We start from the raw sequence: 57,671 nt of genomic DNA on the forward strand, positions 1-57,671 counted from the left end.
GGATCAGCTAAGCGCTTTGAATGTGGGGTTTATGGAGCGCTTACACAGATCCCTGTGTGGGCGAGTCTTACAGACTTGTAGGTTTGTAAGCTGTAACCACTACCAGCAGGGACGCAGTTCTAGCGCTTTACGCAGAAAAATGCCGGATGCAATGGATTGCGCCCGTTAAACAGCGCAGCAATATTGATAACTTTTACCACTCTTACAAAAGCACTTTCTTAATGTATTTCCTGTGGTCAGGTCTTTTAGGGCGGCTAAATTTCCGTTGTCGTCTACTGGTCCGTTAGCTGATTTCCAAAGTAGCACCGGTCTGTCCATTAGCTTGTTCAGGAATTCTGAAGGTGGTGCAGGGTTCGCGATGACAATCTCGGTTTCCCTGGGTAAAGAGTCGACTATAGCGTCAATCTCTGGTCGGTCACATTCAAAGTAAGATATTCCAATGAAAATGCAGTGTGTGCATGATTTCAATTCCTGATTAAATGCGTTGTTGGCTTTTCTAACCCACTGAAAATTCTGGTATTTATTTTTCTCGTTAGGGATGATGCATAGTGGCTGAGTGCGAGGGTATAGCAATTCATTTAACTTGAGACGGTATATAGGGGTGTCGTTCATATCTAAGCGCCCGTTTAGCGGGTAAGATACTGGCGCTGAAATCCCAGTTATTTCAAAGTCGACTGATCCATGTGGCTTTACAAATGGAATGCCATAGTTGTTTCCATTGAGCTGAAGGGAGCTATAAAGTAAATTTATTTCGTCGAGGCATCTTTCGAGTAAGAGGTCGTAGTTTAAAGAAAAGGCGCACGTTATATTTTCGCGATGTAATTTTAACCATCTAAACCAAACCCAGTCTTTCGTGAAGGTGTTCATTTGTTCGACGGTAAAGTTTGAGAATGCGATTGTTAAGTAGTGTCGTGCTTCTATTTGGCAGTTTTTAATATTAATATCTAACGACTTGCAGATTTGCTCATCTTGAAGTTTCAAAAAAATATCGAAATCAGGTAGATCTGGAAAGGCGTCGCTGAGACGTTTAAAGTTTGGAAGGTTGTCGAGAAGTAAGTCTTCTCTTTGTGGACATTTGATATTCCATGAAAGAGGCTGTTGGGTGTTCCACTGGTGTATCAACTTAGAGAAATATCCAAAACTAATGGATAGCCCATTTCCAACAACTAGTGCGATTCTTGGTTTGCTCATGATTTCTGGCGACCCCTCCGATGAATCAGACGAACAGCCCAATACGGTCTGCAGCTGATTGCAGTACACACACCTAAAGACCCGAAAACGATGGATCTGATAAAGGGAATTGAACTTCCATTTATCAGCTTGGGGCGCTGATAAAGGGTTCACAACTGGACTGGAAATTAAGCCGTGATAAATGGTTAGTGCCGTTTATCGACCGCTTTATTAGCTGTACCAGTGTAGAGGCATGCCTTTTAGGTCGGGAGTGATACAGTTGATCATGAATGACTTTCCAAAACCTGTAATCTGCAGCGATTTTGGTTCGGCATAGTAAGACTCAATGCCACCTAGATGAACTCCTCTCTTGTAGCCTTCGATGTTGGCAGCGATTATTTCATCATAGCTTTGAGCGATTGCAGGTGCAATTTTCAACACGCCAAGTCTTAAAAGGTTATCAACGCTAATCATGTAATTACTATAGTCTAGGCCGGAGTCTAGAATGAATGGGCCGATATTTCCGAGTACTTTTCCTGTTTTGTCGTTGACGGTCATGTATAAGTCAATTGCTTGTATTTGCGTAGACTTTGAGTGGGCGAGATAGTTTAGTAACAAAATATCTTGAGCGCTACTTTGCTTGATGATCTCAACGAAGGCAGGGTGAGCGGTTTCAGCTGAGCGACCATCCATCGCAGAAGCTAAAAGTTTCAAGTACATGGATTTTAGATCTGGTTCATCAAGGGAAAATGCTAACCCTTGTAGAACTGGGGCTGCAATAGATGCCTTTGGTTCAGTCAATGCTTCCGGCGGAATATCTGATACAGCTTCTGCTAAGTCAGTTTCAAATTTTTCTTTGAGGTATACCCGAGCTTTATCCACTACAAAATTCACGACAGCTATAGGGATGAGCACGTTATTTACTGCAGCTGACAGAGTTGATAAAGCGGCGCCTGTGTTCGCTCCGATTTGTTTTTTGTGGGTTTCATCCACGGTTTTGTAAAGCTCGCCAGCAATCCCGGTTACCGCGGTTGCTGTTTCAATTATATCGTTCATTAATAATCCCTTAAGTGAATTTCGCGATAGAACCATAGCGGATCTTTACATAACCAACTGCCCGCACGACATGCTAATTTTTTGAAAAGCTCATTCAGGTGTCGGTTTTTCTACGGGCATATTTAACATTCATATTGGCAATTTTATCGGCTAGCTTCCAGGTTGTCATTTCTTGCTGCTTGGTTTCATGCTCGGTTATATGGTCCCAATAGAATCTCCAATGAGCTTTGTTGGGGGAGGCAATAATATTGTCCATAATTGAAACAAAGCTCATAAATGCGTGATGCATTCTTTCGAGCTTGACTATATCTAAGTCTCGAAGTTGATTTGTTAGATCTCGGTTAATAGCGGTTCCGTCGCTATTTAGTGCTATGGCCCATTGGCCGTGTGCTACTTTGTTTCTAACTTGGCTGGGCTCGACAATATACTTTAGTACGAAGTTACCTAGGCGCTGTCTAAGATTTGGGATATGGTTTTCCTTGCCCCCATCAATTCGGCTGGTAGCAATGTGAATGCATTTTATCCATGCTCGGGATATATTGTTTTTTCCCGATTTTTTGATTTGCTCTATTTGAGCGATACTTAGCGCGTTTGGTGTGTGGAGCAACTTTGAAAATAATGCTTCGGAGTAAGCGCAGAAAACGAGAGCTAAAACTTTTGTTTGAGTTGTTGCAAATGGCCTATCTCCCCGCTTATAGGCTTGATTTATTGATCGCTTAATTTGAGTCCAGGTAGATTGTAACATCCTAACATTTAGGACTTGAGCGTCGAAAATTTCTTGAATTGAAGAAAGGGGGGCTTGCGCGGGTTTTGGACTAAGCACTTGAGTATCCTTATCAAGCTAGGCAAAGCGCACTCAATGAATGCGCTTTGCCTAGCCGGAATCGAACCGGCACCCGTGTAAGTTCTACACGTGCATCTACCATATTAATACTATAGGCCTTCGAGAAGCGTACACACGTTGAGCAAACAGATCAAGCTTTAGGGAGCGAGAGAGAAGGGGTGGGATAGTGTCATCTACGAAGGTTACTGGTACGAATTTGGTACGGTGGAATTTGGAATAGGCTTTTTGGCCTTTCATTACGGGGCTATTGCGATTAATGCATCCGATCCATCATTCGGGCTAAGCTGAAGCGGCTGGGTAGGGTTTCATGCCGGTAGGCTTGGGATAGTGTTCGGTCGTCAGGAAGTCGGTGGGGGGCAAAAAAAGGCCGAGTGACTTTTCGAGTGACTTTGTCACTCACGGTTCAGCACTGTTGGGCATCGTTGCAGCGAGCGCCAAGCGCGAAGCCTTGAAAGTAGCGGCCTGTAGAGATACAAGCGTGCATGGGGTGCTAGGGGTCGAGTGTTCGAATCACTCCGTCCCGACCATATTTTTCAATGGCTTAGCCCAACTTTCGCGAGTTGGGCTTTTTCATGTGTGTTGACCCGTCCTGAATAAGGTTTTGTAAGTGTAAGTTAGCGTCGGATTTGGCACCGCCTTGCAGGATGATTGGCACAAGACACTTGCTTTAAAAACACTGAATTTTGCGCAATAGTTGGCACCGCAGCCATTCACTTAGGTGCTGTCTTTGACGGTTGCGGAAATTTTGCGTCTGGAAACCTTTTTGTCAGTGCAGCGTATAGCTCGTTGGCGACGTTATCCAAATCCTCGACTGATCGATCTACCCTGAATATTAGGCGTTTCGTCTGGTCTATCAATTGTGAAAATAGCCTTGGACCCAGCGCTTGCTCCAAAGACGCGTGTGATATTGGTCCGCCGTTTGGGATGATTTTTTCGAGAATTGGTTGCACTTCCACCAAGTGCAGCGTCGAGCGAGTTCTGATCACATCGACAGTATGAAGAAAATTCTGTTCAGCAATGACCAATGTTTCCAGAATTCCAGCGTTTCCTAAATCAAGAAAGAACGTAAGGCTGTCTAGATCTATCCTTGGAGGCTGATCCAATGGGTAGTCTATTGGGGGCAGTGTAATTGCTACTGAGGGGGTATCGCGGTACTGGTCTACAATGTCTATCTGTATCTGCGCGACAATATTTACTTGGCGCCACAGCGTTAACATGGCGCGCGCTCCCGCACCTATTTGCCTAATTCGCTCGTCCTCTTGAGCCGAATCTCGTACGAGCGATGCTCCATACCATGCACCGGCATAAGCGGCGATCAATGTCGCTATAGCCGGTAGAAAATCTTTTGCAAAAGCCGCCAGTTGTGGTGTTCCAAAAGGCGCGCTGAATGATGCTGCAACAATGATAAAAACCAGCAAAGTGAGTGGGTTTTTGAGTTTTTTCATGCATTTACTCTATCGAGGTGTCTTGGGGGGGAACGCATTGTGTAACGGTCAACTAATCCCGGACACGGCGTTAAGTTTTTCCTCGGTCTGAGCTACCCCTTTTTTTTTCGACCGTATCCCACTTAATACACAGTAGATACTCAAAAAACAGTAAATGAGAACTTGTGGCAAATGGTAATGATTGAGATATCATGCCTCGCAGAACTCCAGCCGGGTTCACCCTCCCAACTACTCATTCACTAGGTTCAACATCCATGCGTCGTACCCTGATTTCTCTCTGCGTTTTTCAGGCGTTTTCTCCTTTGGCCTGGGCGCAGGTTGCTGATCCCGAGAGTGCCAGCCTTGAGCTGCAAGCCATTAGTGTCACAGGAGACATGGACTCCGAGACGGCTCTGGGGCCAGTTAAGGGATATCGCGCCACACGTTCGGCCAGCGCGACGCGCACTGACACATCAATTCATGAGACGCCTCAGTCCATTAGCGTAGTGCCCAAAGACGTGGTCGAGGACATCGGTGCGACGCGCTTGCAGGAGGCCCTGGACTATGCAGGCGGCGTCGGCCGCGCGAACAATTTCGGCGGCCAAGGGCTAACCAGCTTCACTGTTCGAGGCTTTTCAACCGCCGAGTTCTACCGCAACGGTTTTCCGATTAACCGGGGCTACCCAAGCATGCCGGACGCCAACAGCATTGAGCGACTTGAAGTGCTTCGCGGACCCGCGACGATGCTCTATGGACGTGGCGATCCCGGCGGTACCTTCAACATAGTCTCCAAGCAGCCTCTGGTTGAGCGTACGGTCACCTTGGGTAGCCAGTTGGGTGATAAAGGTATGAAGCGCGGCACCCTTGATGCTTCCGGCCCGCTGGATGAGCAAGGGCGGCTGGCCTATCGCCTCAATGTGGTTGGAGAGGGCGGCGATACCTTCCGCGACCATGTCTCAACCGAACGCTATGGCGTAACGCCTGTACTGAGCTGGCAGGTCAGTGACGATACTAAGGTGATTTTCGAAGGCGACTTCATGCGTAACAATCATCCCCTTGATCGAGGCCTGACTCGTTTTGCCAACCAACGCGGTACCGCGTCCCGCGACACCTTTTGGGGTGAAAAATACGCCGGTAATCTGCACAACGATAACAACATGGCTCAGGTGCGGTTCGAGCATCTGCTCAACGACAACTGGAGCCTGGGCGGTGGTTTCCAGTGGCTGGACGGTACGATGAAGGGTAATGCTGTTGAGGCCAACGGTGCTGCCAGCATGAATGCCGATGGGCGAACACTCCAGCGCAACTTCAACTACCGCAAGTTGGAGTGGACCGACAAAGACTATCAACTGAACCTGACCGGGCACTTTTCCACGGGCGGCCTTGATCACACGTTGCTGACGGGCGTGGAGTACGAAGACTATGACTACAAGTCCATCATCCAACGCTCCAGCGCAGCGGCGGGGACTTTTCCAATCGACATCTTCAACCCGGTGTATGGCCAGCCACGTCCGGCGCTGACTCGTACACCTACCCACGATAAAGAAAACCTCAAAACTTACGCGGTCTTCGTCCAGGATCAAGTGGCGTTGACCGAGCGTTTGAAGGTGCTCGCGGGTGCGCGCCTTGAGCGCTTCGAGCACGAGTACGAATCCTACGTGCCCGGCGTGAGCCCCTGGAACGCCGCCGACAACGCCGTCACTCCGCGCGTCGGTGTGATGTATGACCTCACTGACACTGTCGCGATCTACGCGGATGCCGCGCGCTCGTTCAAGCCCAACACGGGCGTCAGTCGTCAAGGCGGCGGGTTTGAACCAGAGAAGGGCAAGTCCTACGAGGTGGGCGTGAAGTGGGAAGCGCTTGACCGGCAGTTGAGCGTCGACGCGGCGATCTATCAGATCGAGAAGAAAAATGTTCTGGGGACTGACCCCGTTGATTCGGCCTTCAGTGTCGCCACAGGGCAGGTACGCAGCCGCGGCTTCGATCTGAACGTGGCCGGCAACCTGACGCCCGAGTGGCGGATAATCGGCGGCTATGGCTATGTGGATGCTGCTGTGACCAAGGACACTACCGTGCACACCGGAACGCGTCTGGCGAACATTCCGCGCAATAGCTTCAGCTTGCTCAACGTGTATGAGTTTCAGGATGGCGCGTTCAAAGGACTGGGCCTCGGCGCAGGGGGAAAATACGTAGCCGAGCGTGCCGGGCAGACCGCCAATAACACGTTCTCGATGGGGGCTTATACCGTCGTCGACTTGCTCAGCTTTTACAAGGTCAACGAAAAGGTCAGACTTAACCTCGACGTGAAGAACCTGTTCAATCGTGAGTACGAAGAAGGCTCGTTCCTTAACTTCTACGCCTACCCCGGTGAACCGCGTACGGTTCAAGTGGGTATCTCGTACACCCTGTAGGTAAGTCTTAAACACGGCGGTCTGAGCGGTTGCCCTCAATCTGGGCGCACCATTAATCGGATGAGCTTCTCCAATGCACGATAGCCTTAGACGTGGCGATGAGTCTGGGGCGCGTGCGACCGCCGTATAGGGATCAGTACGTAGGGTGGTGCCATTGTTTGGGTCGTTGAGTGTTCTTGAGATGACTTTAGAGTCTGCGTCCCGACTCTATAATTCGAGAGAGGTTGAGTTTTTATCTCGCGATCCATTTTTTTATATTTTTCCCCGCGAAACGACTGGCTTTCGGTGGAATCCTCACCTCATCAAAATCAGCGATGCTTGCGTCTGAATCGCTAGACCCGATATAGCTTGAATGCAGGCTCATATTCCATAAACGAAGTACAAACTATTTTTATAGTGCGTTTTAATCTATTCATTATTTTGAATATATTGGAGCACTTGTCTGTGGGAACTAAGGCACTTTTACCTTTCGGCTTGGCATTACTGGCTACCTGTTCGACGGCTTTCGCGGGCGCCACGCTGGATCGCGTCACCAGTAGCAGGGAGCTGAACGGCGTTCTGATGGAAAGCTATCCACCATTCTCCTTTCTCAATGAACAGAACCAACTGGACGGGTTTGACGTGGATGTCGCCAAGGCCATTGCGCAACGACTAGGGGTGAAGCTCAAACTGCAAACACCGTCTTGGGATGTCATTGCAGCTGGACGCTGGAACGGGCGATACGACATCTGCGTCTGCTCGATGACTCCGAGCAAGGCGCGGGCCGAAGTGTTCGACTTCCCGGTGGAGTATTACCAATCACCGGCGGTGATTGTGGTGAATGCCAAAGACAAGAACACTGTCACGGGCAAGGATCTGTCAGGTAAAAAAGTTGGTGTGATCAGTGCGTCGACCTATGAAGCTTATTTGAACAAGGATCTGGTGATTGAAGGCGCTGAGGACAAGCCGTTGAGCTATCCATTCGAAAGCGTCCAGGTCGCGCCATACGACAACGAAACGGTAGCCTTCCAGGATCTGGCCTTGGGCACGGGCGTGCGCCTGGATGCCATGGTCACCAACCTCATCACTGCTCGCGAACGTATCGCCCAGGATCCTCGCTTCAAAATTACTGGCGACACGTTGTACGCAGAGCCCAACGTGGTAGCGATCGAAAAGGGCGACCCACAATGGAATGCCAAAGTCACTGAGGTTGTCACCCAGCTCAAGGCCGACGGCACATTAAGCAAGATTTCACAGAAGTGGATCGGTGCCGATATCAGCCAATGACAGCCCTCAATTCACACACGGCCAAGGCGGCTGTCACTCCCGAAACAGAGACGCATCGTTTCAGCCCGCTACTGAGTTTTCGCACTCGCTTGTATTTGACCTGGGCAGTGCTGTTCGGCTTGTGCGTCATGTTTTTCATGAGCTTCGATCTGAAGTTCTCGATCATTGCGCAGAAGTTGCCCAATCTGATCGGTCTGCATTTGGGGCCTGACGGTTTCTTGCAAGGCGCCGCGCTGACGCTGTTTTTATGCTTCTGCTCGATCTGGCTTTCGTTGCTTCTTGGTTTCGTGACGGCGCTGGCGCGCTTGTCTCGCAGTGCAGTGGCTTTTGGCATTGCCAGTTTCTACGCGTCTTTTTTTCGCGGTACGCCGCTGCTGATCCAGATCCTACTGATCTACCTTGGTCTGCCGCAGTTGGGTGTTGTTCCTGGCGCCATCAGCGCTGGGATCATTGCACTCTCGCTCAATTATGGTGCCTACCTCAGCGAGATTTTTCGTGCAGGCATCATGGCAGTAGCACCTGGACAGCGCGAAGCGGCGATGGCTCTGGGTCTGAGGCCTGCGGCAACGTTTCTGCATGTTGTCCTGCCACAAGCTATGCGTACGATCATTCCCCCAACAACCAGTCAGTTCATTTCAATGCTCAAGGACTCCTCGCTGATATCGGTGATGGGGGTCTGGGAAGTGATGTTTCTGGCACAGTCCTATGGTCGCTCGTCCTACCGCTACATCGAAATGCTCACCACCGCAGCCGTTATCTATTGGCTCCTGTCCATTGGACTGGAGTTGATACAGAACCGCCTTGAACGCCACTACGGCAAAGGTTTCAAGCATCAGCGCTGACCCGCGCGTTTAATGACTTTTTACAGGTACTACGATGTCCGATCCAAAACCTCTGTTGTTTGCGTTATACGAGCAAGCCAGTGTTGGCTGTGGCGGCGCGCCGAGCCTCTGGACGCACCCGGCTGACGAGCGACTGACCATCAACTCTCTGGGCTACTGGTCCAACCTGGCACGCATCGCCGACCAGGCTCATCTCGACATGCTGTTTTTTGGAGATGTGCTGGGCTTCTACGATGTGTTTGGCGGTAATGCCGACGCGGCCATGAAGTGGGCGGTTGAAGCACCGGCCAACGATCCGTTGATGATCATCCCCGCATTGGCCGCCGTGACGGAAAACCTAGCCTTCGGCGTCACTGTCACCACCAGTTACGAGCATCCTTTTACCCATGCCCGGCGTTTCAGCACGCTGGATCACCTGACCAATGGCCGGGTCGGCTGGAACATTGTCACCTCCTACCTCACCAGTGCCGCTCGCAACTTCGGCCTGGAGCAGATGATCAAGCACGATGATCGCTATGAACGCGCAGATGAATTTCTCGATGTGGTTTACAAACTTTGGGAAGGCAGTTGGGCAAACGATGCAGTGGTTGCCGACAAGTCTCGCCAGGTCTATGCCAAGGGCGATCGCGTGCGTCCGATCAATCATGTTGGCGAGTATTACCGGGTGGCCGGTCCGCATTTGACGTCCCCATCACCGCAACGCACACCCTTGCTGATCCAAGCCGGTTGGTCAGGCCGTGGTCGCGAGTTTGCGGCTAAGCACGCCGAACTCATTTTCATCGCCAAATCCAATCCGCTGGAGATTCGCCAAGGCCTGGAAGACATATGGGCGCAGGCCCAGGCACGTGGACGTCAGGCGCAGGATGTTAAATCGCTGACGGTCCTGCGTATCGTCACGGCCAAGACCGAAATCGAAGCCCAGCGCAAATATGACGCCCTTCAAAGCAACTATCACTTGCAGGCGCAGTTGGTGAGTTATGCCGGTGATACCGGTATCGACATCAGCCGCTACGCGGACAGCGATGCCTTATCCACTCACACTGAAGGCATGACGTCTTATGTGATGCGGCCTGATGGCAGCGGCAAGCCCTTGACCGCCGGCGATGTCAAACAGCGCTTTGCCAGCGTCACTCGGGGCAGTGATCTGATTCTGGTAGGCACGCCGCAACAAGTGGCCGATAGGATCGAGGAGCACGCCCGAATTTCCGGCACCAGTGGCTACATGCTCAACCCGCTGATCAGCCCAGGCAGCCTCGAAGACTTTGTTGAACTGGTCATTCCTGAGCTGCAAAAGCGTGGCTTGTACCGTACCGAACCACAGAGCGGTACTTTCCGTTCGCGGTTACGGGACGATGGTGCTAACCATTTACCGGATTCTGCCTACGGCGCCTCGTTCCGCTTCGATGAAGGTCTTTAGGATGGGGGCGCTTGTGCCGTTGTGATCAAACGACACCGTGTTGCTGGCTCAGTGACTTGAGCAGAAAAACGCTCAGTTGAGGCGTTGTCCTAGCCGTTACCTCGACCGCCCATGCTGGCGACTGGGTACGTTGGTTTCTGGGCGTAGTGACAAGCTAGGGGCCAGACGCGTTGCTGGCCCGTGCTTCGTCGCTCGCCGTGGGGTATCTGTCACCCGCGTGATGTCGACTTACTTCGATCCTCCACCGATCTGCCAAACGTAGGGCGGTTCGGTGCCGTTGATTTCCCAGTCGCCGATGATGCGTTCCTTGTAGATCAGCGGGTTGTGCGAGGCTGCGGTCCGAGCGTTGCGCCAGTGACGATCAAGGGCCTTGCCGGTGCTGGTGGCCGAAGCGCTGAGGGCGTTGAACAGATCGCTGGTGGCGCGCAGCACCAGGTCGGCGATCACCACTTGGGCTTGGGCGGATTCCAGTTCGGCAGCGATGTTGGCATCGCGTTCGGCTTCGTCGTTGTGGGCGAAGCGGCTTTCATAGGCCACCTGCAAGGCGGCAGCAGCGCGCAGGGTGGTGGCGTGGGCGGCGTAGACCTGCGCCGAAGCCTTGCCCACCACTTGCTGCACCTGAACATCCTGACTGACGTGGCTGGCGTTGCCGGTGCTGAAGATACGCGTGCGCTTGCGTATTTCTTCCGTGATGTCGCGCACCGCAGCACGCCCGGCACCGGTCTGGACCGCCAACAGCACCAGTTGATAGAAGGCCGTCTGGTATTTGAAGCGGGTAGTGAAGTCCAGCAGGTTTTCGGGCTCCACCACGGCGTTCTCGAATACCGAGGTGCCGCTGCCGGTGGTGCGCTGACCAAAGCCATCCCAGTCGTCGCTCTGCGTAATACCCGGTTGCTGTACGCGAACGGCGGCAATCACATCGGCGCCGTTGTCATCGCGCTGGGCATAGAGGTCGATCCAGTCGGCGAAGATACTGCCGGTGCTGTAGTACTTGGTGCCGTTGACCACCCATTGTTCATCTAAGCGCGAGACACGGGTGCCAACTTGGCCGATCTTGATGCTGCCGACTTCGGTCCACGCGTTGCCCACCAGGTCGCCGTCGACAAAACGCTTGAACCAGGTGTCTTGGGGCACATCAGCGTGGGCGTTGAGGCGGTCTTCGACAAAGGCAAAGTGACCGCGCAACGCCTGCGGCAGATTGGAATCGGCTTCGGCCAGTTCGATCAGCAACTCAAACAACTGGGGCAGGGAAGCGCCAGCGCCACCGTATTGCACCGGCACGCGCACGGCGCCAAAGCCGGCTTCCTTCAGCCACTTCACTTGTTCAAAGGGCAAGCTGCGGCTTTGCTCGCGTTCCAGTGCGCCGACGGCGATGCGTGCAAAGATCGGCCGGAAGCGCTCGGCCAGGGTCTGGTAGTCGGTACCGCTGGAGAGGGGGTGTGGCAGGTGCTGTTGCTGGACAGTCATAGTGCAGCTCCTTATGGAAGGCAAGAGAAGCAACAGAGCAGTCGTTCTGTTGCGTATTGCTGCCAGTGCACAGGTCGTGCCTAGCACTGCAAAAGCCGTTTAATCGGGCGCGCAAGGCTGTTCGCCAGAGTGATTGCTGTCGCCTGTCAGGCAACTTGTTGAAGCGCTGACTGCCCGGCAACAGCGGCTTGGACGCGCTGCATGGCATGGGCAGAGAGGCAGCTGTTGCGTGCGCAACAGTTGATAAACAGCCTGCCCGGTGGGCGACACTGCGGCGTTGTTATGAAAAGTTATAACTGATTGATTTTTATATAATTATTCAGGTGGCATGGTTGCTGCTTTAGTCCTTGTTCAGGTGCCGCGGTGGCCTCTGCCACCATGAGGACGGGCAATGAGCAACACACTGAAAGTGGTCGCGGTATCCGGGAGCGTGCAGCGGCCTACGCGCACACTGGTGCTGCTCAAGGAACTGGTCGCTGGCCTTGCGCAGCAACTGCCGATCGAGCTGCGGTTGATTGAGTTGTCCGCGGTCGGTCCAAAGTGTGCCGGGGTGCTGCGCCGTGAAGATTTGCCCGCTGCGGTCGAGACCGATCTGCGGGCCATTGAAACGGCCGACCTGCTGATTGCTGCCAGCCCGGTGTACCGCGCCTTCGAACGCATCGAGCGCGCTGTCGAGTCGGCGGTCCTGAGCCTCAATTCGACTGTTCAACCGGACGCCAGCGCAGCCTGACATCCCGGGTCAACGCTCACTTCAATGAATCAATGGAGTACATGCAATGAGCCAGAGCAACATCAAGTTTGCCTACTGGGTTCCCAATGTCAGCGGCGGTCTTGTGGTCAGCAAGATCGAACAGCGCACTAGCTGGGACATCGATTACAACCGCAAGCTGGCGCAAATCGCCGAAAAGGCTGGCTTCGAATACGCCTTGTCACAGATCCGTTTTACCGCCGGTTATGGCGCCGAAAACCAGCACGAATCGGTGTCCATCAGCCACGCACTGTTGGCCGCCACCGAGAAACTCAAGGTGATCGCAGCCATCCTGCCTGGCCCATGGAGTCCGGTGCTGGCCGCCAAGCAGTTGGCCACCATCGACCAGTTCACCAACGGTCGCGTCGCGGTGAATATCGTGTCGGGCTGGTTCAAGGGCGAATTCCGCGCCATTGGCGAGCCATGGCTGGACCACGATGAGCGCTATCGTCGCTCGGAAGAATTCATCCAGGCGCTGAAGGGCATCTGGACCCAAGACAACTTCAGTTTTCATGGCGATTTCTACCGCTTCCATGACTACACCCTCAAACCCAAGCCACTGCAGCAACCGCACCCTGAAATTTTCCAGGGGGGCAGTTCGCGCGCGGCACGGGACATGGCTTCGCGGGTCTCCGACTGGTACTTCACCAACGGCAATACCGTTGAGGGCATCAAGGCGCAGGTCGATGACATTCGGGCCAAGGCCGCTCTTAATGGCCACTCGGTCAAAGTAGGGGTGAACGCCTTTGTCATCGCCCGTGAAACCGAGGCCGAGGCCCGGGCTGTGTTGCAGGAAATTATCGCCAAGGCCGACCCCGAGGCCGTCAACGGTTTTGCCAGCGAGGCGAAGAACGCCGGTGCCTCTAGCCCAGAAGGCGAAGGCAACTGGGCCAAGTCCACCTTCGAGGACTTGGTGCAGTACAACGATGGTTTCAAGACCAACCTGATCGGCACGCCGCAGCAGATTGCCGAACGCATCGTCGCACTCAAGGCGGTGGGCGTGGACTTGGTGCTTAGTGGCTTCCTGCACTTTCAGGAGGAAGTGGAGTACTTCGGCCGCAAGGTGTTGCCGTTAGTGCGTGAGCTGGAGCGCGAGGCGGTGGCGACCCAGGCTGCGGCGCTGGCGTAAGGGGCGGGAAAGGTCATGCCGATATTCACCGATAATCCGCAACCCGCCGCGGGTACCTTGCCGCAGTGGTTGCAACAGCAGGCACGTCAGCAAGGGACGGGTATCGCTCTGCGCCATAAGCGCCTAGGGGTGTGGCAGGTCCGTACTTGGTGCCAACTGGCCGCAGAGGTTAAGCGCTTGGCAACGGCCTTGAAGGCGCGTGGTTTTGTGCCGGGTGCGACGTTGGTAATTGTCAGCCGCCCGCGGCCGGAGGCATTGATTGCGGCCTTGTCGGCACAGTGGCTGGGTGGCGTGGCTGCGTTGTTGGATCCGCTGGAGGCTGCGGCCGAGCAGGTGCCGGTGTTGTGCGAGCTGCACAGTGAATGGGTGTTCGCCGAAGGCCATGAGGAGATCCAGCGCCTGCACGCCGCCGGACTGGCGCCCAGGTTGCTGATTTACGCTGACGGCCGCGGCTTGGATGAGGTGAGTCAGGCCGGTGATACCTTGGCGTTCGCGCAACTGCTGCAGCAGGGAAGCGATCTTCAGCTTGAGCCCCAGACTCGAGCCACGGACACAGCCTTTGCCTTATACCGGTTGGGCGCGGGGCAGCGCATCGAGCAGCAGCGCATCTGCCACACCGAGTTGCTACAGGAAGGCCAGCGCTTGGTGTATAGCGAGCAGCTGGGGCACCAGGAAGAAGCCTTGGCAGCGCGAGCGTTCGCCACGGGTGGTCAAGCGCGTTACGTGCTGGCGCCTTGGTTGATTGCCGGCTTTTGCCTAAATTTTCCGGAGAACCTGGCCACCCGCGATCAGGACCGGCGCGAGCTGGGCCCGACCCTGGTGGCCGGCACCCGGGAAACCTACGAGCGCCTGCATGCGCAGGTTCTGGCCCGTTTGCCGGAGCCAGGCAGTTGGCGCCGGCGTCTGGTGGATTGGGCATTGGAAACGCGCCCCGGTGTGCTGAACCGGCACGTGGGTTACTGGCTGATCCGCCGACCGTTGCGCGATGTCCTCGGCTTTTCCCGCACCCGCGCGCCGTTGCTGGTGGGCGAGGCTCTGGCGGCACCTACCCAGGTGTTTTTCCAGGCGTTGGCGATAGAGGTCCGCACCTGGCCTGACCCGGCGCAGTGGCACCACCTCGCGCCTTGGCCTGCGTCGCGGGTCAACGGCTGGATCGAAGACAGCATGCAATCGGCCTGACAAGGACATGACGGATGGCACACACACAGGCGACAAAGGTTGAGCATCTGCTGGTGTTGGAAAACATTGGCTTGTCGTTCAAGGGCGTCAAGGCGGTAACCGACATCAGCTTTGCCGTGGCCGCCGGGGAGATTTGCGCCCTGATCGGCCCCAATGGTGCGGGCAAAAGCTCGCTGCTGAATGTGATCAACGGCGTGTACCAGGCTCAGCAAGGACGTATCCGCTTTGCCGGAGAAGAGCACAGGCGCATGCGCCCTCACGATGCGGCGGTTCGTGGCATTGCCCGCACCTTTCAGAACATTGCCTTATTCAAGGGCATGAGCGTGCTCGACAACGTACTCACCGGACGCACCCTCAAGCGTCGCAGCAGTTGGATCGAGCAGGCCCTGCGCATTGGCCGCGCCGCTGGCGAGGATGACCGCCAACGTGAGGCCGCCGAACGGATAATCGACTTTTTGCACATCCAGCCCTGGCGCGACACCCTTGTCGGCAAGCTGCCCTATGGCTTGCAGAAACGGGTGGAACTCGCCCGTGCCCTGGCCGCCGAACCGCGCTTGCTGTTGCTGGACGAACCGATGGCCGGGATGAACGCCGAAGAGAAGCTGCAGATGAGCCGCTTCATCGTCGACATCAACCGTGAGTTAGGCACTACGGTGGTGTTGATCGAGCACGACATCGGCGTGGTCATGGGCATTTGCGATCACGTGGTGGTGCTCGACTACGGCCGCAAGATCGGCGACGGCCCTCCCGATGAGGTGCGTCAAAACCCCGAGGTGATCGCAGCCTATCTCGGCACGCGCCACTAACCCCCCGGGTCGATAGCGCCGCCAGTCGTTTGGTGGCCAGGAACCCTTTGCCCGCAAAACAGGAAGGCTCATGGAGTTTTTTTTAGAGGTGTTACTCGGTGGGCTACTGGCCGGGGTGATGTACGCCCTAGTGGCCATCGGTTTTGTCCTGATCTACAAGGCCTCCGGCGTCTTCAACTTCGCCCAGGGGGCGATGGTGCTGTTTTCGGCGCTGACCTTTGTCAGTCTGTTGGAACGCGGGGTGCCGTTCTGGCTGGCGTTTGTCCTTAGCCTGGCGGCGATGGTGCTGCTGGCGGTGGCGGTGGAGCGGGTGGTGTTGCGTCCGCTGGTCAACCGCCCGCCCATCACCTTGTTCATGGCCACCCTCGGTTTGTCCTACGTGATCGAAGGATTCGCCCAGGCGCTGTGGGGCGCCCAGGTGCATGGCCTGGAACTGGGCATCAGTGACGAGCCACTGGAACTAGGCGGGATGCTGCTATCGCAGTTCGACATTTTTGCCGCCGTGACCGCCGCGTTGCTGGTGTTGGCGCTATCGCTGCTGTTCAACAAGACCCGTATCGGTTTGTCGTTGCGTGCCGTGGCCGATGACCCGCTGGCAGCGTTGGCTGTGGGTATCCGCCTGCAACGGGTCTGGGTGTTGGTGTGGGCGGTGGCCGGGTTTGTCGGGCTGGTGGCTGGCCTGCTATGGGGCGCGCGGCTGGGGGTGCAATTCTCTCTATCGCTGGTGGTGCTCAAGGCCTTACCGGTGCTGATCATCGGTGGCTTCACCTCGATAAGCGGGGCGATTGTCGGCGGCTTGATTATCGGCGCCTCGGAGAAGCTGGCCGAGGTGTACCTAGGCCCGATCATTGGCGGCGGCATCGAGAACTGGTTTCCCTATGTGCTGGCGCTGCTGTTCCTGCTGGTGCGGCCAGCCGGGATATTTGGCGAACGCGCGATCGAGCGGGTTTGAGGAGAGACGTAATGTTTTATCAGGAATCCGGTCAGTTCAGTACCCGCTATGCCCAGGACCGCAGGGTGTTTCGCCTGCGTCAGGACCGTTACGGCTTGGTTGCCTTGCTGCTGGTGGCCTTTGTCGGTGTGCCGTATCTGGGTAACGACTATTGGTTCAGCGCCATTCTGATTCCGTTTCTGGTGCTGTCGTTGGCCGGGTTGGGATTAAACCTGCTGACCGGCTATGCCGGACAGCTGTCGCTGGGCTCGGCGGCCTTCATGGCGGTGGGCGCCTTTGCCACTTACAACGTTGAACTGCGGGTGCCGGGCTCGCCGTTGTTGCTCAGCATGGCCCTGGGCGGGGGAGTGGCAGCGCTGGTGGCGGTGCTGTTCGGCCTGCCGAGCCTGCGGATCAAGGGCTTCTATCTGCTGGTGTCGACCCTCGCCGCGCAGTTCTTTGTGACCTGGGCGCTGACACGCTTCAGTTGGTTCTCCAACAACAGCGCTTCGGGGGTGATCAGCGCACCGCGCCTGGAGATTCTTGGTGTGGATCTGAACTCCCCGGTGGGTCGTTACCTGCTGACCCTGAGCGTGGTGGTGGCGTTGTTCTGGCTGGGTAAGAACCTGGTGCGCAGTGAGCTGGGGCGTAATTGGATGGCCGTGCGTGACATGGACACCGCCGCCGCAGTGATGGGAATTGCATTGTTCAAGACCAAGCTGCTGGCGTTTGCCATCAGCGGTTTTTTTCTCGGGGTGGCCGGAGCGCTGTGGGCCTTCACTTATCTGGGGACCGTGGAGCCCCACGGATTCGACTTGAATCGGTCCTTCCAGATCCTCTTCATCATCATTATCGGTGGCCTGGGCAGCATCCTCGGCAACTTCCTGGGCGCAGCATTCATCGTGCTGTTTCCAGTGCTGCTGTCCAACCTGTTGGCCTTGTTGCCAACCGGACTGATTGAAACCGGGCAAATTGAAAACCTGCAGAAGATGGCATTTGGCGCCCTGATCATTGTGTTCCTGGTCAAGGAACCGGAGGGCTTGGCGCGCCTCTGGCAAAAGTTCCGCGAGAGAGCTCGGTTGTGGCCGCTGCGTTACTGAACGACGCGGCGTGAGCGCCGGTTGCTCTGAATCCCTTCACGTGATGACTTGATAAGGAAAACATTGATGTTGAAACGATCTCTACTCAGTAGCCTCGCGCTGGCCGTTAGCCTGAGCGCTGCCACATTGACCGCGCAGGCGGATAACGAACAGTACTTCCCGCTGCAGAGCTATCGGGTCGGTCCTTATGCCGCCGGTGGTACCGGGTTTTTTGGTGGTTTTATCGACTACCTCAAGTACGTCAATGCCAATGGCGGGGTCAACGGCGTCAAGCTGACCTGGAGCGAGTGCGAAACCGAGTACGTGGTCGAGAAGGGCGTGGAGTGCTACGAGCGTCTGAAAAAAGGCCTCAATGGTGCGCCGGCCGCCGCCACTAACCCGCTGTCGGTGGGCATCGCCTATGCCACCCTGGAGCGCTCGACCGCGGACAAACTACCGCTGATTACCATCAACCACGGCCGCACAGACTCCACTGACGGCAGTGTTTTCCCCTATGTTTTTCCCCTGCAACTGAACCCGTACTCCGAGGTCTCAGCGATCATCAACTACATCGGCCAGCAGGCCGGGGGGCTAGACCAGCTCAAGGGCAAGAAGATCGTCACCCTGTATCACGGCTCGCCCTACGGCAAGGAAACCAATGAGGTGTTGCAGACCTTGGCCGACAAGTACGGCTTCAAACTGACCCTGCTGGAAGTGCCCCATCCGGGTAACGAGCAGCAGTCGCAATGGCTCAACATTCGCCGGGAAAAACCCGACTGGGTGATTCTGCGGGGCTGGGGCGTGATGAACCCGGTGGCGTTGAAAACTGCGCAGAAAGTAGGCTTCCCGGCGGATCACATCATCGGCAACATCTGGAGTAACTCCGAGGATGATGCCGCCCCGGCCGGTGCCGCCGCCAAAGGCTTTATCGCGATCACAACGCACCCCTCGGGCACCAATTTCCCGGTCTTGCAAGGCATCCAGCAGCAGGTAGTGGCCAAGGGCAATGGTGACCTGGCCGACCCGAAACGCTTTGGCACCGTGTATTACAACCTCGGGGTGGTAAACGGCATTCTCAACGTTGAGGCCGTACGCACTGCCCAGGAAAAGTTCGGCAAGCAGCCGCTCACCGGCGAGCAGGTGCGCTGGGGTTTCGAGCATCTCAAGCTGGACGAAGCCCGCCTCAAGGAGCTGGGTGCACTGGGCTTGGTGCAACCCTTGCAACTGTCGTGCTCGGACCATGAAGGGGGCGGTGCAGTGCGTTTCCAGCAGTGGGATGGTAGCCAGTGGAAACTGATCAGTGACTGGGTACAGGCCGACCGTGCCTTGCTCAGACCGATTATCGAAGCTTCGTCGCACCAGTACGCCAAGGAAAAAGGCATCACACCGCGCGATTGCAGCCAGGACAGCTGAGATGTGAATTGGGTCGGGGAGGCGTCCCCAATACTTTTCCGTCAAGGCCATGTTTGCTCAACACACATCCCGTGGCGAGGGCGCAAGTCATTCGCCACGCGTCACGTGTTTCAAGCTTTTATTCATTGAACAGTAGGAGGGCAGGCGGATGAACCCAGTACCGATCTTGCAGATCGACGCGATTGAAGTCCTGTACGAACAGGCCATCCTCGCCGTGTGCGGGGTATCGTTGGTGGTGCCGCAAGGGCAGATCGTGGTGTTGCTGGGGGCCAACGGTGCCGGTAAGAGCACCACCTTGAAGGCCGCCTCCAATCTGGTGCGCGCCGAGCGGGGCGAGGTCGTGCAGGGGCGGATTCTTTATCGAGGCGAGGATGTGACCCGAAGCACGCCCCATAGCTTGGTGGCCAGCGGCCTGGTGCAGGTACTGGAAGGCCGGCATTGCTTTGCCCAACTGACAGTGGAAGAAAACTTGCTGACCGGTGCCTTTGCGCGTCAGGTGTCCCGCGGGCAACTGAAATCCGATCTTGAGCGTATCTACAGCCAGTTTCCGCGCCTCAAGCTGCGGCGCAAAAGCCTGGCTGGCTACACTTCCGGCGGTGAACAGCAGATGGTTGCGCTTGGGCGAGCGCTGATGGCCCGGCCACAGTTGGTGTTGCTGGACGAACCGTCGATGGGCTTGGCACCGCAGATCGTCGAGGAGATCTTCGAGATCATCCAGCAGCTCAATCAGCGCGACGGCGTTAGCTTCTTGATTGCCGAGCAGAACATCAACCTGGCGCTGCGTTACGCCCAGTACGGCTACGTGCTGGAAAACGGCCGAGTTGTCAGCGAAGGCACGACCGGGGAGTTGGTCGCGCGCACTGATATTCAGGACTTCTACCTAGGGGGCGGGACAGCGGGTAAAGGAGCTGCTGCTTGACCGCTACCCGTTATTTAGGCGTGAGATTAGACGCAAGGCAGCATTCAGCCTTGCGCCTTCAACCACGCGCGAAGTCGGGTGCGAGCATTGGCGTAAGGGGATGAGGTGTTGAACTGGATCATGCGTCCCTTGGTCCATTTTCCGTACCAGGCGCTGTCATAGAGTTCGTCATCTGATCTGTCTGTGATCGTCGTTACTAAAGCGCTTTTCGCATTTTCCAAGCGGGCGAGTAGTGCTTGCCATTCGAGAGCGTTGTGATCGGCATAGAATTTCTGCGCCAGCAGGCCAAGTTGGTTCCATCTGAAGCCTGTCTCGGGATAATCAACAGACTCACCTCGGTCGTCGTGGTCAAGCCATTTCAACACCAACTCGTTCCACCCAATCAGGTAAGCCACCAGATCTGCTGGACTCATCAGGGTTCCTTTGGCATGTCCAGTCATCGTAGATTCTCGCGCGCGGTCTTGCGGAACTCTGGAAAGGTCGGACATCAGTCTGTCGAACGTTGTTTTGATGGACGTAAGCAGTTCTGCTTTGGAGGTTGGAACAGCCATGAGTTTCCTTACATTCAGTTGCGCAGAGGCTTGAGGGAGCCCCGGCTATTTCCCATCGAGGACAGCATAAGAGATTAGCAACTTTTTAAATCCCGACGTTGATCAGGGTCTAAACGTTTGGGCTTTGCCCAAGCCGGTGTAGATCCTTACCTGGGACGGCAAACCGTTGTGCGATGCTGAAATTGAATGAACCCCTTGAGATAAAGGGCTTCTAACGTCATGAAGTTCATCGGAGACGTACCGTGACCAAGATCATTACTGAGGAGAACCGTCTCCATCAGGAGTCTGCTTCAGACGTTTTACTATTTGGCACGCCTAAAGATCGTCTGGATTTCTATCGGAGAGAAATCCAGTATGAAACCACCTTGCTCTCAAATAGGACGAACGCCTATTTGACAGCCCAGTCGTTCTTGGTGATTGCATTCGCCTCTTCAATGGCGAACCTAAATCCTGAGTGGGGTGAGCTTTTCACCTTGGTTGTGCCGACGTTGATGGCCATTCTTGGCATTTTTAGCTCATTGCATGCGTGGCCTGGGTTTATGGCCTCGTACACCATTATTGATCATTGGCATTTCAAACAAAGTCACTTACTGCGAAGTGACCCGGTCATGGGTAAGGCCTACGATGACTCGCCCTTATTCAACGAAAAAGAATCGAGCCGGCAGGGGTATCGCAAATCGCTAATGTTCTCTATGCGGACACCCTGGCTATTTGTGATTTTCTGGGCGCTTCTGGCAAGTTTTTGTATTTATGTTCAGCTCACGAATTCCAGTTAGTCAGCGTGCTATGAATTGACACTTCAATGAGGCCTCTTTCAGTTGCCTGTCCCAAACCCGCTCAGAGAACGGGTTGTAGAGATGCTTTCGGATCAATCTGCGGCCTTATTTTTGGCTTGCTGAGCGAATCAACATAAATTCATACCGGAGTTTCTCGATAAAGATTGAATAACGTAATGTTCCATCGGTGGTCGGCTGAAGAATGCTTTCGGTCTGGGATTTATGGTAAGGGTGGCGGTACAAGTGTGGAAGGTCTGAATAGGCATAACTTTGAAAATGCAGTTCGTCGCCTACCCAGTGCACGTCGTTGTACAGGTAATTCCAGTTCTTGCTGGACGCCATGTAGAGGTAAGCGCTGCCGTTGGGATCCATAACGACTTCCACTTGGAGTTCGCCTTTATCGTCAGTCCAGTTGCCAATATATCGCTCTATGCCAGCGTGTTTAGGTATCACCGGATCCGGCATAAAATCACCGGACTTAAAAGGTGTTTGACGTGCAGTTTCAGCGGCGGCGTTCTGGTATAGGTCACACAGCGGTGCAACGTTACTGACTTTCACATAGTTGAAGGTAAGGCGTTGATCAGCAACATCCATCGCCAGTTTCATTGTGTGCGGGTTCAATGCCAGAACCTTTAGGTCAACGCTATCAGTCGGTGATTTGAGATGGATGACCTTCCCATCTTCGGACACCTTAAAGTCACTCACTTCTATTTCCTGGCGTTTTCCGGGCTCAGCACAGTTGAATGAGTGCAATTTTGCCTTGGCATCTGCACCGTATTCGACCACGTTAGCAATTCCGTTGCGTAAAGGTGTCATGGCCCAAATGCCGACCAGATTATCTTGAATCGCTGCTAATTCAGGCGATGGAGGCGTGGTGAGTTCGCTGGCGCACCCGGTCATGATCACGGCGGCCAGAGATAGAGTCAGAACGTTGATCTGCATAGTGCTTATCCATAAGAGAGTTCGAATTGATCCACCTGTTGCGGTCGGCAGACCTTCTGGCAGACAAGCAGCCTAGGTTAATCCTCCTAGGTCACATGCTTGAATTGATGCTCGTGGGCATTCACATCATTCATGCCAATAGTTGTGCATTTAGTTTTTTATTACGTAACGTTAACGTGGTTCTTTTTGTTAGGTTGATTTACTCAGACCCATTCAGGCCGCGGCGACTCAAAAAATAAAGGAATTAGCGAGATGGAAAAAGAAAATGGATGCCTGAGATTATTAAAACGTTACCGATACTCGATCTTGCTATTGATGGTTGCTGCATCGCTCTTGAACGCGTTCGTAAGATTCATCGGGGAGTGGGGTGATTTTTGGACTGCACTGATCATGCAGGCGTGGTTCGGTCAGGCTGTATTCGCTTACCTTCGTGGTGGATGGGTTGCGATAGGGCCGGGGGGCCTTCCCAAAGACGCAAACCCTGCGTGGAGAGCTTTGCTGGCTGGTTTTGCATTTGCCATTTACCTCATTTGTTTCGGCTTTGATGGCTATCCAAAAAAGCAATCGGTTTATGATCGAAGCCCTTCCGATTGGACCATGCCTACCCGAGAAGAGATCGGGCGTTCATCTGAGCACACGAAATAGTCTGACGTGTTAGGCCTCAATGAACGTTGCTGGCATGTATAGAAATCCGAGACGCCCGCTTGAAAATCGCGATGATTTGACTGTCTGAAATACACGATGTCTTCGCGCATTAATACTCTTATCCAGACAGAAGAAAATTTTACGACTGACGAGTACTTCTAAGGGGTCAACCAAGGCGCTGCTTGTTAATCACTGCCCAAGAAGTAGCGAGGATGCCGGCAATAAATAACGCTGGCTTGCCGACGAGTTTGTAGTCAAGCCAAACATCGAATGGCGTGGTGAAAGCGACTACAGCGTTCACGATTGCCATTGTTATCAGAAGGGAGGCCAACGAAAAAGTACATGTACGCCATTGCGCCTCGGACAAGTTCAAGCGTCTTCCCCAAAGAGCTCGGAGCGGATTGAGTTTGAACCCTAAATCGGCTAACACGACTACCAAGGCCAGTGTTCCATAGAAAACCGTGGGCCTAAGTAGTAGGTAGAATGAGCCCGCCAACAGAAACTTTCCGACTAGCAGACTAAAGAATAAGCCGCTGACTTGCAGCAGCACAAATGCACGCCAAAAAAGCCCAAAGGACACGTGCAGCCAATTTCGTGTAACGCTCATCGTTCTGAACCTTAGCAACACGTCTTCATCACGTTAGCGGTATTCAATCCGTCAGCCACACCCTAGACGGCGTGCACTGCTTCACGCCGTTATCCGGCCGTTACTGGCAGGCTCTCGAAAGAGCCTGCCAGAGTGGATTAGAAAGCCATACCGACCTTCACGCCGAACTCGTCACGCTTGAGTTTAGTGTTGTCGACAACAGGCGAATCCTCGTCGATCTTGTACTCCGTGCGCGTGTAGTACAGGCCCGCTTGGATTGGCATGTCGCCCTGTTGGTTCATCAACAGCGATACTTCCGCGTATGGATTGGTACGATCCTTCATGTCGACGCTGTCGCTGCCGAAATGCTCTACCTTGAGACGTGCTCGTCCATCGATGGTCTGGCGAGCACCCACTTCGACGCGCAGGGTAGAGGTGTCGAATTGGTGGTTGTAACCCAGTGCTGCCTTGGCGAACGGCGACTTGTACGTCAGCTTGGTGTCCAGATCATTCAACTCCGGCTCGAGGCGGGTCCAACTGTAACCGCCGCCCACGATCACGTCGACGAAGTTGCGCGCATCCAGCGCGGCTCGCCAACCCAAGTCGAGATCAGCTTGGGCTTCCTTGAGTTTGTTATCATTTTTATTACTGTATTTGGCTTCACCGCCTATTTGGTAAATGAAGCCGGATTCAGCAGTCATCTTGTTACCAAAGTTCGCGAACACACCGCCTTGGCCCATGTGCTCCTTCTCGGATCTGCTACCCCCCTCAAACTTAAAGTCTGTGTAGGAACCCAGTAAACCGATGGTGAACAAAGGGTCGGTGCTCGGGGCGGCCATCACTGCCAGTGGTGCGCCCAAAAGCGCTAAAGCACAGGTATGACGTAGCAGTTTTACAGTTAGCATTCGTGAAAGTCTCCATGACCGTGATAAAACCTCGAATGACCGCTTCGATCTAACGTTCAGGGAAAAAGTTCAAAAAAACGTCGGTAAAAAGGCTAAACCCTGTCCAGCGTTACGCCTTAATGCCGCTGGGTACGAGCACGCATTCTCATATGTTTAAACGTGGCTCACGCCTGACTATTAAAGTCGGGAAGGCATTATCCAGATGTACAAGGACTCAGAAAATCGGAAGGGTGTAGTTCACATACACACGATTTTCGCTATTGCGGTAGTTGTACTCAAAGGCCGAGGCCGTGCTATGGCCGATGGCATTGTAGTAGGAAATACCCAGCCCCTTGGCTGGACCGCTTTGGATCGCGTAGTGCAGAGCAATATCGCGTTCCCATTCCTGAGCATTGCCGGCATTACTCTGTTTGATGTCGGTACCGCGCCAGTAGGAGGTATTAAATATCAGCCCTGGAACACCCATCGCGGTGAAGTCATACGTGTATTGAGCGAATGTGGTTTGCTCCCCCGCACGGGTAAAACCGTACAGAAGGCGTGAAGTTTGCAGGTAGAAAGTGAATACTCCGGCCTCTTTGTTTGGCAACGATGACGGGATAATCGCTGCAAAATTACTGTTGCCGGACACGCTCTGATAGCCCGCCATAAATGAATGGGCGGTATGGGTGTAGGTCAATGAGGCTGACCACGTGTTGTTGTCGATAATACCGGTGCCGTCTTTGGTATAGCCGGCAATCCGGTAACCGGGATCTCCGTTTTTGCCATCCGAGCGGCTTCTGAAATAACGCAGATCGGCGAGCAGCGATTGGCTGGGGTTGAACTGATGTTTAGCGGTCAGGCCGAGGAAGTCTTGCTTGTAGTAATCTTCCAATTGACCAAAGTAATACTGTGCCTTGATGTTTTTAGTGGGCGTGTAATCAAAGCCTGCATAGTTGAAACCACCACTTTCTTGTGTACCGCCTGCGGCTGCCAGTCCGGCCCGATCTGACGAGTAACGCCCAGTCGCTTTGGTCAGCCGTCCTCCTGTGGCGACAACGTTGTCGATGTCTTTGGAAACGAAGTTCCACCCCTGATAGGTTTGAGGCAGTACCCGAGTGTCATCTGATACCAGTATCGGAATGCTTGGAGTGATAGCGTTTCCGGTAAAAACAGTGGTGTTGGAGTATTTGATTTTTGCATTGGCGGCGGCCCGAGCCCAACTGCCGACGCCCGTATCACCGTCACTCGGGATCATCGTGCCACGTTGATGGTGTCCGGCCCCCCCGTCGAGTTTGACTGCCAGCATGCCTTTAGCATCAATGCCCACGCCAAGCAGACCGGGCGTAAACCCCGACACAAAGTCCAGCCTGAAACCCTGAGCCCATTCTTGCGACTTACTGGTCAACTTTTTGGTCGGCGAAAAATAATCGGCGTAATGGTGCGTAAAGAACACATTGCGCAGGGATAAGTTAAGCGTCGAGTCATCAACAAAACCACTGGCCATTACTGAGGGCGAGAGGAGGCAAAGCAACGGAAAACCTAATGCATTGGGGTTCATATAATGCTCTTTCTATTGTTTTTGTTTTAAGAATAATGCTGCATTACTAAGTGTTGCCCCTGTGTTAACACACAGGGTGTTTGCGGTTAATAAGCGTGCGTCTTTACTCCGGGCCTGTATTACTTAATAACGTATATACCGCGTCGTGCGGCCACCGGGAACCTACCGGCTGGCGCTGGCCGAATCGTTGCGCATCGTTCAACGATGGAGTGTTTGGATGATCTACCCAATCGTAAATCACAGTACGTTGGGAAATTCTCCACTCTTCCCCGCGTTTTTCGAACAGGTCAGCATACCGGCCGAGAATCACCACCTGTTTCAGTACGCCGCTTTGATCAGGTCCGCGCTGGAAGGCACAAAACTTCGACTCTACTACCGCTGAGACTCCACGCAGTTCGATCAGGATATTGCTGATCTGATGCACGCTGCGGTCCATGTTTTCCAGTGCTTTAAGAGCCCATTCAATAAAGCCGGTAGCTGATCCCTTATAAGGGCCATGGCAATCGCTGGCGTCTTCCCAGTAAGCAGATCGCAACGCCTGTTCATCCATTAAGTCGATGCCCCGACAGTATCGATATAAGCAGTCGCGAATGGCTTCGCGGTCCAGCAGTTCTTCGAGCGTCGACATAATTATTGTGCCTGCAAGTCAGCCCGTCTCGGGTCACTTGACTGTATTTTCAGGCGCTGTAGGCGTCAACGCACAAGTCGACGGCACGTGTTGATTCACATCTGTGAATTGCACATTTTTGGCAGGTTCCGTGCGCCAAAATTCACATGCGTGATGTTGTGCTTCAAACCCGTGTTTGCGTTGACAGTGGCCTACCCGCACCGCGATTGTTAAGTCACGTTCGGGCGATAAAAACAATGCCCTGGAATATGGAGAACCGAACGCCGGAGGTTACATGCGCGCTTTAATGCAAGAGCGACAATTATTAATATCCACCTTAATTGACCATGCCGCGCTCAATCACCCTACCGTTGAAATCGTATCGCGTACCTGTGAGGGAGCTGAACACAGAACCGATTATAAAACTGTCCGTTCACGCGCATTAAAACTGGCCAAGGCATTAATAAAGCTGGGTGTTAAAGACGGCGACCGAGTCGGTTCTCTGGCTTGGAATACGCACCGTCACCTAGAACTGTATTACGCGGTGCCAGGGATGGGGGCAGTGCTTAATACGGTTAATCCTCGTTTGTTTGCGGAACAAATTGAATACGTCATTAATCATGCCCAAGACAACGTGCTGTTCTTCGACATCACATTTGCCGAACTGATCACTGAACTGCGTCCCAGATTGTTATCGACAGCCACCTTCGTGGTCATGACTGACCGGGCCCACAAACCCCCAGGACTCGACAACTGCCTATGCTATGAAGACTTGATCGAGGCCGAGGAGGACGACTACCAATGGCCGCAGTTCGAAGAGACTCGGGCCTCATCGCTGTGCTACACCTCCGGCACCACGGGCAACCCTAAGGGTGTGCTGTATAGCCATCGCTCCACGGTGTTGCATTCGTTTACAGCCTGTTCGATGGACGGGTTGCAACTGTCCAGCCAAGACAGTGTGCTGCTGATTGTGCCGTTGTTTCACGTCAATGCTTGGGGGGTGCCTTACGCGTCGGCCATGTGCGGCGCCAAGCTGGTGTTGCCGGGCCCTTGGCTAGACGGCCAAAGCCTGTTTAATTTGTTACGGGCAGAGCGTTGCAGCGTCTCCATCGGCGTTCCGACCGTATGGCTGGGCCTGCTCAAGTTCATTGAAGAAAACCCGCACCTGATCAGCGAAAAGCTGACGCTGGCACGTGTCTTGGTCGGCGGTTCGGCTGCCCCTCGGGCCTTGATCGAGCGCCTGCATCACATTCTGGGCGTTACCACTATCCATGCCTGGGGCATGAGTGAAACAAGCCCGCTGGGTACCATCGGCAACTTGCTGCCTAAGCACCGCTCTTTGCCCCTTGATGAACAGATCACCATTCGCGCCAAGCAGGGGCGACCCATTTATGGTGTCGAAGTGCATATCGCCGATGAACAGGGCGAGCGGTTGCCCCGTGACGGTAAGACGGCAGGTCATCTCAAGGTCCGTGGGCCGTGGGTTGCCTCGGGCTACTTCAGGGGCGAGGGCGGTGAGGTGTTGGATGCCGATGGCTGGTTCGCCACTGGCGACGTCGCCAGCATCGACGAGGACGGCTACGTACAAATCACCGACCGCTCCAAGGATGTCATCAAGTCCGGCGGGGAATGGATCAGTTCCATTGATCTGGAAAACGCCGCCATCGCTCATCACGCCGTACAAGAAGCGGCTGTCATCGGCCTGGCTCATTCGCGTTGGCAGGAACGACCGCTGCTGGTGGTTGTGGCTCGCCCCGGTATTGAGGTGACGAGCGAGCAGATCCTCGCATTTCTCAGCCCTCGAGTGGCCAAGTGGTGGTTGCCTGATGACGTGGTGTTTGTCAAAGAGCTGCCACACACCGCGACCGGAAAACTACAAAAAGTCCAACTTCGCGAACAGTTCAAAACCTTCGTATTCAGCAGCGATCGGCCTGAGGCCGCACCGACCCGGAGTGATGTAAATGCCGCAACTAATAATGGATGACGCCGATGGCGTTCTGGAGATGCTACGTGACAGCGTTGCAGCTTTCGCCCAAGGCCGTCCCGGGCCACAGAGCTTGCGTCAATTGCGCAGCAGCGAAGCCGACTTGGATCGCGAGCAATGGCAGGAAATGGCGCAGGCTGGCTGGATCGGTCTGATGCTACCCGAAGCTTTGGGGGGCGCCGGGCTGGGGATCCGTGAACAAGTGGTGATCAGTTTCGCCTTGGGCCGCGCATTAATCCCTTCGCCCATGGCGACGGCATCAGTCCTCAGCAGCGCGTTGTTGGCGACTGTCCCTGAATCTGCAGAACAACGACGTCTGGCATCAGGGCTGATTCAGGGGCAAGCAATACTGGCTGTGGCTGTTTCAGCGCCTGGCCTGACAGCGCGTCTCCTTGATGGCGCGATAGTGCTAGACGGGCGTTGCGAGTTTGTAGAAGCCGCGGCATCAGCCACGGACTTGCTGGTTCTTGCCCGTTGTGGTGAGGAAGACATGCTGGTCAGTGTGCCGTCTGATGTTGAAGGCCTCGAGCGCCATGAGCGGCCCGCTGTAGATGGCAGCCGGATTGCGTCTTTGCAGTTCAGCAGTTGCTTGGTCAAAACCGAACGACTGTTGGCCCGTGGCGCATTGCACACGCAGATCGAGACGGCGATCAACCTGGCGCGAACGGCCCTTGCAGCTGAACTCTGCGGGCTGGCTAGTCAGGCGTTCAATCTGACCCGCACCTATACCTGCGATCGCGTTCAGTTTGGCAAGCCCATCGCAGGTTTTCAGGTGATCCAGCATCGTTTGGTCGACCTCTGGGCCGAGGCAGAGTTTGCCTGCTCGGCGGTGGTCAACGCCGTAGAGCGTATCGAACAAGGCAGCGCTCGTGAGGCGCGGTTGGCGATTTATGCCGCCAAAGCTCGAGCTGCGGATGCGGCAACCCTTATCGGGCGGCAGGCCATCCACCTGTTTGGCGCCATGGGGTTTACCGACGAATGCGACATCGGTCTGTACCTCAAGCGCTCTATCAACCTGGGCGCCACGCTTGGTCAGGCCGAGAGCCTGCGCATCCAATTCATTCGTGAGGAGCGTGCGGCTTAGGCTGCGCGAATAAAAGCATGCAGAACAATTTACTCAAAGTAGACATAGTCGATCATGTGGCGGTAGTCACCATGGACGCCCCGCCAGTCAATGCTCAGTCGCGGGATTTCGCCGAAGAGCTGATCGAGGTCTTCGACGAACTCAACGACCTTGCCGAGGTACGGGTCATTGTTCTTACCGGTGCCGGCAAAGTGTTTTCCGCGGGCGCTGATATCAAGTCGCGTAGCAACATCGGTGCAGTTGCCGGCGATACCAATCGGCATCTGCGTCGGACCCGTGAAGTGGGCTTTTGCATTATGGAGTCCAACAAGCCGGTTATTGCGGCGGTCAACGGTCCAGCGCTCGGCGCAGGGATGGGGCTGGCAGTGTGCTGCGATATTATTCTGGCGAGTGAAAATGCGGTATTTGGCCTACCGGAAATTGACATCGGCCTGATGGGTGGCGTGCGCCACACCATGCGCCTGTTTCCTCACTCCCTGACTCGCCGCATGGTGTTGTCGGGTTACCGCGTCACGGCGGCCGAATTGTATCGACGCGGCATTATTGAAGCCTGCACGCCGCGTGAAAGCCTCATGGATGAAGCCATGCAGATTGCCCGTGAAATCGCCAGTAAAAGCCCAATGGCGCTGAAGCTGGCGAAGCGTGCGATCAACACCGTGGAAACCATGGGGCTCAAAGACGGGTACCGTTTTGAGCAAAATCTGACTGTTGAAATGACCCGCCATGAAGACTCCAAGGAAGCCATGCGCGCGTTCTTGGAAAAACGTGCTCCGATCTTCAAGGACTCAATCTGATGACTTTGGACTGCAATAGTTTGCCCGATGAAGAGTTCCGTACCCTATTTCGCGAGTGGGTACTGGAGAACTGCCCGGCGGAACTGCGTTACCTGCGCAAGCAGCGACCGGTATATGAAGAGGTCAAAGTCTGGTATCAGGCGCTGGCGAAAAAGGGCTGGCTGTCGCCCGTATGGCCGCGCGAGTACGGCGGTATGGGCCTGTCGCCGGGCAAGCACATGATCTATGTGGAAGAGTGGGGGCGCCTGGGATGTCCGCGCATCCCCGATCATGGCATCGGCCTCACCGGGCCGCTGTTAATTCATCATGGCAGCGAAGCGCAAAAAGCTGAGTTCCTGCCCAAAATTCTCTCGGGCGAGCACATCTGGTGCCAGGGTTACTCTGAGCCGAATGCAGGCTCAGACCTCGCCAGTCTGCGCACAACCGCAGTGCTTGACGGTGAGCATTTCATCGTCAACGGGCAAAAGATATGGACCACCTTGGCCCATTGCGCGAACTGGATATTTGTCTTGGTGCGAACTGACAAGGAGGCCAAGCCACAGCGAGGTATATCCGTGCTGCTGGTTGAGATGAACACGCCGGGTGTGGAAGTGCGTACCATCGAAAACCTGCGCGGTGAAGCCGATTTCTGTGAAGTGTTTTTTGAGAATGTTCGAGTCCCGGTGCACAACCTTGTCGGCGACCTGAACAATGGCTGGACCTTAGCCAAGTCGGTACTAGGTCATGAGCGCATCTTCTTGGGCTCTCCAACTCGCGCAGAATACGCACTGGACCGTCTTGACAGGCTAGCCGCCGATCGTGGCGCGTTTGAAGATCCGGCTTTTCTGTCGCGCTATGCCAAATTACGCTTGGATCTGTATGACCTGGGCTCCAGTTACGAGCGTTACGCCAAGGTATTACGTTCGGGTGGGGAGCTGGGCGCCGACGTGTCGGTGCTGAAAGTTTTTGCCACTGAACTGTACCAGCGCATCACCGAAGAAATGCTGAACCTGGCGCAAGAAGAGGCGCGATACAACGATGACCTGCTGATCGAGGGTGGGCAGATCGACGCCATGAACCTGTTCCTTGATGCGCGTGCTCCGGCGATATTCGGTGGTTCCAATGAGATCCAGCGCAATATCTTGGCCAAGGCCGTCTTGCAACTGCCGGGGTAGGGCGCAGCACGCGGTAAAGTGCGCAGTCTGCGGTAACGGGGGGGCAACCCGTTGCTGCAGGCGTGAGCGTTTACGTGCCTAGGTTAGAGTTCGATTTCAATGGGTGTTTCAAACCCGTCCACCGGCTCCAGGGCCTTGGCTGCTCGTTGCAGAATCTGCAGGTAGTGGTCGAAGTTATGGCGGATACGCTCAGCCGCGCCGCCGAGTCCCAGCGTTACCGGCTGACCCTGAATGGTGACCGGTAATAACACGCAAATAGAGGCGCCGCCGAGGAAGGGAATGTTTTCCGTGGCGGCATAGCCTTGGCTGCGAATACTGCGCACTTTATCCATCATCGCTTGCAAGTCGACACGCTCACCGTTTTTTTGGGTGACGATGTTGGCGCGACGAATGATGTTATCGAGCATCTTGTCGTTCATCGTCGACATCAGCATCCACCCGGTGGCCGACTGAGTCATGGGCCGCAATTCACTTTCATTAACCTGAAAGCGCAGTGCATGCACTGACTGGATGACCTGAACGTACTGCACGTAAATATCATTTTTGGTGTTGATGGACACCGACTCTCCGGTTTCGGCGTGTACATCGTTCATCGCGGCCAGGATACCGGGCGACGAAAAAAGCGTGGTGGGTACCCATTCACCCAGTGAGGTGACCTTAACCGTGGGGAAGTACAGGCGCTCGTGGCGATTGAAGTTTAGATAGCCCAGGGAAATAAGTGTTTTGAGTAAAACCGTTGTACTTGATTGCGGATAACCCAAGGCTGCGGAGATCTCGGACATGGCCCGCGGTTGCCGTACATGTTTAAAAAACTCAAGTATTTCAAGCACTCGCATGGCGGATTTAACTTGTGACGGTTGCATATAAAACGCCCCCTTGTGCGGTGATCTTTTTCACATGTGTGAAAGTCACGCGCACATATGTAGTTATTGTTGTTGGCCACAGATTCGGGTGACAGGATGGTTTTGTCAAGGCGCTAACCAGCGCCGATTTGAATGCAGTCCCACTCATAATAAGAGGCAAAAAAAATGGGCAGATTGGCCGGCAAAGTTGCACTAGTGACCGGGGGCGCGCGCGGTATTGGCGCAGCCATCAGCGAGGCATTTGCCCGTGAAGGTGCACTGGTAGGCATTCTTGATCTTAAGGAAGATGTCGCCCTCGAAGCGGTGCAACGCATCGAAGCGCAGGGTGGCCGTGCCGTCGCCTTGATTGGGAATGTGGCCCGTCGTGACGATGTGCTGCGTGCGGTCAGCAGCCTGACTGAAACGTTTGGCGCACCCACCGTGCTGGTCAATAACGCCATGTGGAACCGCTACGGGCCGCTGCAAGAGCAGAGCGAAGAGTTGATCGGGCGCATGATCGACGTAGGTTTTAAAGGCGTTGTCTGGGGGTATCAGGCAGTGCTCAAGGGCATGACCGATGCGGGTGGCGGTTGCATCATCAACATCGCCTCGCCGTCTGCGGTGCTCGCTATGCGCAACGGCATCATGTACAGCGCTGTTAAGGCGGCAGTGTTGGGCCTGACCCGTTCTGGCTCGGCGGAGTTCGGTCCGTACAACATTCGTGTCAATGCCATTGCCCCGGGGCCTACCCCCACTGATGGGGCTAATCTGGTGGTCGATGAGGCTGCCTGGGAACGCCGTCGCCAGCGCATGCCGATAGGTCGCCTAGGTACACCTGAAGACATTGCGAACGCAGCGGTATTCTTAGCCAGTGAAGAGTCGAGTTTCATTACCGGGGACATGCTGTTTGTCGACGGTGGAGTGACCTACGCGTTTTCTTGATTCGGTTCACGCTCGGTTGTCCCTGGCGTAAAACATTACAACAGGGCGCCACTTAATAACGGCTTAAGAACACTCGGTATCCCGATAAACAAGGCTTGATTGATGAGTGCCAGTGTTATGGCGCGACGAACGCGCTCGCCTTGAAGTTAGGATAAATAAGGAATGCCATGCCTATTACGTTTACGCGACTGGGCGAGTTACCGGATTTACTCGGTGAAAGTCCGGTATGGGACAGTCAGAACCAATGTTTATATTGGGTCGACAGTGTTTCAAAGTTAATTCGCCGTTACGAGCCCGCCAGCGGTGCATTCAGTCAGTGGCAAGCACCGTCCATGGTGGGTTGTGTCGGGCTGGGCCAAGGGCAAACGCTGGTTGTCGGCCTGGCCGACGGGATTTACCGCATGGCGCTGGACAGCGGTGAATTTACGCCCTTGCTGCGTCCACATCCGGTCAACCCCGACGTGCGTTTCAACGACGGTCGTACCGACCGTTTCGGCCGTTTCTTGTGCGGTTCTATGGGCATTCACGCCGATCCGCAGGGGGCTCTCTATCGGGTTTCGGCGGATGGCCATGGCGAGATGCTGGCCAACGGTATCCGAATTGCTAACACCCTGTGCTTTAGCCCGGACGGCGACACCATGTACTTCGCCGACAGTCTGGACCGCACCATCCGCGCTTATAAATATGGCCATGAGCGCCTGCCTCTGACCGAGCCGCGACGTTTTACCGAAACCGAAGTGTTGGGCTCTGGACCAGACGGCGCGACGGTCGACGCTGAAGGCTTCATCTGGGTCGCCCTGGTGCAGGTGGGACGCATCGCGCGCTTCTCCGCGGACGGCATTCTTAACCGCCTGATCAAGTCACCGACTGACATGCCTTCCTGCCTGGCGTTTGGCGGCCCGGATCTGTCGACCCTGTACGTCACGTCGATCAAGCACTCAGGCACAGGTCGTGCCATTTCTCGCCATCCTGACGGTGGTTTCCTGTTTGCCATCGACGGACTGGGTGTACAGGGCCTGCCGGAACCGCGATTTGGGCAGTGCCCGGTTACGGTTGAACCCATTGAGAGTATCTGCGTATGAGCAATCAGCCTTCTTTATCGGCACTGCTGGCCCCGCGTTCAATCGCGCTCGTCGGCGCCTCACAAGACCCTACCCGCATCGGTGGACGGCCGCTGCGCTACCTGCGGGAGAGTGGTTACGCCGGTGCTGTTTACCCGGTTAACCCCAATCGTGAAAGCGTTCAGGGCTTGCCAGCCTATGCCTCGATTGCCAGCCTGCCGCAGGTGCCTGACGTCGCTCTATTGGCTGTACCGGCCGCCGCGACCTTGCAGGCTGTACGTGAGTGCGCTGAAAAGGGCGTTGGCGCGGCGATCGTCTTCTCGGCGGGTTTTGCAGAAGCCGACGATGGCGGACGGGCTGTCCAAGAGCAAATCAGTGCGATTGCCCGCGCATCAGGAATGCGCATTTTGGGTCCCAATTGCCTTGGCGTATTTAATGCGCGAGCCAACTACTACGGCACGTTCTCGGCTATTTTCGATGCGAGTTTTATGCAGCCGGGGCCGCTGGCCATCGTCTCGCAGAGCGGCGCCTATGGGTCTCATCTGGCGCATTTAGCCCGTCAGCGTGGGCTGGGAATTAACTACTGGATCACCACTGGCAACGAGTGCGATGTCGACGTGGCCGAAGCCCTCAGTTGGGTAGTCGAGCAGCCGGACGTCAAAGTGGTCATGGCATACGCCGAGGGCATCCGTAATCGTGAGCGCTTTTTGGCGGCGCTAGAGAAAGCGCGGCAAAACGAAGTCGCGATTGTCTTCATGAAAGTCGGTCGTTCGGCTGTCGGCGCCCATGCTGTGAGCTCGCACACAGCCGCTCTGGCTGGCTCGGACGCGGTGTTCGATGCCGTCCTGCGCCAATACGGCGTCTACCGCGCGCGCACCACGACTGAGCAGCTAGACGTGGCCTATGCCGCCGCTCGTGGGCGTTTCATCAGTGGTAATCGGTTGGGCATATTCACCCTTTCGGGTGGTTTCGGGATTCAGATGGCCGACGATGCTGAAGCCGCCGGTCTGGCCGTGGCACCCATGCCCCCCGAGGCCCAGCAAACACTTAAAGCGCTGTTGCCCTATGCCTCGCCTAACAACCCGGTGGACGCAACGGCCCAGGCGCTTACTGACTTGCCGCTGATGAGTCAGTTTATTCGGGCCATGCTCGACCAAGGCGGCTATGACCTGTTTACCGCCATTCTGGGCAGCGGCCCGGCCAGCCCAACGTTCGCAGACTCGCTGCGCCAAGCCATGCAGAAGGCCACCGAAGGCAATAACGAGTGTCTCAAGTGCCTGACTATGTCGGCACCTGCCGAGGTCGTGCGCAGTTACGAATCTCAGGGTTTTCTCGTTTACGAGGACGGCAGTGCGCTGATTAACGCGCTTGGGGCGCTGGTGAGCTTTCGTAAAAGCTTCGACATGGCCCGGCAGGCGCGTGTGGCACCCGCCAATGTGCCTGCTATTAACATCCCCAAGCGTGCCATGAGCGAACACGAGGCCAAGTCGTTGCTGGCCCAAGCCGGGATTCCTTTCCCGCCCGAGGTACTGATTGCCCCTGGCGCTGACCCGTCTCCGGTGGCTCGCGATTTGGGGTTCCCCTTGGTCATGAAAATTTCCTCGGCAGACCTTCCGCACAAAACCGAAGTGGGCGGCGTTCGGCTGCACCTTAAGGACGAGCAGCAAGTGCGTGACGCCATGACGCACATGCTCGCGGAGGTTCGCACCCAGGCACCCGCCGCGCAGATCGATGGTGTCACCCTTGCGCCTATGGCCAGCGGCGGGGTGGAGACTATTGTCGGTGTCTTCATCGACCCGGTCATGGGGCCGATGGTGATGTTCGGGCTAGGCGGGGTTTTTGTGGAAGTTCTTAAGGACGTGACCTTCCGTGTGGCGCCTTTTGATTCAACCGAGGCGTTGCGCATGATCCGTGAAATTCGCGGCTTCGCACTGCTTGAGGGGGTTCGAGGTGCGCCGCCTTCGGACATCAATGCGCTGGCCGTGCTGTTGGCACAGCTGTCGCAGTTTGCGGCCAACCATGCCGAGCAGATTGAAAGTATTGATCTGAACCCTGTGCGGGTGTTGGAGCAGGGCAAAGGGTTGGTAGTCCTGGATGCACTGATTGTGGCTGCCGCTGGTTGAGTCCATCGGGCTTGCTTTATTACCACTATGAATCGTTTGCGCCGGGCACTGTATTGACTGCACCGGCGAGTAGAAAAGACGGATTAGGTTCACGCCTTGCGCGAACCCGACACACTCAAAAACCGGAGATTGCCTGTATGTCTATCGATCAGGAAGTACACGCCTTGGCCGCCGGATGTTTGCCACCGCACGTGTTGAACACCCATGTCGACCCTTCAGCCTTCAAGCTATCGATGCGCCAGATCGCTTCGCCGGTGGGGATCATCACGACCCGCCACGGCAGTTTACGCAATGGCCTGACGGCTACCTCGATCTGTTCGGTGTCGATGGAGCCACCCACCATGTTGGTGTGTGTCAACCGCAATGCCAGTGCCGAAAAGACCATCGCCGAAAGCGGCGCGTTTGCTATCAACATGTTGACGGACGCCCAGCATGGCGTGGCTCGACTGTTTTCAACCCCCAAGCTGTGCCCGGAAGACCGTTTTGCCGGGGCGCAATGGAGCGAAATGGTGACCGGTGCACCGATTCTGGAAGGTGCCGTTGCCACGTTCGACTGTGTGGTGCAGGCGTGTATTTCTTCCGGCAGCCACAACCTTTACATCGGTCGGGTTATTGCGACGCGGTCGTTGGATCAAGACATTTTGCTCTACCGCGACGGCTCGTTCCGCCGACTCGAATCCTCCAACTGAAGTACCCGTACACGGGGGCTCTATGACACAACAAGAAAAAGTAGTGGTCATCACCGGCGCTGCTGGCGGCATTGGCCGAGCGCTATGCGAGGGGTTTGTCGCTGATGGGTACCGCGTGGCGGCAGTCGATCGGGACGGCGTGGCCTTACACGCGCTGATGATGCAGTTGGGGGCAGGGCACCAGGGTTTTACCTGCGATCTGAGCAGTGAAGCGCAAATCGTCGAATCGGTGGGGCGCATTGCCAGCCACTTTGGGCGTATCGATGTGTTGGTCAATAACGCAGCGGTTGGGCCCACCATGGAATCGACTGCGCAGACCAGCGTCGAGGGCTTTGAGCAAGCGTTGGCAGTCAACGCGGTCGGCCCCATGCTGATGGCCCGTGAAGTGTCGCGCTACATGGGCGATACGGGCGGCGCGATAGTCAACGTCGCGAGCTTGGCGGGGTTGATCGCCAACCCCCGACGCAACGCTTACGCCGCGTCGAAAGCAGCGGTGCTCAGCATGACCCGCTCTCTGGCGTGCGAGTGGGCGCATCGGCGGATTCGGGTTGTGGCGGTCGCCCCGGGTTATGTCATGACACCGATGGTGGCCGATCTAGAGCGTGACGGCAAAGTCGACCTGAGCCGCGCCCGTCAGCGAATCCCCATGGGGCGGCTTGCTCGCCCTGATGAAATCGCCGCTGCGGTGCGTTTTTTGGCGTCTGCGCGTGCGGGTTATATCACCGGTACCGAACTCATTGTCGATGGCGGCTGGGCGTGTTTTAACCAGCCAGGAGACGCACACCCGAGCGTCCCTCTACCGCCAGTAGCTGAAAGCCAGCGAGATGTCAGCCAGTCGGGGCCGCGGGTCGTTGTGGTGACGGGTGGTGGTCGGGGAATCGGCGCCGAGATTGCGCGTAGCTTCCGTGGTCATGGTGACCACGTGATCGTGCTGGACCAAGAGGCAGGTGACATGCACCTCGACCTGCGCTCAGAACATGCCGTCTGCGAGGCCTTTGCAGGTATCGTCGAACGCTTCGGGCGCATCGATGTGCTGATCAACAACGCCGCGGTTGCCGACACGTTCATGCCCGCTGAAGAGCAGGGCAGCGACTACCTGATGAACATTCTTAACACCAACCTGACCGCGGCCTTTGTGTGCAGCCGTGAAGCCCTCAAACGAATGCCGGGTAACGGTTCTGTGATTATCAACCTGGGGTCGATCAATTCGTTTCGCCCGTTTGCCCCACGCCATGCCTACGGTGCTTCAAAGGCCGGACTTGAAATGCTCAGTCGCTGCCAAGCCGCCGAACTGGCTGAGCAAGGTGTGCGAGTCGTCACACTGGCGCCGGGATACATACACACCGCTGGTACTGCCGAGCTTGAGGCTGGCGGGCGTATCGATGCCAACCTGATTCGACGGCGCATCCCGCTGGGGCGCTTCGGCCAGCCGCAAGACATCGCTGATGCGGCGCTGTTTCTGGCGTCTGGCGAGGCGTCTTACATCAACGGTTCCACCCTGTATGTGGATGGCGGCTGGACGGCGTTCAGCAATGCAGGGGATGCCGCCATCCTGAGCCATGAGGAGCACAGCGCATGATTCTTGAGTTCAACAACGACAGCGGCCTTTCGGTGAGCGAGCCGGATGACTTTAAGGCGTTCAAGTTGCGTATCAGTGGATGCGCGCCAGGCGATAAACCGGTGATTGAGGGGGTTCGCTATCTGCCCGATGAGCATGCTTACATCGATCAAGCTCAAGTGATTCAGGCCGTCGGCGCCCACGCCAATGCCGACTGGCACGCAGGGTTCATGGCGATGCTTGAAGCCGCATCGAAGTACGGCTGGGTTGAGCCTGGCACGCAGGCTATCAAGGCGCACATCCAATGGACATGACTCTCCCTGTGGTACTCGTGCGTAAAGCGGCTGGTGTTACCGTCATAACGCTTAACCGTCCCGACAAGCTCAATGCCTGCACTGTGGCGATGCTCGAAGCCCTGTTGACGGCGTTGCAAGAGGCGTTTGCCGATTGTGCGTGTCGCGTTGTCGTGCTGACGGGAGCCGGGCGTGGCTTTTGTGCAGGTCAGGATCTGAATGAGCGAAAGCCGGTGCCGGGGCAATTGCCTGACCTTGGAGCCTCATTGATCGAGCATTACAACCCGGTCGTGCAGGCCATCCGCAGTGCTGAAAAACCAGTGGTGTGCGCGGTCAATGGTGTCGCCGCCGGTGCCGGCGCGAACATCGCCTTGGCGTGCGACATTGTGTTGGCATCGCGAACGGCGCGGTTCATCCAGGCGTTTGCCCGCCTTGGCCTTGGGCCTGATGCAGGCGGTAGCTGGTTTTTGCCGCGCTTGATCGGTGATGCCCGCGCCCGCGCCATTGCTTTGTTGGCTCAACCTGTAAGTGCCGAACAAGCGCATGCCTGGGGCATGATCTGGCAAGTGGTTGAAGCTGATGAGCTGATGACCACGGCAGAGAACCTGGCTGTTGAATTGACCACCCGCGCACCGGGCTCGATGGCAGCCATCAAACGGGCTTACCAAGCGTCGGCTGAACATACCTTGGAAGAGCAACTGGCCCTTGAAGTACACCTGCAACGCGATGCAGGGCATAGCGCTGATTACGCCATTGGCGTAAGTGCCTTTTTACGCGGGGAGCCACCGGTTTTTATCGGTCGTTAAACGCTTTATCACGTATCTGAATCTGCGCGGCTGCACGGTTAATTGTTGGAATAGCCAGCCATAGCTCACGTAGACTTAATCACGATAAAGACCCCATTAATAACACTAACTAACAGACTCAATAACCGTCTGTAAGTGTGGGTATGGAACTGAACTATTAGTTGATATTTGTTCGCCGTTTAACACTGTCCATCTTTGCAACCAACAATTATAAAAGGGCCTGCACATGGAATTTGGAACTTTCATCCTCGCCGCTCAGCGCGGTTACCATCAAACGTCTGAACATGTGATTCGTCACTCTATAGAACAAGCCATCGCTTCCGAGAAAGCGGGCTTCCATACCGCTTGGTTCGCCGAGCATCACTTCAATAATTACAGCCTAGTACCTTCACCGCTCATGATGGTGGCCGCCTTGTCCGGCCTCACCCGCACCATTCGCCTGGGCACGGCGGTGTGCGTGCTGCCGCTGTACCAACCGCAACGCCTACTGTCCGAGATCGGCTTTGCCGATATTGTGTCCAATGGTCGCCTTGAGCTGGGCGTGGGGTCGGGGTATCAACAATTTGAGTTCGAACGTTTCGGCGTCGATGTCAGCAATGCCCCTCAGGTGTTTTCCGAGTACCTGGATATTCTGCAAAAAGGCCTCAAGCAGCCGATTTTCGAACATGACGGTGAACACCTGAAAATCCCGCCCACGGCTATCTCAGTACGCACCGTGCAGCAGCCCGGACCGCCGATCTGGCTGGCCGCGGGCTCGCCCCGCAGCATGGCTCGTGCCTATCGCGAAGGTCACAACTTGTTCGTGACGGCTTTTCATGACGGTATTGAAATGGTGCAAACCCTGCGCGAGAGCCTTGAAAGCGCTGCCGCGAGTGAGGGTAAGCAGGTGACGGATGCACGTGTCGCCTTGCTGCGGTGCTGCTTTGCTAGCGACAACGAAAGCGAAATCAACAGTTACTTGGACAACGCCCGTTACCAGCGGCGCCTTTCCGAAGCCTTACAGAAGCGCCGCCAGCAAAGCAGCGATGGCTACCTGATGCAGGAAATGCCGACCGAGAAAGACCTGTCGTTCGAGCAAATGCGCAAGAACATGCCGATTGGCAGTGTGAATTATGTGATCGATAAATTGCTGGAAGAAATAGACGTACTCAAGCCCGATCAAATTGCCGTGCAAACACAGCTGGGCGACTTTGACGAGAAAACCATGCTGCGTCAGATCGAGTTGTGGGGTGAGACCATCATTCCTGCCGTCAATAAGGCATTGGCTAACAGCGGGCGCACTATTGTCCCGGCATGACAATGGTTAGCGGGCGTGGGCAAACATTGCACCATGTCCGCGTTTAGCGCAGGCGTTTCAAACGGTGATTTACATAATAAAGGCACATTGTCTTTACTTAGCGCTGCACCAATCAGTGAGATAAAAATAATGATAAAAAATCTTAGGTGGGTGATTGTTTTATTGCTGTTGCTTTTATATGTCATCAATTATTTGGACCGCGTTGCGCTGTCGATTGTTTTACCGCTGGTTGAGGCTGACCTTAATTTGTCACCGGAACAGTTCGGGATCATCTTCGGCGCCTTCTTTCTTGGCTATGCCATCTTTAACTTTCTCGGTGGCATTGCTGCTGACCGCTTTGGTTCGCTTTGGGTGCTGGGCGCGGCGGTGGCGTTATGGTCAGTGTTCTGTGGCCTGACTGCAATCGCCACCGGGTTTTGGTCGATGCTGATCCTGCGCATTCTGTTCGGTATGGCTGAAGGTCCGATCTCGGCCGCAGCGAACAAGATGGTTAATGCTTGGTTCCCCAGGCGTCAAGTGGCGACAGCGGTGGGCCTGGTGTGTGCTGGATCCCCCTTGGGTGGCGCTGTTGCCGGGCCGATTGTCGGTTACTTGGCGGTGTCCTTTGGCTGGCGGCTGTCGTTCGTCATCATTGCCGCCATTGGCTTTGTCTGGCTTTGTTTCTGGATCTACTTGGCAGCCGATGCCCCAGAGAAAAGCAAGCGAGTGACTGAGGCTGAAAAAGCCCAGATAGAGCAATGGAAACGTGAAGAGGTCGTGTCACTCAAGGGTGTCGTTGAACCGCGTCGGTCCATGTGGTCATACATCAAACTCCCGGCCATTCTCGGCACCTCCTTTGCCTTTTTCGCATCCAACTACACCCTGTTTTTCTTCCTGAGTTGGTTCCCGACCTATTTGATGAAGGCCCATGGCCTAAACATCAAGGAAATGGCCTTGGCCACAGTGATTCCTTGGGTGGTTGGCTTCATCGGCATGACCATCGGCGGAGTGCTGTCTGACTTTGTCCTGCGCAAGACCGGAAAACCGGTGCTGGCACGCAAAATTGTGATGGTCACTTGCCTCGGCTGTGCGGCTCTATGCGTCGGTTTGTCGGGTTTTGTAACCACGTTGTATGCGGCCGTAGGATTGATGTCCATGGCGCTATTTCTGCTCTACACCGCTGGGCCGTCCTATTGGTCGGTGGTGCTGGATAACGTCGACAAAAACTCGGTGGGTTCTGTTACCGGTTTCTTGCACCTATGCGGCAGTTTGGCCGGCATGGTTGGGCCGGTTGTCACGGGTTTTATTGTTCAGCAGACTGGCAAGTTCGACAGCGCTTTTCTGATGGCTGGTTGCGTCTCGCTGACCGGCGCCGTGGTGTTGTTTTTCCTGCTGCGTGAGCCGCGGATCAAGTCGGCGCCTATGGTTCCCGGCGAAGCAGTCTAACGCTTGTTCATGGCTGTCCCGTCCGGGGCAGCCATCCTTCTTTTACATGGCATGGCAGGGTATTGAAAATGTCCACTCCTGTTCCTGACGTGGTCACGGCCACGGTTCAATCCGATGGTGTCGCGCTGGTGTTGATCCATCGTCCTGACGTGAAAAATGCCCTCAACCTTGAAGTGCGGCAACGCTTGGCTCAGGTGTTTTTGGACCTTGCAGCGGATGAAGCCGTCAAGGCAATCGTCCTGACGGGAGGCCAGCAGTGCTTTGTCGCCGGCGCAGATGTGCGCGAATTTGCTGATGCCTCGCCGGTGCAGATGTACCTGCGCCACACCGAACGCCTGTGGCAAGCCATCAGTCAATGCCCCAAACCTGTGATTGCAGCCGTCAACGGCCTTGCGCTGGGCGGTGGCTGCGAACTGGCCATGCATTGCGACATCATTATCGCGGGGCGTCAGGCGCGTTTTGCGCAGCCCGAAGTCAAGCTGGGGCTGATGCCAGGTGCGGGTGGCACTCAGCGTTTAATCCGTGCGGTTGGCAAGTTCCAGGCAATGCGTATGTTGCTCAGCGGTTGTCAGGTAAGTGCTGCTGAAGCGCTGGCCATGGGCATGCTCAGTGAAGTGGTCGACGACGATAAAACGCTGGAGCGCGCGTTAGCCCTGGCGGCCGAGATTGCACGCTTGCCGCGCCTGGCAGTGGAGCAGATTAAGGAAGTGACTTTGCTAGGCGCGCAGATGCCGCTAGAGGGCGCCTTAGCCCTTGAGCGCAAAGCATTTCAGTTGCTATTCGACACCCGCGATCAGAAGGAAGGCGCGCAGGCGTTTCTGCAAAAACGGTCTGCGCAATTTCAGGGAGCGTGACATGCACATCATTGCTGTTATCGGTACAGGCGCCATGGGTGCCGGGATCGCCCAACTTTGCGCGCAGGCTGGGTTCAACGTTCGTTTATATGACGTACAGGCCGGTGCCGCGCACAAAGCCCGTGATCGGCTGGCACAGGTGTTCGAGACCCTTGCTGGCAAAGGGCGGCTTACGCCAGGGGACGTCACACAGGCCCTTGCCAACCTGCAGGTCAGTGTCTCTCTGAAAGAACTGCACGACTGCGACTTGGTGATCGAAGCCATCGTCGAAAAACTTGACGTCAAACAAGCTGTGTTCAAAGAGCTTGAACAGATTGTGCGTGCCGACTGCCTGTTGGCCAGCAACACTTCATCCCTGTCTATCACGGCCATTGCTCAGGGTTGCCAACGGCCGTCACGGGTTGCAGGGTTGCACTTCTTCAATCCGGTGCCGCTGATGAAAGTCGTCGAGGTCATCGCCGGGCTCGAGACCGACAATGCCGTCATCGAGCAACTGATGACATGGGTGAACCAACTGGGGCACTGGCCGGTGCGCTGCCACGATACGCCAGGTTTCATCATCAACCATGCGGGTCGGGCTTATGGCACCGAAGCGCTGGCCATCCTGGGTGAGCGTGTTGCACCGGTGCAGGTTGTTGACCGTGTGTTGCGTGAAGCCATGGGGTTTCGTATGGGGCCTTTCGAACTGTTTGACCTGACGGGGTTGGACGTATCGCACCCGGTAATGGAATCGATCTTTGAGCAGTACTACCAAGACCCGCGTTATCGGCCGTCGGTGCTGACTCGCCAAATGCTCAATGGCGGGCGGTTAGGGCGCAAGAGCGCTCGCGGATTTTATAGCTACCCACGGTCCGAGGAGGCGCAGCAGCCTCTTGTGCGTCCAACGTGCAATCCCCCGGTCTGGATTGGTGCCCAAGAGCCTGAAGATCACCGGGCCCTCGCCAATTGGCTCGCAGGGCAGGGTATTACGCTGGATAACGCCTCGATCCCGGGTGCCGACTCGCTCTGCCTCCTCGCACCCTATGGACTTGATGCCTGCGGTGCTGCTCAGGCATTTGGCACTGACCCAGCCCGCACCCTGTGTATCGACATGCTTCCAGGCATCGAGCGCCACCGCACCCTGATGCGTACGCCGGTGACACATACGCACTTGTGCGATTTTGCCTTGGCCCTCTTTGCCAATGACACTGTCGGCGCTTCGCTGATCGAGGACAGCTTGGGGTTTATCTGCCAGCGGGTGATGGCGGCTATCGTCAATCTGGCCTGTGACATGGCGCAACAAGGCATTGCCACTCCCGCAGATATAGATCGAGCTGTGCAACTCGGCCTCGGCTACCCCTCGGGGCCGCTGGCATGGGGCGATGCATTGGGCGCAGCGCGTGTGCTGAATATTGTGCAACGCATGGCCGAAACCAGCCATGACCCGCGATACCGCCCCAGCTCTTGGTTGCGCCGCCGGGTTGGCTTGGGCTGCTCGCTCGGCTTTGAGAGGTCTGCATGCTGAGCGTGGCGTTCCAAACCACGCCACCCCGGCTTATTGAGCCGGGCGCAACCACCTCGATTTTTTGGGAGGTGCTATGAACAGTCGTATCGAGCGTCCCGTTCGCTCGGCCTTTTCGCATTTCACTGCCGTCCACACGCGCTGGGGCGATAACGATGCCTTCGGGCACGTCAACAACGTGGTTTATTACTCGTACTGTGAGTCGACCATCTGCGCCTACCTGATCGAGCATGAGGCGCTGGACATTGTTTACAGCCCGGTGATCGGCGTGGTGGTCAGTTCTAGCTGTACCTACCATGCCTCGGTGTCTTTCCCCGACGTAATTACGGTGGGCATGAAGGTGACGCATCTGGGGACCAGCAGCATGCGTTACGAGCTGGCGCTGTTTCGCAACGATGACCCACAGGCGTCTGCGGTCGTGCAAATGACCTATGTGTATGTCGACCGCGGCACTCATAACCCCGTGCCGATCCCATCATTCATTCGCGACGTATTGGGCCGCTTGCTGGAGTGAGCCGCGTTGAGGCGCAGAGCTTTTCACCACGCCGTACCCGCTTAATGAACCCGCAGCAAACGGGTGACATGCCTATAGAAGGAAACCCCATGAGTGCCCTGATTAACTATCGCGCAGAGCATCGGCTAGCGCTTATCGGCTTGGTTCATGCACCGGTTAACGCATTGGGCCAACCCCTGCGCAGTGAATTACTGCAAGCCCTTGAACGAGCCGACGCCGACCCTGACGTACACGCCATCATTCTTCAGGGTGAGGGTCTGCCCTTTAGTGCCGGGGCGGATATTCACGAGTTTGGTACCCCGCGTGCTGTCGCTGCGCCGCATTTACGTGAACTGCTGCTTAGGTTGCAACAACTGAACAAACCCGTCATTGCGGCTTTGTCGGGTGTGGCTTTAGGGGGCGGACTTGAGCTGGCGCTCGCTTGCGGGTACCGCATTAGTGAGCCGACGGCCTGTTTTGGCTTGCCGGAAATCAAGCTAGGGTTGATACCCGGTGCTGGTGGGACTCAGCGTTTGCCACGCTTGATCGGTGCGCAAGCGGCCCTGGACATGATGATCAGTGGGCAAATGATCAACGCCCGGCGCGCCCTTGAGTTGGGCTTGGTGGACGGCTTGAGCAAAAGCCCTCAAAGCCTGCTGAACGAAGCGTGTGCCTTTGCCCATCAATTGCTTGAAAGAAATGCCCCGGCTTTTCCAGATCCGCGGTGGGGTTTTCCTGGTAGCGGGTTGCCTGATGATTTCTTCATCCAGTACCGCCTTACCCAGCAGGCTCGATGGCAAGGACAACTCGCCCCGCAAAGTGTCATATCAGCACTCGAAGCGGCCTGCACACTGCCTTTGACCGATGGCCTGGCGCTAGAGGCCGAACTGTTCCAGGCACTGGAAGCGTCGAGCCAGTCGGCTGCCTTGCGCCATGTGTTTTTCGCCGAGCGCGATGTTGGAAAGTTACCGGGTATTAGCGCTGACACACCGACTCGGCTTATCCGCAAAGTCGCGATTATCGGCGCGGGTACCATGGGCGGCGGGATCGCCATGTGTTTTGCCAATGCGGGCATCCCCGTGGCACTGCTGGAACTCAAGGCCCAAGCACTTGAGCATGGCTTGATGCAGATTCGCCACCTCTACCAAATCAGCGTGGAGCGCGGCAAATTGACCCCCGCTCAGCTGGAACAGCGCATGGAACTGCTGCACGGCACCCTAGACTATGCCGAGATCGGGGATGCCGATCTGGTCATCGAGGCCGTGTTTGAAAGCCTGCCCGTCAAGCAGCAGGTGTTTCGGACGTTGGACGAGGTCTGCAAGCCTGGCGCGATTCTAGCCAGTAACACCTCGACCCTGGATATCAACGCCATTGCCTCTGTTACGCGGCGCCCGTGGGATGTGATCGGTTTGCACTTCTTCAGCCCGGCCAGCGTTATGCGCTTGTTAGAGGTGGTACGTGGCCGGGACACTGGGTCTGACACCTTGGCAACGATGCTGGCTATCGCAAAGCGTCTCGGCAAGGTTGCTGTGGTCTCTGGCGTATGCTTCGGTTTTATTGGTAATCGCATGCTCGAGCCCTACTCGCGGGAGGCTCATCGGCTGTTGCTTGAGGGCGCCAGCGTGGCGCAAATCGACCGGGTACTCACCGACTTTGGCATGGCAATGGGCGTGCTGGCGATGCACGACCTGGCAGGCATCGATGTCAGTTACCTGATACGCGAATCGCGCCGCGACCTGACCGCCCATGACCTCAGTTATTGTCGGATCGCCGATGTTCTTTTCGAACAAGGGCGTTATGGCCAGAAGACTGCCCGGGGTTTTTACCTCTACGAAGGCCGCAAGCGGCAAGAAGACTGCGAACTCCTCTCGCTGGCTGAAGGTATCGCTCACGAATTGGGCATTGTCCGCAGGGTGATCAGCGATGAGGAAGTGCATGACCGCTGCCTATTCATGTTGATCAACGAAGGCATTCAACTGCTCGATGAAGGGATTGCCCAGCGCAGCGGCGACATCGACTTGGTGTGGATCAATGGTTACGGCTTTGCGGCCTGGCGCGGGGGGCCTTTGCATTACGCCGAAAGCCTGGGGCTGGCGCACATTTTGGAGCGCATCCGGCATTACCGGGACGCCTTGGGCGCTTATGGGCAGATGTGGTTACAGCCCGCGCCTTTGCTCGAACGCCTAGTTGCGGCGGGCCATACCCGTATCGAAACCCTCACCGTCAAGGACATATGATCATGCGTGAAGCCGTCATTCTTTCTACTGCCCGCACACCCATCGCCAAAGCTTTTCGTGGTTCATTCCATCAGCTAACGGCACCGAGCATGGCTGGCTACGCCATCCGGGGTGCCGTTGAGCGCGCTGGCATTGAAGCCGATGAAATAGAAGACTTGGTTATCGGCACCGCCATGCCGGGTGGAACCGCAGGCTGGAACTTGGGGCGTATGGCAGCGCTCGCCGCAGGACTGCCTCTCACGGTCAGCGGCCAGACGCTGGACCGCCAATGCGCCTCCGGCTTGATGGCGATTGCAACCGCCGCAAAACAAATCATGGTCGATGGCATGGACGTGGCGCTGGCTGCCGGTCAGGAACACATCAGCCTGGTCCAAAATCGCTATATGGAATGGGCCATGGCCGAGCAGGACCCTCGCGTTATCCGCAACGCCGCGCATGCTTATATGCCCATGTTGCAGACCGCAGAATATGTGGCCCGGCGTTATCAGGTCAGTCGCGAAGCTCAAGACGCCTATGCACTGCAATCACAATTGCGAACGGCGGCGGCGCAACAGGCTGGACGCTTCGACAGTGAAATTGTGCCCGTGACTTCATACCGAGCAGTCACTGACCCAGCCACCGGGGGTATCACTCACGAACCCGTGACCCTGTTGAGTGACGAATGCAACCGACCCCAGACCGTGCTGGAGGGGTTGGCGGCACTGAGGCCTGTTATCGAAGGCGGCAGTATTACTGCTGGCAATGCCAGCCAGCTTTCGGACGGTGCCAGCGCGTGTGTGCTGATGGACGCGGGGCTGGCCGCGCAACGCAACCTGACGCCACTGGGGCTTTACCGAGGGGTTGCAGTGGCTGGCCTGGCCCCGGAAGAAATGGGTATCGGCCCGGTTTACGCGGTGCCCAAACTGCTCAAGCAGCATGGGTTGCGCGTTGATGACATCGGCTTGTGGGAACTCAACGAAGCGTTTGCCTGCCAAGTGATTTACTGCCGTGACCAGTTGGGTATCGACGGCGCCCGAATGAACGTCAATGGCGGCGCTATTGCCATTGGCCACCCTTATGGTATGAGCGGTGCTCGCATGGTGGGGCATGCGCTGCTTGAGGGTAAACGTCGCGGCGTAAAATACGTGGTTGTCACCATGTGCGTGGGCGGCGGCATGGGTGCGGCGGGGTTATTTGAAGTCCTGTGAAAAGAATGGGATCTGGCAGTCAGATTCGATGTGAGTGTCATCGCGATGACCCGTGCTGGCAGGTGTGCCTGTTGCCACGCCTGCGAACACAGTACGTGAGCCTTCGTCGATTATTCATGCCACATGCAAGTATCAAGCATGGGAAACTCCAGCCAATTGCCTCTGCAAGCCAACCCTGGAGTTACGCCCATGATTGACCATCTTGACCATTTAGTGCTGACCACCATCGACCCGTTGGCTGCTGAAAATTTTTACGTGCGCGTCATGGGCATGCAGGTGCAAACTTTTTCGGGTGGGCGCAAGGCGTTCGCTTTTGGTCAGCAGAAAATCAATCTGCACGTACGTGGCCACGAGTTTGAACCCAAAGCGCATTTGCCGGTTCCAGGCGCGCTGGACCTCTGTTTTATCGCCTCGATCCCCTTGGACCAAGTGATTGCCCACCTGGCCCATGTCGGCTGGCCAATCATCGAAGGGCCTGTGCTGCGCACGGGTGCTACCGGGCCAATTCGTTCGGTGTATCTGCGGGACCCGGACCTGAACCTGATCGAGATTTCCGAACGCGCAAACCAATCCGGATGAGCGTGAGAGGAGGGTGTGAGAGGGTTGAGGTGCATCGCTTAATACTGACTCAAGTGCGTAGAGGATTGCGCAGGCTGCGATCTTTTGATTTTTTAAAGGATCGCAGCCTGCGGTAGCGACTACACGGTGAACCAGCCAATCACTGGAATAATCAGTAACGTGCTAATCGCCATCGACAACACATTGCCAATGTAAGGATGCATGTACTTCGGTAGACGTCGGCTAATCGTATACGCCAGTGGCGGGGCGATTAGAGCCCCGAGTAAAGCGCTTGCGATCATTACCGTCGCGCTGCCACCGTAGGTCAGCACTGCTGCGGGTACAACCGATACCAAGGGCACATAAGTGGGATACCAGCCGCATTTTTTCCATTGGCTACGCCAAATAATCACCCCTAGCAGCGAGGTTAATGCTTGCGCTGCCACTAGGTGCAGCAACAGGCCTGAACCATAAGCGGGGCTTAAAGGATTTAAGGCATAAGCCAGTAAAACCCCGGCCAACATTCCCAGGCTGGCCCATTCGTTGCCAAAGAACGGCGCTTCGGAAAAGTCCGCTAGTACCCGGCGTAACGTCCAGATCATGCCGTAGTCAGAGGTCGGTATAGCTTTAGGTTTTGCGGCGTTTTTTGCGACCTGACTGCTCACCAGTACAGGCATGAAACGGCACATGCCAAAAGCCACTGCACTGCCGAGTGCCATGCCCAGCACATTGCCAATCACTACGGGTAATCCTAAGGGCAGGCATACGAAATTAACGATCAGCAGGCAGCAAGGTGTGACTAGCAAGGCACCGAGAACTGCTCCATTGAGCGTGACTTTCCAGCCGCCACCAAACAGCAACACCATCGCGGCGGGTAATGACACAAAGGCAGCGAATGTCGGCTGCCAGGTCTTGGCAGTCAATGTCCAACCCCACAGTACATTGCTCAATACCAGTCCCAACAGTGAGCTGGCGACTAACCAAGGCCATAGTCCTGTGCCATAGCTAATGCTGAACCCTTGCCATGCTTTAGCGTAACGACTGGCCCAGTAGCCCAGAGCGCCACCCAGCAACAACCCCAACGAGGCAAACTCGTGCTTGTAAAAAGCGACCTCGCTGATATCGCCAACCACCCAGCGCAGCCACGCAAACGGCGAAGGCCAGTCGCCCATCATGTCGCCATATCCGGGCCAGTAATTGGAAGTCGATGAGGCGTAGAGCCAGGATGAACCGGCTATCAGCGCAACTGTCGCCAGCGCGAAGGCTATGAGCAACGCAAGGTAACCGACGGCGGTATTTGAAGACTCTTTTTGCGATAAGAACGGCATGACGGCGTCCTCGTTATCGTGGCAACTGCGGGTGATTTACATAACCGAGCATCGACTCATACACATCAACACGGCGGTCGCGGTGCAGGTCGTTCAAGCTGTTCCAGATCGGCGCGCTGCGTGAACTGCTCAGGTCAATATCGGCATACAGAATGGTCTGCTCATCAGATGAAGCCACTTCGCCGATGGGCCAGCCATTGGTTCCGGTAATCAGCGAGCAGCCCAGATAGCGCTCACCGTGTTCCTCACCGATGCGGTTGGCGGCGGCAATAAACACATTGTTGGCGTGAGCGGCGGTCATTGTCAGATACGAGGCCATGCACTTACCGGAAGCATCGAACAGCGGCGGTGGCGTCCAAATCCAATTATTCAGGCTGCAGATAATGTCCGCACCTTGCAGACTCAACAGGCGTGGCACTTCAGGAAACCAGATGTCCCAGCAAATCAGCAGACCGATGCGCCCAATCGGCGTATCAAACACTGGGAAGCCCAAGTTTCCGGGGGTAAACCAGAGCTTCTCGCGATTCCATAAATGGGCCTTACGGTACTTGCCAATAAAACCGTCCGGCCCTAGCAACACCGCGCTATCAAACAACTGCGTACCATCCCGTTCCGCCAGTCCTGCGGCCAGATACACCTGATGCTTTCGCGCAAAATCCAGCCAGGCCTGCACGCTTAAGCCATCAGGAATGAGTTCGGCATGTAGAAAAGCTTCTTGGCGAGTGCCGAACAAATACCCCGTGTTGGCCAACTCCGGCAGCACGATGAGATTTGCCCCGTTAATGGCAGCCTCGCGGGCCAGTTCCAGGCTATGTTCCAGATTGGCTTGGCTATGTTGTATGCCCACTTGTGGGTCGAATTGCACAACAGCAACGCGCACTGCACTGACCGCTTCGTTCATGGCTGACACCTCTTTTTATTTTATGACCCGCTGGATGGCGGGTACTTAGTAAGAAGATTTATCAGAGCTGGTGTATGTCGGTTGTGTCCGCTCGGTATGTAGTCTTTTGCCTTATGTAAGGTGTTACTTATCCATTTGGACTACGCAAGAAAGGACTTTTAACGGTTTGCTAAGGGCGCGTTTGATACTCTGGATACTCATCTAGACTGAAGCCTCCGTTGAACTCAGCTTGGGTGGTGTTACACAAGTTGATGACGGTATCAATTGCACCTCGCAGGCAGGGCTCAGTCCAGCCAGCATCGACAGAGAACGATTCTCCGGCAAGGTAGAGTCCGGAGACATGCGCATAATCACGGTTGTATTTCATCAGGCTGACCGCCTCGTAATAAGTGCCTGCGCGATACAGTTTGGCGCAGCCAAGCGCGTTCTTGTCCGTGACCCAGCGTTGAACAACAGCATTCTGAGCGTCGATGTAGGGAGATATTGGGCTCTTAATGTTTGAGGCTCGCAACAGGATACGATCCAGTTCGGTGATGCATTTTGCGACTAGGGTTTTATCATCAAAGGAGGCCAGTTTGGTTGCATCATCTTCCCACGTGTAACTGAGCAAAATGCAGTCGTAGGGATAGGTATCGTGATAGCGGTAGGTATACACATCGTGGACAAAACTGTCGGTAACGATAATTTGCGGTATTTTCTTGTTTTTAGATAAAAAGCCTTTTTTAAGTGGCGCGTAGACTTTGCAACTGGTCTCCCAATGAGCAGTTTTGTAGGCATTGATTATTGAATGCGGCAACATGCTTTGACTGAAGTTCTCCAGTTGGATATGGGTTTCAATAATCCAAGAGGGAAGGGTCATGATGACTGCATCGAAATCTTCATAGCGTTCAGATGTGCCTTTCGAACGGCTAACGTTCCAGTCGTAAGTGACGCGAATTTGACCTGACTCCAGTTTAGTTATTCGAGTCACTGACGTGTCTGTTAGGAAGCCTTCACCCCGACTCCGGCAATGATCATAGAAGGACAGTCCATTGACCGATATCTGTGTGAACATCAGGCATTCATCAAGTGCTGCCAGACCTAGATAGCGGGGTGGCTCAAAGTCCAGATCATTGCAGTCTTTGAGCGAAGGAACGCCCAGATATGGGGAAGGTATAGGGTTGCCTTCAGTGTCTACACGGCCATGCACCAACTGCAACTGGCTGCTAAATCCGAAGATTGCGGTACGTAAGGGATAGAGGCAGCAAACATCATAAAACGCTCCCCAACTGCCATCACCGATGCCGATGGAGTAGAAAATAGCGGATTCTTCCTGGCTCATGCCAAGCCCGCCAAAATCGCCTGGACTCTCTACTGCCCATTGAGCGAGTGCAGGCAGTGTTACCAAGTCACGAAAGGAAAGCGCTTGATAGCGTTCGACAATAGCCGCCCACAGCTTTTCCCATTGCGGCGAGCCATAGATGTGTGCAATTTCTCGCGTCATTTGGTCGGAAAAGTGCCGCCATTTCCCGTAGACCTGTTGAAGTTTTTCTGACGGCGGTGGTGTGTGGCCCTGCGGATTTTTCCAGATCAACATCTGTGGTTCGAGTTGGCTATCAAGCAGTCCTTCGCGCAGGTATATGCCTGTGCTGCGGACCTGTGCAGTACCAGGATTCGGGAAATCTGATAACTGCAAGTCGAACAGTTTGCAGTAATAGGCCATAAGTGATTGGCCTTCTGTAGCCGGTTCGCCTATTGAGTTAAACAGCGGCATGCGCATTGCCCCCATTTCAAACGGCGTGCTGCCTAACAAGGGCGATTGCCCGTTGTTGATAACAGACAAGTGGCGTCCGCCAATACGATGGGACTGTTCAAGCAGAGTGACGTTTGTGAAACCGCATCGCAGAAGTTCCCGCGCTGCAGTCAGACCAGTAACGCCAGCTCCGATGATGCAAATTTTATGGTCGGGTTGGGTCGCGCTGGCAATACCCAATGGTTGCTCAACCAATTTACGGTAGTTAAAACATAAATCGGGAGGCCCAGGAAATCGACCTCTCCATGAAGACGCCTCATGAGTGGGCAAATGTTTGGCGATGAATGCCGGGTAGTCGTAGGTTGATCCGATCGTCACAATTTTGCACTCCGTCGTGTGTTCAGCAGTGGAGTGCGCACCTTAGAAGTGAACGGTGAATCATTAGTGGTAGATATCTACGACATTGGAGCGCAGCGGCTACAAAGCGTTATCCAGCGAAACTGATGAACTCGCCCGCACCTGCAATTGGGGAGTCAGCATAATCGACTCCGCTGACTCGCCTTTGATGCGTTTAAGCAACAGTTCAACCGCATGTTGGCCCATCTCTGCCAGTGGCAAGCGCACGCTGGTCAATGGAACCATCAGTTCGTTAGCCAGCGGGATGTCATTGAAGCCGACCACGGCGATGTCTTTGCCTGGCACCAACCCCTTGTCGCGCGCAGCACCCATTAGGCCGATGGCCAGAAAATCGTTCACCGCAAAAAAAGCGTGCGGGCGTGGGTTAAGCCCAAGTAGATATTCGCCTTGTTTGTGCCCGGTGAGGCTGTCGAAAGGCCCGTTGACGGTCCACTCGGGCCGTAGGGTAATGCCTTGTTCTCGGTAATAACGGGTGAACCCGCGTGTGCGATCAGCGCCAGTCGAGGCATGCTTTTCACCGGCCAGAATGGCCACCTCGCGACAGCCCAATCGGTACAGGTGCTCGGCGGCCAGCCAGCCGCCCAGTTCATCGTCGCTGCACGCCGCCACATGTCCAGCAATCTGGCGGCTGACCAGCACGTAGGGGATGTGTTTGCGGGTCAGTAAGTCGAGCAGGGGCTGGGTTTCACCCACGTGTGAGTCGCCTACGATCAGCCCGGCTACCGAGCGGCGCAAGGCGTGTTCGGCACGTTGCATTTGGCGCGGTTGCTGGTCGTCGGTATTGGAAACGAAGGTGATGTAGCCAGCCTGTTCGGCGGTACTGTCGATACCGTCGTAAATGGTCGCCATCACTAGGTCAGTCAGGCGAGGCATCAGCACACAGATTTCCTGGCTTTTACGCAGCTTAAGGTTAGATGCCTGGGTGTTCGGTCGATAATCGAGCTCTTTTGCTAACGCGCGAATACGCTCTACCACTTCGGGCGACGCCGCTCGCTCGACCCCGGCCGGGTCGCCATTGAGTACCCGGGATACGGTGGAAACGTGCACGCCGAGCGCAGTCGCCATGGACTTCAGGGTAGCGGGGCGAGATGGATTCGGCATGTGTGAGAGGCTTCCTGCTGTCTGTTATTTAGCGCGCGAATTCTACCCGAACAGGGGTGTACGGCGCTTGGTTAAAATTTTTACCCAAACGTTTGACTAAAACTTTTGTGCGCTCTACATTTCGCCAACCCAAACGTTTGGGTCTCACAATAAAAATACGCCGGACGCGGCCGATTTTTTGACTTCTGCCATCATTTGAAGAGTCAGAGCCCTATGAACAGTCCTGCTATCCCGTCTTACCGCTACCAGATTTTCTTCCTGATCATGCTGATGGCATTGCTCAACTACATCGACCGTGGCGCGATTGCATATGCCTCGGCGAGCATTCTTCCCGAGTACGGTTTTGATAAGGCCGACTGGGGCAAGGTGTTGGGTTACTTTGGTTACGGTTACATCCTCGGCGCGTTAATTGGTGGCATTCTGGCCGACCGGTTTGGCGCCAAGCGCATTTGGCTTATTGCGGGTGCTACGTGGTCAATCTTTGAAATTGCCACCGCGTTTGCAGGTGACTTCGGCTTGGCGTTTCTCGGTGGTTCGGCCATGGCCGGTTTCGCCACTATCCGCGTGATGTTCGGCTTTGCCGAAGGCCCGGCCTACTCGGTCATCAACAAGAGCGTTGCGAACTGGGCGACCCCTAAAGAGCGCGGTTTTGTGGTGTCGGTTGGCTTGCTTAGCACCCCGCTGGGAGCACTGCTGACAGCACCGATCGCAGTGGGCCTGCAAACGCTGACCGGCGACTGGCGAAGCATGTTCGTGATACTGGGCGTTATAAGCCTAGCGCTGTTGATTTTCTTCATGACGCGCTTCACCAACACCCCTGATGAAAACCCGCGCGTGTCCAAGGCCGAGCTTGAGTTTCTGCGCAAAGAGCGCGCTGAATCAGTCAATGCTTCGACCCCTACCACCACCGTTTCGCCGGTGTGGCACTTCTTCAAGAATAAAGACCTGCTGCTTAACGCGGTTGGCTACTTTTCGTTTGTGTACGTGACCTTCCTGCTGCTGACCTGGACCCCCAAGTACTTGCAGGACGAGTTCCACTACAACCTGTCGTCTATGTGGTACATGGGCATGATCCCTTGGACCGGTGCCTGCTTCACTGTGCTGTTGGGTGGCAAAATCTCCGACTGGCTGCTGCGCCGCACTGGCAATCTTAAAGTCGCCCGTAGCTGGCTGGCCGCAACCTGCCTGTTGTTGACCACGCTGTGTTTCATCATGGTGTCGCAAGCCCAAACCGTGTGGGGCGTGATCGCCCTGATGACCTTGGCCAACGCCCTCAACGCGTTGCCTAACTCGGTGTACTGGGCTGTTGTGATCGATACCGCGCCATCGAATCGGGTGGGTGCTTACAGCGGCATGACCCACTTCATCGCCAACACCGCCTCGTTTATCGCCCCCATGCTCACTGGCTACCTGACCGTTCGCTACGGCTACTCGTCGATGTTCGTGGCCGCGGCAGTCGCCACTGCACTGGGCATGAGCGCCATGTTGATGGTGCGTCCCGGTGGTCGACAGGCAGTTGCATCCCCTCTACCTGCTGCAGTTTGATGGAGTTGTTTGTATGAGCCTGGTGAAGCCTGCCCATGCTGGATATTTTTTTGGCCTATCGGTCATTGCGCTGGCTGAACGCTTACGCGAGGGTAGCTTGACGAGTGTCGAGTTGACCCACGCAGCTCTCGACAGCATTGAGCGCCTCAACCCGACCCTAAACGCCTTCGTGCAGGTCGATGCCCCCATCGCATTGGCGCAAGCGCGTAAGGCAGATGAACTGTTGGCCGTAGGCCAAGACCTAGGGCCGCTGCACGGCATTCCGGTGGCGGTCAAAGATAACATCGACACGTTCGACTACATCACCACCTATGGCTCGGCGCATTTCGAGGGGTTTAAACCGAGTCACGATGCGTTCTGTGTAAAGCGCTTGCGTGAAGCGGGAGCGGTGGTCGTCGGCAAAACCTTGACCCATGAATTCGCCTACGGTCCAACTGGCGACCGATCGCTACAGGGAGCAGCCCGTAACCCGTGGGATGCCCGTTGCATCACCGGTGGTTCCAGCGCGGGCAGTGCAGCCGCAGTGGCCAGCGGTATGGTGCCGCTGGCGCTGGGTACTGATACCGGCGGCTCAATCCGGATACCGGCGGCCTTGTGTGGCGCGGTTGGCTTCAAACCATCTTTTGCCAGCGTGCCACTACAAGGCGTGTTCCCGCTGTCGTCCAGCCTCGACCACGTCGGACCCATTGCCAATCATGTTGAGGACGCGCGGCTGCTGTTCGACGTGATCGCCGGCCGTGAATCTAAGCCGCAGGCCCACCCGCGACCACTGCGTGTGGGTTGGATCACCTCCGGCAGCTTTGGCCCGGTCGACGCTGAGGTGGATCGCCAGGTTTACCAAGCGGCGCATCAGATATTTGGTGACGCGTTGCAGCAGGCTGCCGAACTGGCGCCGATGGTCGCAGGTATGAAAGAAACCTTGTTGGTGTTGCAACGTGCTGAAGCCTTCGATATTCATGCCGAACGCATGCAGAAAGCACCGCAGTTGTTCGATCAAGAAGTACGCGAACGCCTCGAGCTGTCGCAAGAAGTTAGGGGGTGGCAATACATTCGTGCGCAGGCCAGCCAAGCGCAGTACAAGGCGCAAATGGCCCACTTGTTCGAACGCTATGACG

General features: G+C 55.7%; 51 protein-coding genes (1 of these 51 running past the window's edge). 35 read left to right on the forward strand and 16 right to left on the reverse strand.

Annotated elements, in window-relative coordinates:
* Positions 1-165: 165 nt before the first annotated feature.
* The 4 genes from B347_RS0102795 to B347_RS0102810 form a co-directional block, all read right to left on the reverse strand.
* Positions 166-1,191: a hypothetical protein gene (locus B347_RS0102795; RefSeq protein WP_019408186.1), complete on the reverse strand. Its 1,026-nt coding sequence runs from the start codon at positions 1,189-1,191 to the stop codon at positions 166-168.
* Between the two features lie 210 nt (positions 1,192-1,401).
* Positions 1,402-2,226, reverse strand: coding sequence for a DUF4393 domain-containing protein (locus B347_RS0102800; RefSeq protein ID WP_019408187.1), 825 nt, complete (start codon positions 2,224-2,226; stop codon positions 1,402-1,404).
* A 94-nt stretch (positions 2,227-2,320) separates the two neighbouring features.
* A complete protein-coding gene (locus B347_RS0102805; protein WP_019408188.1) occupies positions 2,321-3,049 on the reverse strand; it encodes a hypothetical protein in 729 nt (242 codons plus the stop codon).
* A 731-nt stretch (positions 3,050-3,780) separates the two neighbouring features.
* Positions 3,781-4,515 carry a hypothetical protein gene (locus B347_RS0102810; RefSeq protein ID WP_019408189.1) on the reverse strand — a complete coding sequence of 245 codons (735 nt, stop codon included), beginning with the start codon at positions 4,513-4,515 and terminating at the stop codon, positions 3,781-3,783.
* A gap of 254 nt (positions 4,516-4,769) precedes the next feature.
* Between B347_RS0102810 and B347_RS0102815 the strand changes: the two genes are divergently transcribed.
* The 4 genes from B347_RS0102815 to B347_RS0102830 all read left to right on the forward strand — a co-directional run bounded on the left by B347_RS0102815 (position 4,770) and on the right by B347_RS0102830 (position 10,430).
* Entirely contained in the window at positions 4,770-6,905 is a 2,136-nt protein-coding gene (locus B347_RS0102815; protein ID WP_019408190.1) for a TonB-dependent siderophore receptor, read from the forward strand.
* A 444-nt stretch (positions 6,906-7,349) separates the two neighbouring features.
* A complete protein-coding gene (locus B347_RS0102820) occupies positions 7,350-8,171 on the forward strand; it encodes a transporter substrate-binding domain-containing protein (RefSeq protein ID WP_026013952.1) in 822 nt (273 codons plus the stop codon).
* Complete coding sequence (locus B347_RS0102825) at positions 8,168-9,013, forward strand: amino acid ABC transporter permease (RefSeq protein WP_019408192.1); 846 nt, start codon at positions 8,168-8,170, stop codon at positions 9,011-9,013. Before B347_RS0102820 ends, B347_RS0102825 begins: the two co-directional genes overlap by 4 nt.
* 34 nt (positions 9,014-9,047) lie before the next feature.
* Entirely contained in the window at positions 9,048-10,430 is a 1,383-nt protein-coding gene (locus tag B347_RS0102830; RefSeq protein ID WP_019408193.1) for an LLM class flavin-dependent oxidoreductase, read from the forward strand.
* 228 nt (positions 10,431-10,658) lie between these two features.
* Here the strand turns inward: B347_RS0102830 and B347_RS0102835 are convergent, their stop codons facing one another.
* The gene (locus B347_RS0102835; protein ID WP_019408194.1) at positions 10,659-11,897 is read right to left on the reverse strand and encodes an acyl-CoA dehydrogenase family protein; all 1,239 of its coding nucleotides are present in this window, start codon (positions 11,895-11,897) and stop codon (positions 10,659-10,661) included.
* A 391-nt stretch (positions 11,898-12,288) separates the two neighbouring features.
* Between B347_RS0102835 and B347_RS0102840 the strand changes: the two genes are divergently transcribed.
* The 8 genes from B347_RS0102840 (at position 12,289) to B347_RS0102875 (ending at position 20,101) form a co-directional block, all read left to right on the forward strand.
* Positions 12,289-12,627, forward strand: a complete 339-nt coding sequence (locus B347_RS0102840; RefSeq protein ID WP_019408195.1) for an NADPH-dependent FMN reductase — start codon at positions 12,289-12,291, stop codon at positions 12,625-12,627.
* Positions 12,628-12,673: 46 nt separating this feature from the next.
* The gene (sfnG, locus tag B347_RS0102845; RefSeq protein ID WP_019408196.1) at positions 12,674-13,774 is read left to right on the forward strand and encodes a dimethylsulfone monooxygenase SfnG; all 1,101 of its coding nucleotides are present in this window, start codon (positions 12,674-12,676) and stop codon (positions 13,772-13,774) included.
* 15 nt (positions 13,775-13,789) lie between these two features.
* Positions 13,790-14,953 (forward strand): AMP-binding protein, encoded by a 1,164-nt coding sequence (locus tag B347_RS0102850; protein WP_019408197.1) that lies wholly within the window; start codon positions 13,790-13,792, stop codon positions 14,951-14,953.
* Positions 14,954-14,967: 14 nt separating this feature from the next.
* Positions 14,968-15,759 (forward strand): ABC transporter ATP-binding protein, encoded by a 792-nt coding sequence (locus B347_RS0102855; RefSeq protein ID WP_019408198.1) that lies wholly within the window; start codon positions 14,968-14,970, stop codon positions 15,757-15,759.
* Positions 15,760-15,829: 70 nt separating this feature from the next.
* A complete protein-coding gene (locus B347_RS0102860) occupies positions 15,830-16,711 on the forward strand; it encodes a branched-chain amino acid ABC transporter permease (RefSeq protein ID WP_019408199.1) in 882 nt (293 codons plus the stop codon).
* 11 nt (positions 16,712-16,722) lie between these two features.
* Positions 16,723-17,790 carry a branched-chain amino acid ABC transporter permease gene (locus B347_RS0102865; protein ID WP_019408200.1) on the forward strand — a complete coding sequence of 356 codons (1,068 nt, stop codon included), beginning with the start codon at positions 16,723-16,725 and terminating at the stop codon, positions 17,788-17,790.
* 66 nt (positions 17,791-17,856) lie between these two features.
* Positions 17,857-19,182: an ABC transporter substrate-binding protein gene (locus B347_RS0102870; protein WP_019408201.1), complete on the forward strand. Its 1,326-nt coding sequence runs from the start codon at positions 17,857-17,859 to the stop codon at positions 19,180-19,182.
* Between the two features lie 148 nt (positions 19,183-19,330).
* Entirely contained in the window at positions 19,331-20,101 is a 771-nt protein-coding gene (locus B347_RS0102875; protein WP_019408202.1) for an ABC transporter ATP-binding protein, read from the forward strand.
* A gap of 44 nt (positions 20,102-20,145) precedes the next feature.
* Here the strand turns inward: B347_RS0102875 and B347_RS0102880 are convergent, their stop codons facing one another.
* The gene (locus tag B347_RS0102880; RefSeq protein ID WP_019408203.1) at positions 20,146-20,652 is read right to left on the reverse strand and encodes a ClbS/DfsB family four-helix bundle protein; all 507 of its coding nucleotides are present in this window, start codon (positions 20,650-20,652) and stop codon (positions 20,146-20,148) included.
* A gap of 242 nt (positions 20,653-20,894) precedes the next feature.
* On the opposite strand from B347_RS0102880, the gene B347_RS0102885 reads away from it, so the two are divergent.
* Positions 20,895-21,428 (forward strand): hypothetical protein, encoded by a 534-nt coding sequence (locus B347_RS0102885; RefSeq protein WP_019408204.1) that lies wholly within the window; start codon positions 20,895-20,897, stop codon positions 21,426-21,428.
* A 105-nt stretch (positions 21,429-21,533) separates the two neighbouring features.
* Here B347_RS0102885 and B347_RS0102890 read toward each other — a convergent pair whose 3' ends face one another.
* Entirely contained in the window at positions 21,534-22,370 is an 837-nt protein-coding gene (locus B347_RS0102890; protein ID WP_019408205.1) for a hypothetical protein, read from the reverse strand.
* A 252-nt stretch (positions 22,371-22,622) separates the two neighbouring features.
* Between B347_RS0102890 and B347_RS0102895 the strand changes: the two genes are divergently transcribed.
* Positions 22,623-23,015, forward strand: a complete 393-nt coding sequence (locus tag B347_RS0102895) for a hypothetical protein (protein ID WP_019408206.1) — start codon at positions 22,623-22,625, stop codon at positions 23,013-23,015.
* 166 nt (positions 23,016-23,181) lie between these two features.
* On the opposite strand, the gene B347_RS0102900 is transcribed toward B347_RS0102895, so the two are convergent.
* The 4 genes from B347_RS0102900 to B347_RS0102915 form a co-directional block, all read right to left on the reverse strand.
* Positions 23,182-23,622 (reverse strand): septation protein IspZ, encoded by a 441-nt coding sequence (locus tag B347_RS0102900; protein WP_019408207.1) that lies wholly within the window; start codon positions 23,620-23,622, stop codon positions 23,182-23,184.
* A gap of 137 nt (positions 23,623-23,759) precedes the next feature.
* On the reverse strand, positions 23,760-24,506 hold the full coding sequence (locus B347_RS0102905) for an outer membrane beta-barrel protein (RefSeq protein WP_019408208.1): 747 nt from the start codon (positions 24,504-24,506) through the stop codon (positions 23,760-23,762).
* Positions 24,507-24,720: 214 nt separating this feature from the next.
* Positions 24,721-26,043, reverse strand: coding sequence for an OprD family outer membrane porin (locus B347_RS0102910; protein ID WP_019408209.1), 1,323 nt, complete (start codon positions 26,041-26,043; stop codon positions 24,721-24,723).
* Between the two features lie 103 nt (positions 26,044-26,146).
* The gene (locus B347_RS0102915; protein ID WP_019408210.1) at positions 26,147-26,671 is read right to left on the reverse strand and encodes a nuclear transport factor 2 family protein; all 525 of its coding nucleotides are present in this window, start codon (positions 26,669-26,671) and stop codon (positions 26,147-26,149) included.
* A gap of 274 nt (positions 26,672-26,945) precedes the next feature.
* Between B347_RS0102915 and B347_RS0102920 the strand changes: the two genes are divergently transcribed.
* The 4 genes from B347_RS0102920 to B347_RS0102935 are packed head-to-tail and all read left to right on the forward strand — an operon-like array spanning position 26,946 to position 31,666.
* The gene (locus B347_RS0102920; protein ID WP_019408211.1) at positions 26,946-28,634 is read left to right on the forward strand and encodes a long-chain fatty acid--CoA ligase; all 1,689 of its coding nucleotides are present in this window, start codon (positions 26,946-26,948) and stop codon (positions 28,632-28,634) included.
* The gene (locus tag B347_RS0102925) at positions 28,612-29,718 is read left to right on the forward strand and encodes an acyl-CoA dehydrogenase family protein (protein WP_026013953.1); all 1,107 of its coding nucleotides are present in this window, start codon (positions 28,612-28,614) and stop codon (positions 29,716-29,718) included. The genes B347_RS0102920 and B347_RS0102925 overlap by 23 nt, the downstream gene beginning before the upstream one ends.
* 17 nt (positions 29,719-29,735) lie before the next feature.
* The gene (locus B347_RS0102930; protein WP_019408213.1) at positions 29,736-30,512 is read left to right on the forward strand and encodes an enoyl-CoA hydratase/isomerase family protein; all 777 of its coding nucleotides are present in this window, start codon (positions 29,736-29,738) and stop codon (positions 30,510-30,512) included.
* A complete protein-coding gene (locus B347_RS0102935; protein WP_019408214.1) occupies positions 30,512-31,666 on the forward strand; it encodes an acyl-CoA dehydrogenase family protein in 1,155 nt (384 codons plus the stop codon). Before B347_RS0102930 ends, B347_RS0102935 begins: the two co-directional genes overlap by 1 nt.
* Positions 31,667-31,749: 83 nt before the next feature.
* On the opposite strand, the gene B347_RS0102940 is transcribed toward B347_RS0102935, so the two are convergent.
* Positions 31,750-32,529, reverse strand: coding sequence for an IclR family transcriptional regulator (locus tag B347_RS0102940; protein ID WP_019408215.1), 780 nt, complete (start codon positions 32,527-32,529; stop codon positions 31,750-31,752).
* 165 nt (positions 32,530-32,694) lie between these two features.
* On the opposite strand from B347_RS0102940, the gene B347_RS0102945 reads away from it, so the two are divergent.
* From B347_RS0102945 to B347_RS0103015, 15 genes are all read left to right on the forward strand, one after another.
* Positions 32,695-33,450 (forward strand): SDR family NAD(P)-dependent oxidoreductase, encoded by a 756-nt coding sequence (locus B347_RS0102945; RefSeq protein ID WP_019408216.1) that lies wholly within the window; start codon positions 32,695-32,697, stop codon positions 33,448-33,450.
* Positions 33,451-33,617: 167 nt separating this feature from the next.
* Complete coding sequence (locus tag B347_RS0102950) at positions 33,618-34,532, forward strand: SMP-30/gluconolactonase/LRE family protein (protein ID WP_019408217.1); 915 nt, start codon at positions 33,618-33,620, stop codon at positions 34,530-34,532.
* Positions 34,529-36,634, forward strand: coding sequence for an acetate--CoA ligase family protein (locus tag B347_RS0102955; protein WP_019408218.1), 2,106 nt, complete (start codon positions 34,529-34,531; stop codon positions 36,632-36,634). Before B347_RS0102950 ends, B347_RS0102955 begins: the two co-directional genes overlap by 4 nt.
* A 137-nt stretch (positions 36,635-36,771) precedes the next feature.
* On the forward strand, positions 36,772-37,323 hold the full coding sequence (locus B347_RS0102960) for a flavin reductase family protein (protein ID WP_019408219.1): 552 nt from the start codon (positions 36,772-36,774) through the stop codon (positions 37,321-37,323).
* A 22-nt stretch (positions 37,324-37,345) separates the two neighbouring features.
* Positions 37,346-38,902, forward strand: coding sequence for an SDR family oxidoreductase (locus B347_RS0102965; RefSeq protein WP_019408220.1), 1,557 nt, complete (start codon positions 37,346-37,348; stop codon positions 38,900-38,902).
* On the forward strand, positions 38,899-39,195 hold the full coding sequence (locus B347_RS0102970; RefSeq protein ID WP_019408221.1) for a hypothetical protein: 297 nt from the start codon (positions 38,899-38,901) through the stop codon (positions 39,193-39,195). The genes B347_RS0102965 and B347_RS0102970 overlap by 4 nt, the downstream gene beginning before the upstream one ends.
* Complete coding sequence (locus tag B347_RS0102975) at positions 39,192-39,980, forward strand: enoyl-CoA hydratase-related protein (RefSeq protein WP_237719095.1); 789 nt, start codon at positions 39,192-39,194, stop codon at positions 39,978-39,980. Before B347_RS0102970 ends, B347_RS0102975 begins: the two co-directional genes overlap by 4 nt.
* A gap of 226 nt (positions 39,981-40,206) precedes the next feature.
* Positions 40,207-41,277, forward strand: a complete 1,071-nt coding sequence (locus B347_RS0102980) for an LLM class flavin-dependent oxidoreductase (protein ID WP_019408223.1) — start codon at positions 40,207-40,209, stop codon at positions 41,275-41,277.
* A 162-nt stretch (positions 41,278-41,439) separates the two neighbouring features.
* Positions 41,440-42,702, forward strand: coding sequence for an MFS transporter (locus tag B347_RS0102985; RefSeq protein ID WP_237719094.1), 1,263 nt, complete (start codon positions 41,440-41,442; stop codon positions 42,700-42,702).
* Positions 42,703-42,770: 68 nt separating this feature from the next.
* A complete protein-coding gene (locus tag B347_RS0102990) occupies positions 42,771-43,556 on the forward strand; it encodes an enoyl-CoA hydratase (RefSeq protein ID WP_019408225.1) in 786 nt (261 codons plus the stop codon).
* Position 43,557: 1 nt separating this feature from the next.
* Positions 43,558-45,060 (forward strand): 3-hydroxyacyl-CoA dehydrogenase, encoded by a 1,503-nt coding sequence (locus B347_RS0102995; RefSeq protein WP_019408226.1) that lies wholly within the window; start codon positions 43,558-43,560, stop codon positions 45,058-45,060.
* Between the two features lie 73 nt (positions 45,061-45,133).
* Positions 45,134-45,571 carry an acyl-CoA thioesterase gene (locus B347_RS0103000; RefSeq protein ID WP_019408227.1) on the forward strand — a complete coding sequence of 146 codons (438 nt, stop codon included), beginning with the start codon at positions 45,134-45,136 and terminating at the stop codon, positions 45,569-45,571.
* Positions 45,572-45,660: 89 nt separating this feature from the next.
* The gene (locus B347_RS0103005) at positions 45,661-47,787 is read left to right on the forward strand and encodes a 3-hydroxyacyl-CoA dehydrogenase NAD-binding domain-containing protein (RefSeq protein ID WP_019408228.1); all 2,127 of its coding nucleotides are present in this window, start codon (positions 45,661-45,663) and stop codon (positions 47,785-47,787) included.
* Positions 47,788-47,789: 2 nt separating this feature from the next.
* Positions 47,790-48,974 carry an acetyl-CoA C-acyltransferase gene (locus B347_RS0103010; RefSeq protein WP_026013955.1) on the forward strand — a complete coding sequence of 395 codons (1,185 nt, stop codon included), beginning with the start codon at positions 47,790-47,792 and terminating at the stop codon, positions 48,972-48,974.
* Between the two features lie 189 nt (positions 48,975-49,163).
* Positions 49,164-49,553 (forward strand): VOC family protein, encoded by a 390-nt coding sequence (locus tag B347_RS0103015; protein WP_019408230.1) that lies wholly within the window; start codon positions 49,164-49,166, stop codon positions 49,551-49,553.
* 119 nt (positions 49,554-49,672) lie between these two features.
* Here the strand turns inward: B347_RS0103015 and B347_RS0103020 are convergent, their stop codons facing one another.
* The 4 genes from B347_RS0103020 to B347_RS0103035 all read right to left on the reverse strand — a co-directional run bounded on the left by B347_RS0103020 (position 49,673) and on the right by B347_RS0103035 (position 55,011).
* On the reverse strand, positions 49,673-50,860 hold the full coding sequence (locus B347_RS0103020) for a hypothetical protein (protein WP_019408231.1): 1,188 nt from the start codon (positions 50,858-50,860) through the stop codon (positions 49,673-49,675).
* Positions 50,861-50,873: 13 nt separating this feature from the next.
* Positions 50,874-51,761, reverse strand: a complete 888-nt coding sequence (locus B347_RS0103025) for a nitrilase family protein (protein WP_019408232.1) — start codon at positions 51,759-51,761, stop codon at positions 50,874-50,876.
* Positions 51,762-51,930: 169 nt separating this feature from the next.
* The gene (locus B347_RS0103030) at positions 51,931-53,871 is read right to left on the reverse strand and encodes a flavin monoamine oxidase family protein (RefSeq protein WP_026013956.1); all 1,941 of its coding nucleotides are present in this window, start codon (positions 53,869-53,871) and stop codon (positions 51,931-51,933) included.
* Between the two features lie 99 nt (positions 53,872-53,970).
* Positions 53,971-55,011 carry a LacI family DNA-binding transcriptional regulator gene (locus B347_RS0103035; protein WP_026013957.1) on the reverse strand — a complete coding sequence of 347 codons (1,041 nt, stop codon included), beginning with the start codon at positions 55,009-55,011 and terminating at the stop codon, positions 53,971-53,973.
* A 213-nt stretch (positions 55,012-55,224) separates the two neighbouring features.
* On the opposite strand from B347_RS0103035, the gene B347_RS0103040 reads away from it, so the two are divergent.
* Complete coding sequence (locus B347_RS0103040) at positions 55,225-56,556, forward strand: MFS transporter (RefSeq protein ID WP_019408235.1); 1,332 nt, start codon at positions 55,225-55,227, stop codon at positions 56,554-56,556.
* 13 nt (positions 56,557-56,569) lie between these two features.
* A protein-coding gene (locus tag B347_RS0103045; RefSeq protein WP_019408236.1) for an amidase crosses the window boundary here: on the forward strand, positions 56,570-57,671 show its 5' portion. It continues 263 nt past the right edge of the window; the window shows 1,102 of its 1,365 coding nt (coding positions 1-1,102); the start codon lies at positions 56,570-56,572; its stop codon lies beyond the right edge, outside the window.

It is taken from the genome of Pseudomonas psychrophila HA-4 (assembly GCF_000282975.1).
GTDB classification, from domain to species: domain Bacteria; phylum Pseudomonadota; class Gammaproteobacteria; order Pseudomonadales; family Pseudomonadaceae; genus Aquipseudomonas; species Aquipseudomonas psychrophila_A.

Excerpts from the sequence above, each read along its gene's own strand:
- B347_RS0103020 (WP_019408231.1), bottom strand. The coding sequence starts at position 50,860 with ATGCCGTTCTTATCGCAAAAAGAGTCTTCAAATACCGCCGTCGGTTAC.
- B347_RS0102825 (WP_019408192.1), top strand. The coding sequence starts at position 8,168 with ATGACAGCCCTCAATTCACACACGGCCAAGGCGGCTGTCACTCCCGAA.
- B347_RS0103005 (WP_019408228.1), top strand. The coding sequence starts at position 45,661 with ATGAGTGCCCTGATTAACTATCGCGCAGAGCATCGGCTAGCGCTTATC.
- B347_RS0102860 (WP_019408199.1), top strand. The coding sequence starts at position 15,830 with ATGGAGTTTTTTTTAGAGGTGTTACTCGGTGGGCTACTGGCCGGGGTG.
- B347_RS0102895 (WP_019408206.1), top strand. The coding sequence starts at position 22,623 with ATGGAAAAAGAAAATGGATGCCTGAGATTATTAAAACGTTACCGATAC.
- B347_RS0102795 (WP_019408186.1), bottom strand. The coding sequence starts at position 1,191 with ATGAGCAAACCAAGAATCGCACTAGTTGTTGGAAATGGGCTATCCATT.
- B347_RS0102950 (WP_019408217.1), top strand. The coding sequence starts at position 33,618 with ATGCCTATTACGTTTACGCGACTGGGCGAGTTACCGGATTTACTCGGT.
- B347_RS0102955 (WP_019408218.1), top strand. The coding sequence starts at position 34,529 with ATGAGCAATCAGCCTTCTTTATCGGCACTGCTGGCCCCGCGTTCAATC.
- B347_RS0102940 (WP_019408215.1), bottom strand. The coding sequence starts at position 32,529 with ATGCAACCGTCACAAGTTAAATCCGCCATGCGAGTGCTTGAAATACTT.
- B347_RS0102905 (WP_019408208.1), bottom strand. The coding sequence starts at position 24,506 with ATGCTAACTGTAAAACTGCTACGTCATACCTGTGCTTTAGCGCTTTTG.
- B347_RS0102830 (WP_019408193.1), top strand. The coding sequence starts at position 9,048 with ATGTCCGATCCAAAACCTCTGTTGTTTGCGTTATACGAGCAAGCCAGT.
- B347_RS0102970 (WP_019408221.1), top strand. The coding sequence starts at position 38,899 with ATGATTCTTGAGTTCAACAACGACAGCGGCCTTTCGGTGAGCGAGCCG.
- B347_RS0102865 (WP_019408200.1), top strand. The coding sequence starts at position 16,723 with ATGTTTTATCAGGAATCCGGTCAGTTCAGTACCCGCTATGCCCAGGAC.
- B347_RS0103015 (WP_019408230.1), top strand. The coding sequence starts at position 49,164 with ATGATTGACCATCTTGACCATTTAGTGCTGACCACCATCGACCCGTTG.
- B347_RS0102945 (WP_019408216.1), top strand. The coding sequence starts at position 32,695 with ATGGGCAGATTGGCCGGCAAAGTTGCACTAGTGACCGGGGGCGCGCGC.
- B347_RS0103035 (WP_026013957.1), bottom strand. The coding sequence starts at position 55,011 with ATGCCGAATCCATCTCGCCCCGCTACCCTGAAGTCCATGGCGACTGCG.
- B347_RS0102870 (WP_019408201.1), top strand. The coding sequence starts at position 17,857 with ATGTTGAAACGATCTCTACTCAGTAGCCTCGCGCTGGCCGTTAGCCTG.
- B347_RS0102880 (WP_019408203.1), bottom strand. The coding sequence starts at position 20,652 with ATGGCTGTTCCAACCTCCAAAGCAGAACTGCTTACGTCCATCAAAACA.
- B347_RS0102815 (WP_019408190.1), top strand. The coding sequence starts at position 4,770 with ATGCGTCGTACCCTGATTTCTCTCTGCGTTTTTCAGGCGTTTTCTCCT.
- sfnG (WP_019408196.1), top strand. The coding sequence starts at position 12,674 with ATGAGCCAGAGCAACATCAAGTTTGCCTACTGGGTTCCCAATGTCAGC.
- B347_RS0102920 (WP_019408211.1), top strand. The coding sequence starts at position 26,946 with ATGCGCGCTTTAATGCAAGAGCGACAATTATTAATATCCACCTTAATT.
- B347_RS0102990 (WP_019408225.1), top strand. The coding sequence starts at position 42,771 with ATGTCCACTCCTGTTCCTGACGTGGTCACGGCCACGGTTCAATCCGAT.
- B347_RS0102965 (WP_019408220.1), top strand. The coding sequence starts at position 37,346 with ATGACACAACAAGAAAAAGTAGTGGTCATCACCGGCGCTGCTGGCGGC.
- B347_RS0102910 (WP_019408209.1), bottom strand. The coding sequence starts at position 26,043 with ATGAACCCCAATGCATTAGGTTTTCCGTTGCTTTGCCTCCTCTCGCCC.
- B347_RS0102850 (WP_019408197.1), top strand. The coding sequence starts at position 13,790 with ATGCCGATATTCACCGATAATCCGCAACCCGCCGCGGGTACCTTGCCG.
- B347_RS0102915 (WP_019408210.1), bottom strand. The coding sequence starts at position 26,671 with ATGTCGACGCTCGAAGAACTGCTGGACCGCGAAGCCATTCGCGACTGC.
- B347_RS0102810 (WP_019408189.1), bottom strand. The coding sequence starts at position 4,515 with ATGAAAAAACTCAAAAACCCACTCACTTTGCTGGTTTTTATCATTGTT.
- B347_RS0102930 (WP_019408213.1), top strand. The coding sequence starts at position 29,736 with ATGCAGAACAATTTACTCAAAGTAGACATAGTCGATCATGTGGCGGTA.
- B347_RS0103010 (WP_026013955.1), top strand. The coding sequence starts at position 47,790 with ATGCGTGAAGCCGTCATTCTTTCTACTGCCCGCACACCCATCGCCAAA.
- B347_RS0103000 (WP_019408227.1), top strand. The coding sequence starts at position 45,134 with ATGAACAGTCGTATCGAGCGTCCCGTTCGCTCGGCCTTTTCGCATTTC.
- B347_RS0102840 (WP_019408195.1), top strand. The coding sequence starts at position 12,289 with ATGAGCAACACACTGAAAGTGGTCGCGGTATCCGGGAGCGTGCAGCGG.
- B347_RS0102975 (WP_237719095.1), top strand. The coding sequence starts at position 39,192 with ATGACTCTCCCTGTGGTACTCGTGCGTAAAGCGGCTGGTGTTACCGTC.
- B347_RS0103040 (WP_019408235.1), top strand. The coding sequence starts at position 55,225 with ATGAACAGTCCTGCTATCCCGTCTTACCGCTACCAGATTTTCTTCCTG.
- B347_RS0103025 (WP_019408232.1), bottom strand. The coding sequence starts at position 51,761 with ATGAACGAAGCGGTCAGTGCAGTGCGCGTTGCTGTTGTGCAATTCGAC.
- B347_RS0102800 (WP_019408187.1), bottom strand. The coding sequence starts at position 2,226 with ATGAACGATATAATTGAAACAGCAACCGCGGTAACCGGGATTGCTGGC.
- B347_RS0102890 (WP_019408205.1), bottom strand. The coding sequence starts at position 22,370 with ATGCAGATCAACGTTCTGACTCTATCTCTGGCCGCCGTGATCATGACC.
- B347_RS0102995 (WP_019408226.1), top strand. The coding sequence starts at position 43,558 with ATGCACATCATTGCTGTTATCGGTACAGGCGCCATGGGTGCCGGGATC.
- B347_RS0102875 (WP_019408202.1), top strand. The coding sequence starts at position 19,331 with ATGAACCCAGTACCGATCTTGCAGATCGACGCGATTGAAGTCCTGTAC.
- B347_RS0102835 (WP_019408194.1), bottom strand. The coding sequence starts at position 11,897 with ATGACTGTCCAGCAACAGCACCTGCCACACCCCCTCTCCAGCGGTACC.
- B347_RS0102900 (WP_019408207.1), bottom strand. The coding sequence starts at position 23,622 with ATGAGCGTTACACGAAATTGGCTGCACGTGTCCTTTGGGCTTTTTTGG.
- B347_RS0102855 (WP_019408198.1), top strand. The coding sequence starts at position 14,968 with ATGGCACACACACAGGCGACAAAGGTTGAGCATCTGCTGGTGTTGGAA.
- B347_RS0102935 (WP_019408214.1), top strand. The coding sequence starts at position 30,512 with ATGACTTTGGACTGCAATAGTTTGCCCGATGAAGAGTTCCGTACCCTA.
- B347_RS0102960 (WP_019408219.1), top strand. The coding sequence starts at position 36,772 with ATGTCTATCGATCAGGAAGTACACGCCTTGGCCGCCGGATGTTTGCCA.
- B347_RS0102980 (WP_019408223.1), top strand. The coding sequence starts at position 40,207 with ATGGAATTTGGAACTTTCATCCTCGCCGCTCAGCGCGGTTACCATCAA.
- B347_RS0102925 (WP_026013953.1), top strand. The coding sequence starts at position 28,612 with ATGCCGCAACTAATAATGGATGACGCCGATGGCGTTCTGGAGATGCTA.